Origin of the sequence: Loigolactobacillus rennini DSM 20253 (assembly GCF_001436505.1) — a bacterium.
Lineage (GTDB): Bacteria > Bacillota > Bacilli > Lactobacillales > Lactobacillaceae > Loigolactobacillus > Loigolactobacillus rennini.
Genome location: NZ_AYYI01000042.1, coordinates 1 through 55,516, shown reverse-complemented (window position 1 = coordinate 55,516; position 55,516 = coordinate 1). Strand labels below are relative to the sequence as shown.

The following is a 55,516-nucleotide window of genomic DNA, read 5'->3' as shown; positions in this document are numbered from 1 at the left end:
CGAGGAGATCTCCAAAGGATAGAAACTATCCTTCAACACCATTTGACAAACTTCCCTATTTTTGGGTTCATTATTTTGTTAAATAAAGTTGGCGTAATGTTTTAATGTCGTCATCCGTCAGCTGTAAACCTTGGTGCAAGTAGTTGATGATGCTGCCAGCTTCTTTTTTAATCTGTTTGATGGCAGTGGCTAAATATTCTGGATTGACACTTAGTAAAGCCCGAATGTTAGCAATCGTATCGCTGGTAGCATGATGAGCTGCCAATTCATCTAAACGTGCATTAATAATGGGGGCGGCAATTCGGTTTGTTAATAGATAATCCTGCTTGATGGTCTGCGGGTCAACCCCTAAAGCGGTGAGGAAGAAAACGGCAGCCATCCCAGTGCGGTCTTTACCAGCCGTGCAGTGAAAAAGAACTGCCTGATTTTCTGCCGTATTGGCAAGCAATGTTTCAAAGAACTGGCGGTAGCTTTGTTTAGCATGAGGATCAGCGATCATGTTGTGGTAGACCCGTAACATTTTTTGATGCCCCAAATTAGGATTGTGACGGTACCGTGCTTCCAATTGCTGTAAGCTTTCGGAATTTTCTGTTTGATCATAATCAAAAACAGGCAAATAGTGATAAGTCGCATTATCCGGTAATTTATCCGGTGAATGCTTGACTTCGTCATCAGAGCGGAAATCAACTACAGCACGCATACCATAATCATTTAGGTAAGCTAAGTCTTGCTGATTTAAAGTGGCTAGCATACCAGAACGTAAGATTTTATGAAATTTAATGTAACGGCCATCTTTCGTTTGGTAACCGCCTAATTCACGAAAGTTGCTGCCGCTAGTGATCGGTAAAGCTCGTAAATCAGTTGCTTCTGTCGTCATTCATTCCAATCCTTTCTGATTCTATATGGTGCTACTTTACCACAAAAAGCCATTTCATGCTGTGTGCTTTCCTTAATCATCAATAATTTCAATACCTAAAACAGTCAAATGGCCGTTAGCTACCAGTTGAATCACCAACTTAGCCATGTGCTCCGGGGAAAAATCGCTGTCAGCGTGCACCCACCAATTAACCGTGCCGATAAAAATTGAGGTCATGTAAGAAATGATAAAGTCTGTGGGAATCTGTTTTTGGTTATGGGTGATTAATAAATGCTGAAAGATTTTTGCATAGCGTTTGGCTAACAATTCTCGGACTAAGTTGGTTAAGCGGGTTGCATTGGCCCCTTCAAGTGCCATGGCATAAAAACGTTTGTTTTCTTTAATCGTTTTAAACACTTGTGTCAATAAATAGGTCACGGTTTTCAGTTTGATTTGATGATTAGCACCAGAAAAGCCACCGGTATCGATGATTTTTAGAAAAGGGGCAATGCTGGCCGTGAAGATTTGATCATACAGGTCTTGTTTATCTTTGAAGTGGGCATAAAAAGTGGTGCGGTTAATCATTGCGGCGTCGGCGATGTCTTGAATGGTCACTGCATCAAAGCCTTTTTCTTCAACTAAGTTCATAAAGGCAGTAAAAATCATTTTTTTAGTCCGCAATACGCGCAAATCTTCTTTTTTTGCCATTAGATTGCCTCTTTTCTTTTTTAGTAAGCGCTTAAATTAATTTTAAAACTAAACTGCAACGTCATTCTCTTTTGTGTCGGTAAAAAATTTGGCTAAGTTAACCAACAGATCAGTTTGTTCCGTTGTTTATCACACAAAAGGGGCAAAATTGCTGATTGAATTTTTTTTGTGAAGTCGTAAACTAAACACAAATAGTATAACAGACAGACTGTTGGATATTCAACAGATGTTCGTTATTCTAACACAAAGCAACTTTTTAAATTAACAATACTTAAGTGCGTTTTAGCACTGAGTGTTGACTTAATGACACGCTTGATGATGGGCGCAAGTTGGCTGAAGAACTTTGGAGGGACTTGTCATGGTAAAACAACTATATGGTGGCATTGATGTGGGTTCAACAACCGTTAAATTAGTCATTATGGATGCAGAACAACAAACGTTATTTGCCCGTTATCGGCGGCATTATTCGGATGTTAAAGCAGCAACGCAAAAAATGCTTAAGGAAGCGCTGGCAGAAATTTCACCAACTGTACCGATGGCTTTTACCATCACGGGATCTGGTGGCATGGGGTTAGCTAATCTATTAAAACTAAAATTTGTGCAAGAAGTGATCGCTTGTACTAAAACAGTTGAAACGCTAATTCCAGAAACGGACGTCAGCATTGAGCTAGGGGGAGAAGATGCGAAAATTACCTTCTTTGGGGCTTCTTTGGAGCAACGAATGAACGGTAGTTGTGCTGGTGGTACTGGTGCGTTTATTGACCAGATGGCTAGCTTGCTGAAAACGGATGCCAATGGCTTAAATCAAATGGCAAAAGATTACCAAACGATTTACCCGATTGCTTCCCGTTGTGGCGTCTTTGCTAAAACGGATGTGCAACCTTTAATTAATGATGGTGCACGTAAAGCAGACATTGCGGCGAGTATTTTTCAAGCGGTAGTTAATCAAACTATCGCTGGATTAGCTTCTGGACATAAGATTAAAGGCAAAGTTGCCTTCTTAGGCGGTCCGCTGTACTTTATGGATCAATTAAGGGCACGTTTTATTGATACTTTAGCGTTAACGCCAGAAAATGTCATTTTTCCTAGCGATCCGCAGTTATTTGTAGCAAAAGGGGCGGCTTTATATGCTTTGCAAGAAAAGCCGATTAATTTAGTGACCTTATTGGACCGTTTGGAAAATGGTGACGATAACGTCATGCAGCCATCGAAAGCTTTAACACCTTTATTTGAAAACGACGAGCAATTGCAACAATTTCGGAAACGGCACGCACAAGCTAAAGTAGAAACGCGTTCTTTGACAGACTATCATGGGGTTGCTTTTCTAGGAATTGATGCTGGTTCAACCACCACTAAAGTTGCCTTGATGAGTACGGATCATAAATTGCTCTATACTTATTACGACAATAATGACGGAGCACCTTTGGAGAAAACAGAAGCCATTTTAACTGACCTCTACGCTAAATTACCGGCGGACGTTACCATTGGTAAGACTTGTGTGACTGGTTATGGGGAACATCTAATTAAAAATGCATTGAAAGTTGATGTGGGAGAGGTAGAAACGGTTGCCCATTACCGTGCGGCACACTACTTCCAACCAGATGTGGATTTTATTTTGGATATCGGTGGCCAAGATATGAAGGCGATGACGGTTAAAAACAACGCGTTAGCCACCATTCAATTAAATGAGGCTTGTTCTTCTGGCTGTGGTTCTTTTATCGAAACGTTTGCCTCCTCTTTAAAGTATGACGTGAAAGATTTTGCTCAGGCAGCATTATTGGCTAAGCGACCTGCCGATTTAGGTTCCCGCTGTACAGTGTTCATGAATTCAAAAGTGAAGCAAGTGCAAAAAGAAGGCGCAACTATCGGCGATATTTCTGCTGGTTTATCCCTGTCAGTCATTAAAAATGCTTTATTTAAGGTAATCAAGTTACGCCGGGCAGAGGATTTAGGAAAACACATTGTCTGTCAAGGGGGCACTTTTTATAACGAGGCCGTGTTGCGCGCCTTTGAACAAATTTCTGGGCGCCAAGTGATTCGGCCTAATATTGCTGGCTTGATGGGGGCTTATGGCGCGGCATTGGTTGCAGAAACGGCTTACCAGCCTGGTGATCAAACGTCATTATTGAACACGGCGGCGATGAAGCAACTCACTTTTAAAAAGGAATTTATGCACTGTGGTTTGTGTGAAAATAATTGTGGCTTAACCATTACCATTTGTAGTGACGGTCGGCGTTTTGTAACCGGCAACCGGTGTGAACGCGGTGTCGCTCGGGGAATGAAAACCCACGTACCTAAGGACAACGGGAAAGTGAACTTAGTTCAAGAAAAATACCAAAAATTATTCAGTTACCGGCCCGTACGTAAAAAAGAAGCTCGGGGTGTTATCGGCATTCCGCGCGTCCTCAATATGTATGAAAATTATCCTTTATGGCAAACTTTCTTTAAACAATTAAAGATTCGTGCAGTATTGTCGCCACGCAGCAGTAAAAAACAATTCGAAATGGGAATCGAAACCATTCCTAGCGATACAGTTTGCTATCCAGCTAAACAAGTCCATGGACACATCCAAGCATTGATCAAAAAGGGAATTAAAACCATCTTTTATCCCGGAATTGTTTTTGAGCGGGAAGAAAATAAAGATGCACAGAACCACTTTAATTGTCCAATTGTCCAGTCTTATCCGGATGTGATTAAAAATAATGTGGATGAAATTCGGGCTGGTCAAATAGATTACCGAGACCCTTATTTGAATTTAGCTGACCAAGCTTCTACTGCCAAGCATCTTTACCAAACGTTTAAAGATTTTGGGGTGACTTTGCCAGAAGTTAAACAGGCATTAACTGCTGGTTATAAAGAATTAGCCCACTTTAAACAATATATCCAAGATCGAGGCGAAGATACGTTAAGATTGCTTAAGCAAACTGGTGAGCGTGGCATTGTGTTGGCAGGTCGTCCGTATCACTTAGATCCAGAAATCAACCATGGGATTGCCCAAATTATTACGGCGGAGGGCTTCCATGTTTTAACAGAGGATTCGATTGCCCATTTAGGTGATGTGAAAGGATTGCGTGTGGTGAATCAATGGGTTTACCATTCCCGGTTGTATGCAGCAGCCCGGGTTGTTGCTCGGGAACGGCAGCTAGAATTTGTGCAGTTAAATTCTTTTGGTTGTGGTTTAGACGCCATTGACACTGACCAAGTTGAAGAAATTTTGGCACAGTATAATCGGCTATACACTTGCTTAAAAATTGATGAAGGCACCAATATGGGTGCAGTTCGGATTCGGTTGCGTTCTTTAAAAGCTGCGGTAGCTGAACGTAAGCGGCGCCAAATTTTGCCACAAAAACAATATCCAGATGCTAAGCCAGTTCCGTTTACTAAAGGCATGCGCAAAGCAAACTATACGTTATTGATGCCAATGATGTCACCGATTCATCAACATGGGTTAGTGGATGTCGCGTTACAAGCCTCTGGCTACAATGTGGTTAATTTGCCGATGAAAGACCGTCATGCGATTGATGAAGGCCAAAAATTTGTTAATAATGATGCTTGTTTCCCGGCAATTATTTCAATTGGTCAAATGGTAGAAGCTTTAAAAAGTGGTAAATATGATTTAACGCATACAGCCGTGATGATGACCCAAACTGGTGGCGGCTGTCGGGCAACCAACTACATTCCGCTGATCCGTAAAGCTTTAAAGGATGCTGGTTTTGGACAAATTCCAGTGGTGTCGATGTCGTTTGGTAACCGTGGAGTCGAAAAAACACCTGGCTTCCAATTAACGCTTCCCTTAGTGAAACGGGTTGCTTTGGCCTTTTTGTACGGTGATTTGTTTGAACGTGTGGTTTACCGGACGCGGCCGTATGAAAAGACGCCTGGGCAAATTGATAAAATGCACGCTCAGTGGCTGGAATTGGTTAAACCTAGTGTAGAAAAAGGTAGTTTTCATGATTTTAAACGCAATGTTCAAGAAATTGTGCATGACTTTGATACTGTACCGCTGCAACAGCAGACTAAACCTAAGGTAGGACTGGTTGGAGAAATTTTAGTGAAGTACTCACCAATTGCCAACAATAACATTGTCCGGCTACTCGAGCAGGAAGGTGCTGAAGCAGTTGTACCAGACATTGTTGGGTTCATGAATTATTCGCTTTATAATCAAATTTACCGTTATAAACAATTTGGCTTCAGTAGACAAACTAAAATGTTAGCTGAACTAGCCATTAAAATAATTAAATGGTGTGAACAACCACTGCAAAAGGCGTTGACCGACTCACAAAGATTTGATGGGATTGCCGCGATTGAAGATTTGGCACACGATGCTAGCAAAGTGTTATCTCTAGGCAATCAAACGGGAGAAGGTTGGTTCCTAACTGGTGAAATGATTGAATTACTAAAAAGTGGGGTTGCTAATATTATTTGTATGCAGCCGTTTGGGTGCTTGCCTAACCATGTGGTAGGTAAAGGTGTCGTCAAAGAATTACGTCGCCAGTACCCACAAGCAAACATTGCGCCGATTGATTATGATCCAGGGGTTTCAATTGTTAATCAATTGAATCGGATTCGTTTAATGCTAGCAACAGCAAATAAAAATCTTGCGACAACGCAAAAAATGACGCCAGCAGCTAAAGCAACCAAGCAGCAAACAAATTTTGCACCTGCAAGATAAATGGCTCAGATTTAAAAGGGGCAGTGACAAAAGTGATAATTTTGTCACTGTCCCTTTTTTAATGATGAACGTTGTTCAAAACGCGTACCATATTTGTTTTAATTATTAAGCTTAGTTTCAATAAATTCTTTTAAGACAACAGCTTGATTGTGTTTTTCGTCTTTAGCACCAAATAGCAAAATTACTGTTGGTTGTTGCTGGATTAATTTTAGGAAATCAGGTGTTGCCGGATTAGCTGCCAATTCTGCTAAATAGCGCTGCTTGAATTCTGGATATTTAGCAACATCATGGTTAAACCATTTACGTAAATCATTAGTAGGCGCAATTTCTTTTTCCCATTGGTCCAAAGCTGCATTTACCTTACTGATACCACGTGGCCAAAGTCGGTCGACTAAAATCCGGTAACCATCATGGTCAACCGGCTTGGTGTAAATTCGTTCCAGTTTAATCGTCATCTTGTCATCCCCTTAACTGCATTATACCGATTTAACTAATTAAAGTTAACCGTTAGCTATAGCAAAACTGCTTATTGTAAAGTCGCCGCTAACTGGGCAACTGCTTGCGGTAAATCAGCTGGTCGTGCAACAAAACTGTCTGGTGCTGCGGCTTTTAATTCTGGGATGCTGCCAAAGCCATAGGTGACGGCAATGCTGTGTAGTTGGTGTTGATGGGCACCGTTGATGTCATTTTCGCGATCGCCCACCATCACTAATTGTTCTGGCTGATGGAGGCCAGCTTGTGCTTGCGTGTAGGCGATGATTTCACTTTTTTTAGAGCGTTTTTCATCCATCGTTGCACCAAAAATGCCAGTAAAATAAGGACTCAAATTAAAATAATCGCTAATTTGGTGAGCGAATTTTTCTGGTTTAGAAGTGGTGATGTAAAGTTGATAGTGGTGGCTTAGGGTTGCTAAAGCAGCGGGAATACCTGCGTAAACTTTGTTTTCGTAAATGCCTTTTTGTGTATAATATTCACGATAAGCAACTAGCGCTTTTTGCGCTGTCGCAGCGGATACGTTACAATATTTCTGATAAGATGCCAATAAGGGTGGTCCAATAAAAAGTTGTAACGTGGCTGCATCTAGTGGTGGTAGTTGCAATTGCTGTAGTGAATATTTAATGGAATTGGTAATTCCTGCTTGGGAATCCGTCAAAGTACCATCTAAATCAAAAAAGAGCGCGTGCAGCATATAAGAACCTCCTAAAAATGATCAATAAATCTAGTTTCATTATACGAGATTTTATCAGAACGTGGTAAACTAATTAGTAATGTGATAAATTTAGTTAGTCAAGCAAGGAGCGTTGACATTTATGGAAACACCCAGTAGAAGTCGGGCGCGGCGCCAGAACGTGGTTGCAGCGCCTAAAAAGCATGGTGGCCTAGCGGTTTTATTGTGCTTTTTGGCAACGATTGGCCTATTAGTGGCTGTTGGGACCGGTGTTGCAAGGCAACGGGTTTTTAATGCGGATTATTTAGTGACGCAATTGGACAAAACGGATGCAGGGAAACAACTTGCCAAGGTTGCAAACGCCGAAATTAGTAGTATTGCTGAGGATCGTGGCTTACCAAGTGCCGTTGTGCCGCAGACCGTCACTAAACATGCGGCCCAACAAGATCTTGATCAGACTGTGCGCAATTTATTAGCTGGTTCTGATCAACCTGTCACGGTTGAACACATTATTGCACACAACAAATCAGCTTTAACGGCTAAATTAAATCAACAGACGGCTAATTTTTTTGATCAATACGGTGCGGCCAATGCGTTGACTAGCGGATTGACGGATACTTTAGAAACCCGTTTGACTAATGAGTTAAATACTGATCAGGTGTCAAAAGCTGTTCAGGAAGTCGGTACTGTTAAGCGCTTGGTCAATGTGGCTTTTTGGATTGGCATTGTCGTAACAGTGTTATGTTTAATTGGTTTAATTTGGTTAGATCGTTCTGTGTTCCGATTTGCTAAGCAGTTTGGTTGGATCACTTTAATCAGTGGTTTGTTAATCTTTATCGGTTATTTTGGTGTTTCCTCAATGGGAATTGTTGAACTTGCCGCAGCAACGGTAGGCTCATTTGGTACTGCTGCTGCAGCCTTGGGAAATGCTGTTTTAACCAGCTACGCCCGTCCAAGTTATGTCTTGATGATTATTGGGCTTTTGAGCTTGTTGCTTAGTTTGTTTGGCAGACGGCAGCGGCGTTAATTGAATTAATTAATCGGTTGGAGCAGATGCTTTCAAGAAGGTCCCTTCTAGGGTGAGGAGGGCTTGCTTGGCATCTGCTTTTTTATTGTCAGGATGTGTTGAAAGGAGAACTTATGGCTTTTTTAGGTATTTTATGTTTAATTTTAGTCACTACGTTATTAGCAGGACACTTTAGTCGTAAACTAGGCATTCCAGCTGTGATTGGTCAGTTGCTGGTGGGAATTGTTTTAGGCCCAGCCATGTTAAATTGGTTGCAACCAGGCACTTTTATGCATGATTTTTCGGAAATCGGCGTCATTTTGCTAATGTTTATGGCCGGTTTGGAAAGTGATATCGGGTTATTAAAACGATATTTACGGCCTGGTGTCTTAGTAGCCGTCGTCGGGGTCATCTTTCCCATGACATTGGTGACATTGGCTAGTTTCTTGTTTGATTTCACACCACTATTAGCCATTTTTATGGGGGTTATTTTTACTGCAACATCCGTTTCAATTTCAGTTGAGGTGTTACGTGAGCTGAAATTATTGGACAGTAAAGAAGGAACTACTATTTTAGCGGCAGCAGTGGTCGATGACGTTCTCAGTGTGGTTATTTTAAGTATTCTAGTCAGTGTCACCGGTGAGGCCACTGGTGGGCACACACCTAGTCTGGCTGTCAGTTTCATTGAACAAATTTTATATTTTGTCGGGATCTATTTCGTTGTCAAATGGATTGCACCGTTTTTGATGCGATTATCCGAGCGTTTTTTACTAGGAGCTTCAGTGACGATCGTTTCATTGGTCATCTGCCTTGGAATGGCTTACTTAGCTGATTTTATCGGCTTATCTGCTGTTGTTGGGTCCTTTTTTGCTGGTATTGCTGTGGGGCAAACGCCTTACCGTGCAGAAGTTGATCACAATGTTGAACCAATCGGTTATGCGGTTTTTATTCCAGTATTTTTTGTTAGTATTGGGTTAGAGATGAGCTTTAAGGGCATTGGTGATGCGCTGTGGTTCATCGTCTTGATGACTGTGCTAGCTGTATTGACAAAATTAGTTGGTGGCGGTATTGGTGCTGAAATGGCTGGTTTTGACTTTAACAGCAGCTATACTGTAGGTGCTGGTATGGTATCACGTGGTGAAATGGCTTTGATTATTGCGCAAATCGGCTATCAAGCCAAATTAATTCATCCAGAATACTATTCCGCAATTATTATTGTTATTGTGTTAACCACGTTGCTGGCGCCATTTTTATTAAAACACGCAGCAGCCAGACAACTAAAACAGCACCAAGCAGAACAGACGATTAAGTAAAGAAAATGCTGGCTCACGCAGTGGGGGGTGCTGCGAGATGTCGCTAAGTGGAAGCGGGCTGCTTGTGTTAACACATTTGATTTTATTAAATTAATGCGGGTCAGTGGGCTATCATTAAAATAAGCCGGAAAGTCTGTTTTGTAGACTTTCCGGCTTATTGTGTGTGGTTTTTAAAATTACTATCGCTAATAATCAGCAAAAATAAATTGTAGTTCTTGTTGTTCTGGCTTGAAGTTAACCGTTAAGTGTCGGTTAAGGTCTTCAACTAGATTATAAGCAAAATGTGCTTGTTGATCAGGTGTTTTAAGGGATTGTGTAAATTGATGCTGTTCAAAATTAAAATGGTGTAAAATAAAGATGTGATCGGTGACGTAATTAAGGTTATTTTCCTTATGATTGGCACCAGGTTTTAAGACGCTATCAATATATTGATAAAGTGTTTCTAAATCATTGTGCAGCGGCTTGGTTGTATCCATGGTCTTTTTCAAAGCGGTGGATTTTCCGGCTAATTGAGCGTTTAAAGTGACTTGTGTCAATGCTTGATATAATTTCATAACGCACCTCCTAATTAAATTATATCAGTGATAACGATATTAGTTAATTTTTAATCACTTAAAATGTGGTTTGATGTTGTCATTAAAAATATTAGGGGGAATTCCCTTAAAGTAAAGAAACATGTTAGAATGAGACTACTATCTGGGACTTTTGAGTTAAGTATGATATTGGAGATGGATCAGCATGACAATGTTCGTGCTTATCAGCTTGTTAGTCGTTGCCGCACTGATTTATCTAACGGCAGCGCGTTTGGTAACGGGCGGCGTCGCACTGATAATTTTTATCGGCGAAGCACTAATTGGGATTATTGGCGCTGTATTGACATTTGGGCTACAGTTTTGTATTCGGATCAAACGGTTAGCAGTGCGCGCTAAGCAATTTGTTCAAAGTGAATCGTAATTAGTATCATTTGCATGAAAATATGAATTAGCATGTTTAAAAAGCGTGCATTCTAGTCAACTATCTAGAATGCACGCTTTTATTTGATTAAATGTCGCTCAGTTTTACTAATGCTTAGTTTGCCAAGCGGCGATCGCTCTGGCAGCTAATGCTAAGCTTAAGACAGCATCTTTTGCTAAATTTTTTTGAACTAATTCATGATCCAGTTGTTCTGTTGCCCCGATGACTTCTAAACCGTAAGTTAGGATGTGCAGGTCTGTTTGCACGTCGTAACCAGCGCTATAAGCATCTTCATGTGCATAATTGTAGCGCAAACTGCCATCACTAGGTTCGCCATCAGTGTGGGTAACAATAATTCGGTCTTGTAAATCGCTTAAAGGCTTAGTACCGCCTTGCAACGTTAATAGATGGTCTGATTCTTGCTGGTAATATTGATCTTCACTGATGGTGAAATAGTCTTGAACCGGCTGTTTTAAGACATGCAGCTGGTTCAATGCGGTGTAGATTGACTCAGTTGCCAATTTTTCATCGCCAATTTTAATTTGGTCGTTATGTTCTTCTAAGTAATCTGCTAATTGACTTAATGTTTGTGTTGCCATTAGATACCCTCATTTTCTGTTGGAAATTAAGTTATTGGTGAAGTTGCATTAATTTTACCATAGTTTTAATTTTAAGTTAAAAATTAGTCTAGAAAACTAAAATAGGGTTGGTAACCGCCTGTGCGATTGACACCAACCCTATTTGTGAATTTTATTTAATCATTTACGACAACATAAGCAACATCCAACGGGCCGTGGACACCAGTCACTAATTGCATTTCAATATCACCAGAATTAGATGGACCAGTGATAAAATGAATGGCGGAGCTGTCCAAACGGCCAGCAGCCCGCTCTTTTTCGTACCAAGCAACTGCCTGAGTTGAACGTGGGACGATGCGTGAGCGCGGCACAATACTTAAATAATGTGTAGGTAAAAAGTGGAGCGCACGGCCTTGGCCAGGAGAGGAACTAACTGTGATGGTACCAGATTCTGCTAATAAGAAATCGGCAAAACTAATGCTGATGTTAGCTGTTTCCGCGACTTTTAAATTTTCTTCTCGGCTAGCATCTGGCCGCCAATAAGTGACGGCTTGGTTAGCAGCAATTTCTTTTTGCCAAGTGGTGAGGTTGAAGTCATTAAACCGTTCACTAGTGGGTAACAGCACTGGACCACCGCCGCTTTTTTCAATGTAATCAGTTAAGAGCTGCGGTAAATCAGCTAAAGTCGTTTCATAAAATGAAACTGGCAATGCTTCACTATTTTTTTTGGCTAAGCTGAATAATTCGGCTGCTGTTTTGTCTTTAAGTGTTTGTTGGGGTAAATCATTGACTTGCTGGTAGGGATGATCAGCTAATTGGTGCCGTGGCTGATTGAGGCGTTCAGCTAAATGATTTAAAAATTTTTCCCGGTTTTGAATCGTCATTGTGGATTACCCCCTTTTTTGTGCTGCTTAAACCAAACGCGGAAATCGTCGTGGTGTTTCGGCGGCGCAGGTAGGTCCCGCACATCAGTCCAGCCGCCAACCATTCCTGGCCCGTTGGTGATCATTGCGCCATTATAAGCGAAGAAGTTGGTTGCAGTGACTGGCCGGTGATGTGTCCAAGGTCCTAAACCAAAATGCTTGAAACGCAACGCCATTTTGAACATGAAGGGTGAACGTGTTCCCATCCCCACTACGCGCATTTGAAAATCATTAAAGCCGTGCATCATTTTAAGTCGGTCGGTTTCAACTTCCCGATGCTTAATCAGTAAATTGTGTAGTGGAATTAAAACAGGACAAGTTTCTGTACAAGCAGCACAAAGACTGGAAGCATAAGGCAATTCGCCAAATTGCTCATAGCCGCCTAAAATTGGTGATAAAACAGCACCAACTGGTCCCGGATAAAGTGAACCGTAGCCGTGGCCGCCGATCTGCCGGTAGACAGGGCAAACATTTAAGCAGGCACCGCAACGGATACACTGGAGAATTTCTTGAAATTCAGTGCCTAATGCACGCGAACGATTATTGTCTAAAATGACCACATAGAAGTTTTCTGGGCCATCGCTTTCTTGAGCTGTTTTTTGGCCTTCGAAAGTGACGTAAGTGGTTAATTTTTGGCCAACCGCGGAACGAGCCAGCATGTTATCTAAAATCTCAGCTTCTTTCATGCTTGGGACTAATCGCTCCATTCCCATGACAACAATTTGTGTTTTAGGAATGGAATCAGCTAAATCAGCGTTACCTTCGTTAGTGTCTAAATTAATGAGCCCAGAGTCTGCAATGGCAAAATTACAACCGGTGATGCCGATGTCTGCGGCTAAAAATTGTTCACGTAAGTATTTTCTAGCAAAACGCGCCATGCGCTTGGGATCATTGTCGCCTTGATAGCCGATTTTTTTGAAAATTTCTTGGACTTGGTCCCGATTTTTATGAATGGCTGGGAAAACAATGTGGGAAGGCTCATCCCAATCATCTTCTTCAAGGATGAATTCTGCAAGGTCAGTTTCTAATACGGATACATCTGGTAAAGCATCTATCTTTTCATCTAAACCTAATTCACTGGTTACCATGGATTTTGATTTAACGACGTGCTGACCTTTTTGTTGCTTAATAATATCTAAAATAAAATCATTAGCTTCTTCAGTTGTTTGGGCAAAAAAAACATTGCCACCACGTTTATCAACGTTGTCACTGAATTCTTCTAAATAATCGGGCAAATAATTTAACACGTGTTGCCGGATGGACTGCCCCAGCTTACGCCAATCTTCCCAATGACCTAACTCAGCTCGGGCAGTTTCTCGTTTATCGTATTGGACATCTTGCGCCTTTGCAATTGACCCGTGTGCAAATTGATCACTGGCAGCTTTAGCAATGCGCTCTTTAAATGGTAATGTGCTAGTTGATAATCCCATCATTAAACCTCCTTACGTTTACACAACCTGATTAAGGAAAAGGTGCCGGCGCCGGGGCAGCGACTTCGCTGACTTTTTTAATCCGACTTTCGTCGACGTCGTGATTGAGCACCTGCGCTAAATGCATGATTTTAATGGCTTTACCTAAACGATTGAACCGGCCACCAATGTTCATTAAGCAGCCTGGATCGCAAGAAATTAAGATGTGTGCACCGGTTTCTTCAATGTGTTGCACCTTAGAAGTCACCATTAATTCAGAAATTTCGTGCTCTTTTACGGAGAAGGTACCACCGAAGCCACAGCAGTATTGGATACCAGGCAAATGCCGCATTTCTAAGCCTTTAACGTGTTGTAACAACCAAAATGGGGTTTCACGTTCACCTAATAATCGCGTCATATGGCAGGAGCGATGGTAAGTTGCAGTGTCAGTCAAAGTTGCACCGCAATCTGCAATGCCTAAAACACGCCAAATGAATTGTGAAAATTCATAGATTTTTGCGGATAAAATTTTAGCTTGTTTCATGTATGTCCCGTTAGGATCAGTGGGATCATCGACTAATAATTGCGGGTATTCCTTTAAAATGGCGGTGCAAGAACCGGCTGGACAAACGATATAATCACAATCAATTGCAGACAACGCATCAATTTGATTATGCATCACGGACCAGCTGGCTTTAACATAGCCGGAATTAAAAGTTGGTTGGCCACAACAAATTTGATTGCTTGGCACATCAACCGTACAGCCTAAGCGTTCAAGGACTTCAACCATATCCTGACCAACTTGGGGAAACATCAGATCCATCATGCAAGTGGTGAATATGCTGACTTTCATCAGAAAACCTCCTTAGCTAAACGATAGCAGTTATCATTTAATAACGTTATTCATCTACAGCTTAAGTATAGGTCATTTTGCATTAAAAAGAAAAGGCTTTCTTTGCTTATGTCAGCGAATAATGCGTGTGAAATATTGATTTTAGAAATTAACTTGGTTTTATTATGCTGTAAATATAAGTGTGAAGACGTGTTTTATAAACTGGATTGGGCAGAAATGAATCCATTTAAACTAAATTATAGAAAGCTTTACATGAAAAAAGAATAGCAAGGATGCGATGAAAAAGCATCCTTGCTATTCTAATGATTTTGGCTTAAGACAAGGTCAAGCTAATCTGTAAAGGTTAAAAATTAGGGATTGCCCTAGTTTTTAGCTATTCCTGATTTATAGCTGCTGTCGTGGTTGTGGGCACATTAAAGTTCATGCTTTTGGTTAAATTTGAAATGTAGCGAAGGCCGCGTTGCCGGATATTAATTGCGGCAGTTTGATCATCGTTGCTAACAAAACCACAGTTCAAACATTTGAAAGTGTGCCGTTCTTTTTGGCGATTAGTTGAGCTAGTAAAACCACATTGTGGACAAATGATTGAAGTTTCGTTATTAGGTACTTGAATAATCGCAGCACTTTGCCCAACTAATTCAAACAAAATGGTAAATAAAGCTTTGTAAAAATAGTCGGGACTTAAAATGATGTTTGGTGTTTTATTCACATCTAAACTAGGGTGCAATTCAGTGACGTAAATGACGTTATCACCATAATGTGCAATTAATTGGTTAACGATTTTACGGCAGGATTTTAAAACATAGCGTTTGAGCATGTAAGACAATCTAGTTAATTCAACATCATCATCTAAAGTTTGTGTTTGCCGCTGGAGTTGGCGAATTTCATGCTGATAATCTAAAATGTGTTTCGAAATAACGGAACCAGGTACTTGTAGAAAATCATCACTGCCATCAGTAGCCGAGATGACATTGATTTTACCGTAATCCAAGCCAACAACGCGAAAATGTTGTTGGGATTCAATCAATTTTTTGATCAGCTCATCAGCTTCACGTGGTCCACTGACTGGCTCAGCGTGACTTGCAACGGAAATTTGACTGAAGTCAGCAGCCGCCGCGGAAGTTGGGTATGAACTAGCAGTTGAATACGCACTGGAGGTTGTTTTACTTGTTGCACTGGCAGCCTGTGGGTGCGTAACATGACTTGCTGCTTTTTCTGGTTTGTGCTGGTGGCTATTTTCCTGACTAGCAGCCTTTGCATAACTTTTTTGTGGTTTGTTACTAGTCGCCTTATTGTGTTTTTGACCTGCTGATTTTAAATTGTTAGCTGGTTTCGCCTTAGCGCTCGTTTTAGATTTTGTAGAAGTTGCATTGGACTTAGCATTTGATGTTGCATTATTTTCTGCTTCTTCAGGTAAGCGTAACCGAATACCCTGATTGGGATTTTGTCCCGGTAACATTAAGATCCAACCATCATCCCGCAAAGTCATTAGCCAACCACGTTTAGGGGTACTGAAGATTTTTTCACTGGATTGTTTCGGTTCTAAAAGCAATGTATAAGAATCGAGTTTGTTCAGTTGCAACAGTAGCTCTTGTGGTTCACCATCATGAACATTAAGGGTGGTTCTAGCAAAGACAACAAAGCTTTTGTCTGGAATCGCCGTAATGTGTTCATTGCGGAAAATATCCATCATCACATTGATGGTGGCTTGCGACATCTTACGCTTAACGCCGATGCGCTGATTTAACTTTTGATAAAGATCTCCTTTGTCAGCACCGTGGTTGATCATTGCCACGGCGCGTTTTTGAATCGCGTTTTGCCGATTGATCAATCGGCGGATTTCGTTACGATTTTGAAATTTTTTAAATGCCAAATAGCTTGGCCCCTTTCGCAATTACGATTTAGTTATTTTTGAATAATTGTATTAAACTAATACTATAATACCGCATTTTGTAAAACTTGAATAGCCGCGGCAATTGTCAAGATAAACGATTAACTGAAAAGAAGGAATTCATGATGAAATTTACAACACAAGATGAGATCAAGTTGAGTTACACCGATCAAGGCCAGGGACAACCGGTTGTGATTTTAACCGGCATTGGCGGTTTCAAAGAAATTTGGCAACGACAGATTACGGTTTTGTTAACGGCCGGCTACCGCGTCATCAATTTAGATTGCCGCAATCAAGGACAATCAGAACACACTGATAAAGGGTTACGGATTTCCCGCCACGCCCAAGATTTAGCTGAATTAATTCAGCAACTTGAGTTGCAGCAAGTCATTTTGATGGGTAATTCGATGGGTGCGGCAACAATTTTTGCTTACGTTTCACTATATGGCTCAGCAAATATTGCCCGTGTAATCGATGTAGATCAATCACCACAAATGGTGAACACATCGGAATGGTCCTACGGCTTTAAAGCACTGACTTGGAATAATTTCTATACTTATTTACAAAAACCATTTGGTAAATCAACGTTTAAACGAATTGATTCGCGAATCTACCAACAAATTCAGCTGTTAAAAAAGGCATTTCCCTATGATGCCAAATTGAACTTTCCTTTTTTAGTCAATCATGCACTGCAAAATTGGCGCGATGTTTTACCACAATTAAGTTGTCCCATTTTATTTATTGTTGGCGCCAATAGCCCGTATTTCAATCCTAAATTTGCGTCTGTCGCGGCTGAAATGACCGCGCAAGGGCAAGTGCAGGTGATTGAACAAAGTGGCCACATTGTGATGGCAGAACAACCTGAAAAGTTTAACCAAGCGTTAATTAATTTTTTAAAACAGTAAGGGGAAATTGTCCGACCGCTTAGGCTAACTTAATATAGACAATAATTTGCGGATATGGTAGCGTTATCATATGGGAAATGGTGCGGTCTTGTCCGCTATTTGATGTGTTGGTTAGAAAGGAGTCGGAAAAATGCAACCACAAACGGTTTTAAATGATCCGCTACTGAATAAAGGGACTGCTTTTACGTCAAAGGAACGGCAAACATTAGGCTTGACCGGGTTACTGCCACCGCGCGTTCAAACACTGCAAGAACAAGTTACACAAGCATATGCGCAATTGCAGACCAAAGCAACACCACTTGCAAAGCATCAATTTTTAATGCAACTTTTTAATCGCAATCGTGTTTTATTTTATCAATTGTTTCAGCAGCATTTAACCGAAATTTTACCGCTAATGTATACGCCGACGATTGGGGATGTTGTTGAACAATACAGTCAACAATTTATTGAAACTAGCGATGCAGTTTATTTGAGTATTGATGAACCAGAAACGATGGCACAAACACTAAAGAATGCAGCTGCTGGGCGTGAGATTAAAATGGTCGTTGCAACTGACGGTGAAGGTGTTTTGGGGATTGGCGACTGGGGAACCAATGCCGTCGCGATTTCTGTTGGTAAGCTAATGGTTTATACCGCAGCAGCTGGGATTGATCCGCGGCATGTTTTACCAATCGTTTTAGATGTTGGAACGGATAATCAGCAACTGTTAGCCGACCCCAATTATTTAGGTAATCAACACCGACGGGTTCGTGGTGCTGCTTATTACAACTTTATTGATCAGTTTGTCCAAACCGTTGAACGTGTTTTTCCGCATGTCTTCTTACATTGGGAAGATTTTGGTCGTAAAAACGCAGCAGCGATTTTAAATCATTATCAAGATAAAATAACAACCTTTAATGATGATATTCAAGGAACTGGTATTGTTGTCTTAGCTGGAATTTTGGGTGCTTTAAGTATTTCTGGGGCTAAATTAACGCAACAGCGATATTTGTGTTTTGGTGCTGGCACGGCTGGTACGGGTGTCGCCAAGCGGGTCTTCCAAGAAATGCAACAACAAGGTTTGTCGGCAGAGCAGGCACGGCAACAATTTTATTTAGTGGATAAACAGGGACTGTTGTTTGATGATATGCCAGATTTAACGCCGGAACAAAAGCCTTTTGCGCGGCAACGGCAAGAATTTTCCCAAACGGATTTAACTGATTTAGCTGCCATTGTTAAAGCGGTTAAGCCGACAATTTTAGTGGGTACTTCTGGGCAACCAAAGACATTTACTAAAGAAATTGTGCAATCGATGTGTCAATATACTGAACGTCCGATAATTTTTGCAATGTCTAATCCAACAAAATTATCAGAAGCAATCGCGGCTGATCTGATCGAGTGGTCTGCAGGAAATGCACTAGTTGCAACTGGCGTTCCGCAAGCACCAGTGACCTATAAAGGGGTGACTTATGAAATTGGACAGGCTAATAATGCATTAGTTTATCCTGGTTTAGGTTTAGGGGTAATTACCGCGCGTGCTAAACGATTAAGTGACGAAATGATCTCCCGCGCTGCTCATTCATTAGGCGGCATTGTGGATGTTGCACAACCCGGTGCTGCCGTATTACCGCCAGTAGCTAAAGTCATGTCCTATCAGCCTAAAATAGCTGCAGCGGTGGTTAAATGTGCTTTGACGCAAGGTTTAGCACAACAAAAAATTGATGACGTAGCTATGGCAGTAGCAGCGAATCAATGGCAGCCGATTTATAACTGATTTGATTAGCAGTTGCTAATCTTTATAAGAGTACCAACTATGATTCAGTATTTTTGGCTCATAGTGCGGTACTTTTTATGTTGGCTGGATTTAAGCAGGTGCTTAAGACAAATAAAATTAATGTGGTATGATAGGGCATATTGATTACGGCAATGTGATGTAGGCAAGTAGAATTAGGAGTAATGGTATGGCAAGTTTAGTTTACCAACGAGTTATCAAGGATTTAACAAAGCGGATTTTTGCAGGTGAATTTGCTGCAGAAATGAAATTACCAGATGAACGACATTTAAGTGAAGAATATGCGGTAAGTCGTAGCTCAATTAAACGAGCTTTAGCACGGTTAGCTAATGATGGTATCATTTTTAAAAAACGTGGTTCCGGTACATTTATTAATCCATTATATTTAGAAAATCAATCGTTATTTAATTATGAAGGTTCTAATCTCGGCATTACAGACAATTTGCAGATGGCGGGGAAAAAGCCGGGAATCCGCCTGCTTGATTTTGCAGTGGTTCCAGCTAGTCAAACATTGCAGCGTGATTTGTTTTTGCAAAAGGGTGAGTTTGTTTATCAAATTAAACGTTTACGGTTGTTAGATGACCAACCTTTTATGATCGAAGAAAGTTTCATTCCAATTAAAATTATTCCGGAACTCAATCGGGAAATTGCTGGTCGTTCGATTTTTAATTATTTACAAACAACCAAGAAACAAGCAGTGACTAAATCATTTTTGACAATTGGGGCGGCACCAGCAACGGTAGAAGATCAGAAGCAATTAAACTTAAAAGTCAACGAACCAGTAGGCACCATGGCGGGAATTTTCTTCTTGGATGATGGCACGCCAATAGAATATTCGTTTATGCGAATGCACTACCAATATTTAAAATTTAATTCTTTTGTTGAAATCGATAAAACTTAAAGACTTTGCATGAGCAAAGTCTTTTATTTTGTTCCCATTTTATGCTAATCTAACGTAAATTGGCGGCGTTTCTATCATTGGTACGTCCCAATTGTCAAAAAGGTTGACTTTTGTTGTAAAACCCGTTATCTTTATAGGTGAGGTAGCAAAGGTGCTACTTAAGTTAATTTGTGTAAAAGGTCAGGTTAGCTAGGCTTTACTTTGTTTAATCTGGAATTTAATAAACTCAGGCAGCATTAATTATGAAAGGGAGAGTTAATTTATGGTTGAAACGCAATCCGTCGATTATTCATCACCAGAATATTTCAAAAAAATGGATGCTTACTGGCGTGCAGCGAATTATGTTTCCGTTGGCCAACTTTATTTAAAAGATAACCCGTTATTACGGCGGCCATTGAAAGCTAGCGACGTTAAAGTTCACCCAATCGGTCACTGGGGAACTATCGCTGGACAAAACTTTATTTACACGCACTTAAACCGTGTCATTAATAAGTACAATTTGAACATGTTCTACATTGAAGGTCCAGGTCACGGTGGCCAAGTCATGGTTTCTAACTCTTACCTTGACGGAAGCTATAGTGAAATCTATCCTTCAATTAAACAGGATGAACAAGGGATGCAGCGGTTGTTCAAACAATTCTCATTCCCAGGTGGCGTTGCGTCACATGCGGCTCCTGAAACACCAGGCTCAATTCATGAAGGTGGCGAATTAGGTTATACACTTTCTCATGCCACTGGTGCGATTTTAGATAACCCAGATGTGATTGCTGCAGCAGTTACCGGTGACGGTGAAACTGAAACTGGTCCTTTAGCAGCTTCTTGGTTCTCTAACAGCTTTATTAACCCAATTCATGATGGTGCTGTTTTGCCAATTGTTAACATGAACGGCTTTAAGATTTCTAACCCAACTATCTTATCCCGCAAATCTGATGAAGATTTACGCAAATACTTTGAAGGTATGGGTTGGGCACCGATTTTTGTTGAGGGTGACGATCCTAAAGTAATGCACCCAGCATTGGCTAAAGCAATGGATCAAGCAATTGAATCCATTCAAGCCATTCAAAAACATGCGCGTGAAAATAATGATCCAACACAACCAACTTGGCCAGTGATCATTTTCCGTGCACCTAAGGGCTGGACTGGTCCTAAGGTTTGGGATGGCGAACCAATTGAAGGTTCATTCCGTGCTCACCAAATTCCAATTCCTGTTGATCAAAACCATATGGAACACGCAGATGCTTTAACTGCTTGGTTGAAGTCTTACAAGCCAGACGAATTATTCGATGAAAACGGGACATTAAAACCAGAAATCCGTGCGTTAGCACCACAAGGCGAACAACGGATGGCAGCTAACCCAATCACCAATGGTGGGATTGCACCACGCGATTTGGATTTGCCTGATTACCGTAAATATGCGCTAGACAACACTGAACATGGCAAACAAGTTAAACAAGATATGATCGTTTGGTCAGATTACTTGCGCGACTTGGTTAAAAAGAACCCGAATAACTTCCGCTTATTTGGTCCAGATGAAACTATGTCTAACCGGCTTTATGGTTTATTTGAAACCACTAACCGGCAATGGTTAGAACCAATTAAGAATCCACAAGACCAATATATGGCACCGTCTGGTCGGATTATTGATTCACAGTTGTCTGAACACCAAGCTGAAGGCTTTAACGAAGGTTATACTTTAACTGGCCGTCATGGGATGTTTGCTAGTTATGAAGCTTTCCTACGGGTTGCAGACTCCATGTTTACCCAGCACTTCAAGTGGTTGCGTAAAGCAAATGAATTAAACTGGCGTAATAAATACCCATCATTGAATGTTGTGTCAACTTCAACCAGTTTCCAACAAGATCATAATGGGTATACCCACCAGGATCCAGGTATCTTAACGCATTTAGCTGAAAAGAAACCAGAATATATCCGTGAATACTTGCCAGCTGATGCAAACTCATTATTAGCGGTTAGTCCATTATTGTTTAAGAGCAAAGAAACTATTAACGTTTTAATTGCTTCTAAACAACCACGGCCACAATTCTATAGCATCGAAGAAGCAACTAAATTAGCAAATAATGGTTTAGGTATTATTGATTGGGCCTCAACTGATCAAGGAAGCAAACCAGATATTGTAATTGCAGCTGCTGGAACTGAACCAAACATGGAAAGCTTAGCGGCAATCAACATCTTGCACGATCACTTCCCAGAATTGAAGATTCGTTTCATCAACGTAATCGATCTGTTGAAGTTAACCACACCAAAATTAGATCCACGTGGGTTATCTGATGCTGAATTTGACCATTACTTTACTAAGGATACGCCAATTCTCTTTGCTTACCATGGCTTTGAAGGCTTATTGCGGTCGATCTTCTTTGATCGGCACAACCATAACGTGTTGTTCCACGGTTACCGTGAAGAAGGCGACATTACAACACCATTTGATATGCGTGTTGTCAATGAATTGGACCGTTTCCACTTAGCTAAAGATATTATCATGCACTTACCACAATATGCTGATAAAGGTGCTTCCTTTGTTCAGAAAATGGATGATAAGTTGCAACAACATCACGATTACATTCGTGAATATGGTGACGATATGCCAGAAGTACGTGACTGGACATGGAAGCCACTTAAATAGATTTGGTTTTAAAAAAGCAGCGTTATGCTGCTTTTTTAATAACTAAAATTAATTTATAAGTAATACCATAAGATTATTTTTGCTTAGTATTAAAGTAATCTTGTGGTATTTTTTTATAAATTTAAATTTATTGTTCAATTGTCGCTGATTTCATAAAAAGGTTGTGTTAGATTAGGAGGAAGAGGAGGAAATTGTCATGCGGTTGAAGCAATTACAAGGAATTTTTCTTGCGGCAATTGGGGCATTATTTTGGGGGATTTCTGGACCGATTGCACAATTCTTATTTACCCAGTACCATATGAGCCTTAATTGGCTAGTGGAATCGAAAATGTTAATTTCAGGACTTTTATTATTGTTATTGTGTTTGTTATTGCCAAAGGAGCGCAAAAGATTATTCGCGATTTGGCATTCAGGGCGTGATGTGGTGGCACTTTTAATTTTTATGCTGGGTGGCATGTTTGCTATGCAGTACATTTATTATAAAGCTGTTGCAGTTGGTAATGCTGCGACAGCCACGATTTTACAATTTTTATCGCCAGTATTTATTGTAGTTTACACGGTTTTTCGTGAACATGTTCATCCACGGCGTCCCGATTTAATTGCCGTACTAGTTGCTTTATCAGGGACTTTTTTATTGGTGACTGGCGGTAATCCCACGCACTTGACCATGTCGCCAAGGGCGCTTTTTTGGGGTGTTGCAACTGGCCTAGCCGCAGCTGCATATGTTTTACTTCCCGCTAAATTATTGGTTAAATATGGCACGCTGGCCATTTCTGGCTGGGCCATGACAATTGGTGGTATTTTATTTAATTTTGTCCAGCCAATTTGGCGTGACGTCCCGCATTTTGATCTGATTGGCCATTTAGGTTATTGGTTTGTTGTCTTGTTAGGGTCGGTTGTCGCGTACACTGCTTATTTAGCCAGTTTAGATTACATTTCGGCTACAGCCGTTGGTTTGCTAGATGCTTTTGAACCTTTAGCAGCAACAACGTTATCTGTCTTATTCTTAAACGTCCATTTTGGGTGGATTCAGTTAATTGGTGCCTTGTTCATTTTAAGCACTGTCTTTATTTTAGCGCTAGCACGACCACAGCCTATTGATCAGCAAGCATCATCTTAATTAAAATTTTCCGCATGCAATGCTTGTATTTGTTTGACAAATTTTGCGATTAAAGCGAGTTCAGCTTGATTATAGTCTACTAGCAAACGTTGCATTTTAACATTTAGTTCATTGTGTAACTGCTGGTGAGCCCGATTTAATTGTTGCCCTTTAGTAGTTAAAGAGTAGTAAACTTCTTTGCGATTATCAGTGCGTTGAAAACGTGTAATTAATTCATATTTAATTAATTTGGTCACTGTTTTTGAAATCGCACCTTTAGATACTTGTAAATGCGTGGTTAATTCTGTGCCATTGATGGGTTGATTTTGACCAATATCTGCCAGTGTATGTAATGAAAGTAGCGGCAGATTTTTTAAAACGTGTTGCCACTGTGGCGTTTTGTTTAAGTGCTGAACTAGCCATTCTTGTTCAAATGAGCTGTTGCCAGCAGTGGTTGCCGCAATTTGCAATAATGTGGGTTCAATTTCTTTTTGAAAATAATTGATTTTATCCATTTTAATTGTGCCTCCAGATCGTTATGGGTCAAAAGATTAGGTGTAATCGTGATAAGTGCGTTAAACTTAAATTAAGTGTAAACCATTGCACAGCAGTTATTCAACAAACATTTCTAACTGCATTATCATTGAACAGGAGGTCATAAAATGACAACTTTTATTGTTGGTGCTCATGGCCAGGTTGGGCAGCGTTTAACCAAACAACTGGCTGCAACTGGTGAACATGTGATTGCAGGTATTCGTGATGACAAGCAAAAAGCGGCGATCAGTCAGTTAGGAGCAACCCCGTATTTATTTGATTTAACAGCTTTACCAGAAAATATGGTGCAAGCGTTTAGCGATGTTGATAATGTTATTTTTACAGCTGGTTCAGGTGGCAAAACTGGAGATGATGCCACCCTTAAGATTGATTTGGATGGCGCTGTTAAGACGATGTTAGCGGCAGAAAAAGCTGGAATTAAGCGCTACATCATGGTTAGTGCGTTGTACACCGATCAACGTGAAAAATGGCCACAAACAGGTATTGAGCCTTACTATGTTGCTAAATATTATGCAGACGAGTGGCTGCAACAACGAACACAATTAAATTACACGATTTTTCGGCCTGGGATGCTCACTAATGATCCCGGAACAGGTAAAGTGAATTTGCATCCAGCAACGGCAGCTGAAAAACGTATTTCCCGCGATGATGTGGCAGCAGCGGTCGTTGCAGTTTTGGCAAAACCACAATCGCGAAATCATATTTACGAACTGGTTAATGGTGACACCCCTATTAAAAGTGCGTTTTAGCGCTAATGGTTTAGTGTCAGGTTCTTAATCGGTTAGATGGCGGATGGCTAAAAGGCCATTCGCTATTTGATTTGACAGAAATTATGACTGTTGTTTGTTGTCGATGAAAATTGCGGCATTAGTGCTGCTATTTTTTTGCTAGCGTGAAGGATAGTGGTGGGTTATACTAAATAGGTATAAAAAGATTTTGTGATCGGATAACGGTGGAGGGTTTAAACCGAATGGAAATACAAACTAAGCAGTTTATTACCACCTTGCAAGAAGAAAAATACCAAACAATCACGGTGAAATTAACTAAAACAGACATCACGAATATGGTGCTTAAAAAGGTAACAGCGGCTTATTCTCAGTTGGAAAAAGCATTGCAAGCTGGGAAAATCAGTCAAATTAAGATTGACTTACCATTTGAAGTGCCTGCAACAATTGAATTACAAGCTGGGATCATTAATTTGCCCTATGAACTGGTCGATAAAATCAAGCTGTTAACTAACGCTGAAGATCAAGCAGTGGTTAATCTTTATTTGATTACAACTGCTGATAATTTGAACGCTTCTGGTATGCGAATCGATGAGATGAGTAGTGTTGCTGAATTTTTAGCACAACCACAAGTGGTCAGCAAAAAAATTGATGACGAAATTAATCAAAAAATCACTGAATTAAAAGCAGCTACTAAGGATCAAGCATAAGGCGCAAGCAAAATTGAAGCTTAGATTAATTAATGCTATTCTTATAGGTAGTTATTATAAGAAACAATTCGATAAGTAAATTTAATGAATATTGAATGAAAAGGAGCCATCCGTCCATGAATCGATTGTCACAATTAAAAAATAATACACATCTTTTTGCGACGGATCTAGGGGATCTTGGTGCTGGCGAATTTTTCTGCCCAAATTGTGGTGCACCGATAATGGTCAGTGATAAAACTTGTGCAAATTGTGGTTTTGATTTAGTTGCCTATCGTGAAGGCCGTTCACAACCTAAAAATAAATCGGCTGTGTCTCAGGCCGCAGATACCAGTACCACCAGTGCGACGCCTACTTCGGCGGCTGACGTGACTGAGTCTGCTAATAATGTTAGCCAGACGACGAAAGCAAGTGCTGCTAGTATGGTTAAACATGATCAGTCTGCTAGCCAAACAGCAAAAAAACCAGCTTCAACAGCTGTGACCAGTCAAGCTGAGCCTGCTGGATCTGGCGTTGATGAGCGTGTCATTAAGAGCGCTGCTTCAGCGGCGGCCATTCTTTCGGCAATTGATACTGAAGAAAAGCCAGAAGCAGTTATTGCTAAATTAAAACAAGCAACCCAGCAATTAGAGCCTAAAGATTTAGGACAGCCAACTAGCAGTGCACCTAAGTCTGCAACGTCATTATCCAGTCGGCGTGAAGCACACATTGCCGATAAAACGAAGGATATTAGTGATATTGTTGACCAAGTGCGGGCTGCAACTGATAGTGAGCAACCGCGCCACCGGTTGCAAAAAAAAGATGTACAGTTAAATCACAGTAGCGCTTCAGATGCGGAAAGCGCACAACCAGCGACGCGAATGGCACGGCATGAGCAGTCAGCGTCTGCTAGCGATGTTGACTCAGCAGCTTATAGTACGGCTCAAGCAATTACGCCGGAAGAGCGGGCTGCAACATCATTACAACAAAATGATGCAGCTTCAGCTACTAGTGAGGCTGAAACTTCAGCCGTCAAACCGGCAATTGAAAAGGCTGGCCAAAAAGAAGAAAAACCGCAACAGCGGCAACACAAAACACACCGCAAATGGTGGATTGGCTTAATTGTTGTAGTGGTCATCTTACTTGGTGCTTTTTTCTTTGGCAAGCATTATTATAGTCGTCCTGCACAGCTTAATCGTGCGTTTACTGTGTTGGCGACTCATAACCCGAGTAAAGTAAGCCAAGTGTTGGCTAGTACAAATAACGATTTGCGTTTAACACCAGGAAATAGTCGGCCATTTATCCGTTTCATTAAAGCAAATCCAAGTTATTTGAAGACCAGTAAAAAACAATTGACCAAACAGGATAGTACTAAAGATGGGACTTTAGGTTTTGTTAAGCAGGGCAAGCATTTTATTTTTCCTGCTTATCAATTGACGATTACGCCAACTTATCGGACGATTGCTACGCATTTACCATCACCTTCTATTTATTTAGACGGGCAAAATGTTACGGCAGAAAAACCGACGGCAACGCAAAAAATCGGACCATTTATACCTGGTACTTACACCTTAAAAGTTGAGGCAAAAACGAATGATAAAACGTTAACTAGAAAGGTGCAGCCAACTTTTCTAGCAGCCGACGCACAAACGATCGATTTGACGTTGAAGCCCGTGACGCCGGTGGTACACAGTAATGTGGCTGATGCAACTGTATACGTCAATCATGAAAATAAGGGCCAGTTGCAAAATGGAAAACTTACATTAGCTGCTTTGACTTGGGAACCTAATTTGAGATTGCATTTAGAAACTAAGCAAGCAGGTAAAACAATTAAAACTAAGTCTATTAAACTGACTAAAAAAGCGGATCAAACGGTTCAAGCTGATTTTAAAAATGTTCCTACGACGGAGCAAACAGAAACTCTCTTAACTAAGCTTTATCAGACTGTTAGTACGGCGACTAATCGGAATAATCAAAATGATACAACAGCGTTAGCAAATTACTTTAAAACTGGTAAAGAAGCGGCAGCTTATAAAAAATTAGCAACATTTATTACACAAGCACGTAATGTGAACAGCAATATTGATCACACTAGTTTTAAGGTTAAAGTAGATCAAGTGTTAACTAAAGATAATCAAACGACAGTTGATTATACGGTTACTTACACTACTAATTATTTAGCTGCTTCTGGTTTACAGCCACGAGTACAGACCTATCGGTATTCAGCTGCACATTTAACCAATGATCCCAGCCAGCTAAAAGTAATTGATTTTGGTGATCATGAACAAAAAATTGATCATTAGTTAAAGGTAAAAACACCTAGAGTAAATGGCTTTTACTCTAGGTGTTTTTAGCGTGCTTGTTTATTTTCCTCCTAATAGTAGTTTTTAAGAATTGCTGTTACTGAACGTTGGGTCGTAAAACAGTTGAAAATTTTTTGATGCCAATGTATCCAAGGTTGTAAGATAGATTTCCCTAACATAACTGCTTTATGGCTCCTTTCTGAGAATGATTTAAGAATAGCACGTTGTGCAGAATTGGGGTGAATTATGAATATTTTTTTACCCAGTAAATTAACTTTCAATTCACTTGTTTTATTTTTTAATGAAAATGATTTGGTAAGGCTTAATTTACTGATGACTAGCAGAATTGCTGCTTTCTATTTTTTGCACTGAATTTCTCAGCATTTTCTCTTTTTTGTTTAACTGTTTTACTTCTTTCTGGTTGCAATGACGTTATTTGCCCAGCTTTAGGCTAAAAGTGCTAAACTGAAGTTAAACAACAGAAAGGGATGAATTATTGTGAAGCAAGTAGATCTTGGTGGTAGTGGTTTAAATGCCTCTGCAGTTGCCTTAGGCGTGATGCGGATCAATGGTTTGGATAGTGATGCCGCAGCGCAGCAAGTTTTAGAAACAGCTGCTGGTAACGGGATTAACTTTTTTGATAATGCAGATGTTTATGGTGATGGAGAATGTGAAAAACGGTTTGGCCATGCACTTAAACAATCTAATCTTCAACGCGATCACATTTTTGTTCAAACTAAAGTTGGGATTCGGGACCATGCTTATGATTTCTCCAAACAATACTTATTGGATGCAGTCGATCACAGCTTGCAACGTTTAGGCCTTGATTATGTTGATTCTTTATTGTTGCACCGGCCGGATGCTTTGATTGAACCGGAACAGGTTGCGGATGCGTTTAACACCTTACAAAATGCAGGCAAAGTTCGGCAATTTGGTGTCAGCAACATGAATCCTAACCAAGTTGAATTACTACAACACAGCGTGCAGCAAAAATTGATTGTCAACCAATTACAATTTGGCATTAAGCATACGGGCCCAATTGATGCGGGTATCCATGTAAATATGTCTGATCCGCGCAGTGTTGATCATGATGGTGGTATCATTGAGTATTCACGCCTTCACAATATGACAATTCAAGCTTGGAGTCCTTTCCAATATGGCTTTTTTGAAGGTGTCTTTATTGATAATCCAAAATTCAAACAGCTAAACGATGAATTACAAAAATTAGCGGATAAATATCACGTTACTAAAAATGGCATTGCAGTTGCTTGGATTTTACGGCACCCAGCAAATATGCAGGTTATTTTGGGGAGTATGAATCAAGGTCGAATTGCTCAAATGGCAGCTGGTGCTAACGTTCAGTTAACACATCAAGAATGGTATGACGTCTATTTAGCAGCGGGCAATAATTTGCCATAGATAGTTAAACGATGGTCATTGAAGCCATAAAATAAAAAAGCTGTACGATAAGTCATAATTGACTTATTGTACAGCTTCTTTGATTATGAAAATGATATTTGAGTTGTGGTCTAAAGTATTAATAGTTTTTTCAATGCATGTTGTGCGACTGGTAAAACTCACAGTTATAATTCTTTCAGCATGATCAATAAATTGCGCCGATCTCAGGTAATGCTGGAAATTTTTTCAGGTAATAATCACGCGCTTTTAGTAAAGGCATGATTTCAGATTGTTCAGCCCCTTGGTGAAAATAAATCACGCGGGGATCTTTTGCTTTTAAGTAAAAAGAAAATGAGGAAGTAAAAATAAGATCATATTGTTTAAAGGCATGCGCGGCATAAGGCTCAACATCCATATAATTAAAACCCTGATAAAGGTCTAAATAATGCTGATAGACCATACTATCACCGGGAATCATTAAGCCGATGCGAATGTGATAGTCATGCTTATATTTTGTATAAACAGGTAGGAGTAAATGATACAATGCTTGAATCATTTGATGCTGATCTCCCTTGAAAATTGAAAATTCTGTTGGTAATTGTGCAAAATAATTATTGATGTCTTGGTAAAGTTGTCCGTAATCATATCCACCTGTTAAAATATGGCGCTTAAAGTTTGCTATTCGCGATAAGGTTGGGATGCGACCATCAAACAGATAATAGGCCAAAGCAACATTGATGACATTGCCTAATAGTACATTATCAAGGACTAAACGGTGTGGTTCTTTAAAACTATTTTTTTGCATATAATGCAAAAAGTCAGTTGCAAAATGCCAGATAATATTTTGCCGTGTATAAAAATAATCGATCATAGACCGCAAATAAGCATCGTCTTTACGAAAAACTGGAATTAGGTTTAATAAGTGGTATCCAAAATGTAAAACGGCTAACTTACGTGTCGGGGTGAAATTAGGAAAATGGCATTTTCGAACTAGCTCGGTATCGAGTAAATGTGATTTATAATTATCATTACCTTTCAGTAAAACTGCATAACGTGAATAATCACTGATAGTATTACCTTGTCTAAGTCTTAAACCAATAATGGCGATTAACAAGGGAAAGGCTTCAGAATTTTCAAATTCAGGTGGTACTTGGATCCGCTGCATAAATTGATTTTTTGCTTTAGTAGCCAAACCAAACAGCGACTGGCTAAATGGCCAAATCGCACCTTCTGTAGTTAAGCGAAAAATGCAAAATAAAAATAAAATTGTTTTACGTTCATCGCCTAAAATATTCATTCGGCTAAAGGTAAAATGGAGATCAAATTGATGTAGTTGATCATTAAGCGGCTTAATTTTGCGAAATACAGTTGCCCGACTAGTGTGGTATTGAGTGCAAAAGTCATCGATTGTTGGGTCACTTTTTGTCAATAAATAGTAAATCACCTGATAAGGAAGTTGATTAGCAATCAAGTGATAACGTAATGTGTTTAAATCAATGATTAGTTTTGAAGTGTCTAAGCTACCGGTAGAAGCAATCAATTCTGCAGCCGCTGACTTAATTTTACCTAATTCACCTACAAGTCCCTGAATGAGCTTGTATACTTTTGGGTAAGGCAAGTTAACGCGTTGTGCTACCTCATTAATTGAGTAATTCCCCTGAGGCATCGAAATTAAAGTGTTATAAATGCGAAAATATTGATAGGTACGGGTGTTAAGCATCATTTGTTCAAAATTCATCGTTAAATTTCCTCCATAAAGACTAATACGCAAAACGTTAATATTTTTTACTATCAGCGGGGGAATGATAGTAGGCTATATGGACTACAAATTAAATTGTGTACTTAATAATCACTTAAAATTAGTCTGCACTATAAAGAAAATGTTAACACTTTTAAGCAAAGCTTTCACTAATAAATTGTGGATATGTTAAATCCTTAATCAATTTTCAAAAAGTCGCCGAACAAGCTCAGTATAGGGAAAAATAACTTATTTTTATTGATAAAAATTAATGCATTAATGATTTTTACATTAGTTATTTGTTATTTCGTTGATAATTAAATAATAAATTTTTTGTTAATTTTTTAATTGAAATAGTATGTCTTAATTAAGTACTTTGCAGTATTTATTAATGTTGCTATATTATTGCATGATAAAACATCAGATCAGTTGGCAGATGTGTTAGTAATGTTTTTGTTATCTCTTATATTTGAATTGATTTTATAAATAAATGACACTAATCTGGCAAAACTAATTAAAATACACGATTATTACTGTTTTTAAACTAATTGCGGTATTAAAAATCCCCCTTTAAAGTGGACAGAAAGAATCATCTGTCCCTGAAAAAAGGGGGAAAACATTATCGTGATTTTTGGAAATGATTGCTCAATTATCCCGATTATTTCCGAATAGCAAAACTAAACGTAACAGCTGTAAGAAAGTTGCAAGGGCAGCAGCCACATAGGTTAAGGCCGCAGCAGTTAAAACTTTGCGTACCATTGGGGTTTCATCAGGTGCAAGCACACCACCAGTGGAGAGAATGTTCAGTGCACGCCGTGAGGCATTAAATTCAACTGGCAATGTAACTAATTGAAAGAGTAAGGCCAAGGAAAATGCCGCAATGCCAATATTAATTAGTGTATGGTTCATGCCTAAAATGATGCCTAATAAAATAATTGGAAAAGAAGCAGTGGTACCAATATTAGCTAGTGGCACGATGGCAGTTCGTAATCGCATTGGAAGATATTGTTGGTGGTCTTGAACGGCGTGACCACATTCATGGGCAGCAACACCGATAGCGGCAACTGATGTCGAGCGGGCAGTAGCAGCGGATAAGCTTAACACTTTTGTTTGTCCATTATAATTATCCGTTAAATCCCCGCTAATTTCTTGTACGCTGACGTCCGTGATGCCTGATTGCTGTAAGATGTAGCGTGCTGCGTCTGTACCAGTTTGACTGCTGCGGCTACGGACAGCGTCGTACCGGCGAAAAGTCCGGTTAACGTAAGCTGAAGCTGCCATTGAAATCAGCAGTCCGATAATGATTAAAATATAGGTAGGGTCCCAGAAAAAAGGGTACATCTAATCACGACCTTTCCGAGTTAAGTTGATCATAGCAAAAAATTAAGTTGAAAATCATCCGTCTCAAGCGGGATTATTTTGTTAGTGCTGCAGTACGGTCACGGTAGCAAGCAAGAATTTTTTCAGTTATTCCTTGTGCCAAATTGACATTTTTTAATAGCGGTCCATGTGCGTAACTGCCAATGACACCTTTGTAACGCATGCCTTCAACGCCATCTTCTGGATTGTTACCGTAGCCGGTGACCATTTTTCCAAGCGGCTTTAATTTGGTTGGATCATCAAAATAAGTTCGCCCACTGTGGTTTTCAAAAGCACGGACCGTGCCCCATTCGGTTTCAAACTCGGTATCACCGATCATCCGTGAATCAGCTTTAAAAATAGTGTGTAAAGGTAGGATACCTAATCCTTTAATCGTTGTTCCTTCACTAGTTTCGTAATAATCGCCTAGTAGCTGGTAACCACCACAAATGGCTAACATTGGTTTGCCAGCTTCAATGTAAGTAGTGATGGTTGCTTTAAATCGACGCAAATCTTTAGCAACAACCGTTTGCTCAAAATCTTGTCCACCGCCGAAAAAGAGAAAATCGTAATCCAGCGCATTAAAATCTGCAGTATCGATACTAATATTATCTACTTGTGTGTCGTAGCCCTGTTTTTTGAGCAGATAGCTTAAAATTTTCACGTCTCCGCTATCACCATAGGTATTCATTAAATCTTCGTAAAGATAAGCCATTTTGATTACTTGAGCCATACTTATCGTCCTTTCTAAACCGTTTATGTTAAAAAAAGCATAGCATAAACGCTGAGTGCAGCACAATGTTTTAACCTACCGTTAATATGGGCTAATTAAAAAGCATTATACCACGATTTTATTCATGTAGATGGTAAGAGCTATTGTTAAATTTTTTAAAAAACTGGCTGGCATTTTTACTAATAAACAGGTAGAATAGAAAACGTACTGATTATTCCGGCTTAGCTCAGTTGGTAGAGCGTCTGACTGTTAATCAGGATGTCGTCGGTTCGAGTCCGACAGCCGGAGTTTTAAAACGCGTGATACTATCACATACGTCGTAAGCAGCGAATGGATCACTGATGTGGTCTGTTCGCTGTTTATTAAATCATTTTGCTAATTATCGTCACCAATTTAGTTGGAGGAGTTCATGTGGTAACGCTTTTTGTTGTTTTATTTTATGCTATGTTATTGGTTTTTGTTGGTTTAATCGGTTATCGAATCTACCTGTTGATACAACACGAACAAAAGCGGGGGCCGTTGGTCAGTCGCTATATTTTATATGCGGCGGCTCTTGCCATGCTGTGTGCGATTATTATTGGCATTTTAAACCGGTAATCAAAAACCACCGGCTGGGAGACCGGTGGCAAAAAAAGGAGTTGGGGTGAGCTTATGTTGGGAGACATAAGCTCTTTTTTCATACTTTGGAGGAGAATGAAAAAGTTAGGGCTATCTGATTGTTGAGCTAGATAAGCACAAAAGCTGAAGTGAATTTTTAATTGACTAAAGCGTTGTGCTTATCTATATTTCTTACTATAACGGGTAATTATGAAGAAACTGTGACTGAATTTGCATAGATGTTTGAAACTTAACTAAAGAAAAATTTAAGGCGGAAAAATACTGTCTAGCATGGTATCCTAATAGTAGGATTAAACCAGATTGAGGTGAAGTAGATGACAACGATATTAGCTTTGGTGAAATCATCTAAAGCATTAGCAAAATTGCAAAAACAATTGCCTGCTGGGATTAAATTAATTACCGCAGCGGAAGCATCTGCAGCTGATTTAGCACAGGTTACCATTCTTTTAGGTTGGGGGCCATTAGGCAAAGAAATACTTGAATTGCCAGAATCACAATTGCAATGGATCCAAGTGATTTCTGCTGGTGTAGATGCACTACCTTTAACTGAATTAAAAAAGCGCGAAATTCTATTAAGTAATACTAGTGGTATCCATGCACAAGCTATTGCAGAATCTGTATTGGGAATGTTGTTGGCACATGTTCGGGGCCTGCAAACGGCAATAAGCCAACAAGCACAGGCACACTGGCAAACATTGCCACATAAACAATTAACGACGCTAACTGGTAAAAAAATGTTAATCTACGGCACAGGCCACATTGGTCAACGAATTGCTGCATTAGCACAAGCATTAGGAATGGAAACTGCTGGTGTTAACCGTAGTGGTCATGCAGCAGCACATTTTACTGCAACTTATTCAATGGCGACGGCACAAGCTGCTGTACAGCAAGCCGATGTGATTGTCAATGTGATGCCGCTAACTACAACCACTAATCAGTTCTTTAACGCTGACTTCTTTGCACAGTTACAGACACAACCGATTTTTATTAATGTTGGCCGTGGTGCCTCAGTTGATACGACTGCATTATTGCGTGCGCTTCAAAGTGGTCAAATCAGCTATGCTGCTTTAGATGTGGTGGATCCAGAACCACTACCACCTACACATCCGCTTTGGCAACAAGAAAATCTTTTGTTGACACCGCACATCTCGGGGATTTTTGATGGTTATATGCAGCAAGTTAACCAGATTTTCTTGCCTAATCTGCACCAATTCTTAGAAAATGGAAAACTTGTCCAAAATCAAGTTGATTTAACACGGGGCTATTAACTAGGTAATTCAGAAAGTTATCTTGGCTTTTCAGAAAAATATATGCCATTATTTTTTAAAATGTGTTAAACTAAAACAGTAAAAGTACAACCGTATTCGTGTTGTAATATAAATTAGGAGGACTCAATTTATGTCATTAGTACGTGGTACTGAACTATTTGCTGCTGCACGTAAGGGTCATTATGCAATTGGCGCGTTCAATACAAATAACTTGGAATGGACACGGGCAATTTTAGGCGCTTCTCAAGAATTAAACTTGCCAGTTTTGATTCAAACTTCTATGGGTGCTGCAAAGTACATGGGTGGCTATGAACTTTGCCAACAATTAGTTGAAGCGACTATCAAGAGCATGAACATTACCGTTCCAGTGGTTATGCACTTAGACCACGGTAATTTTGAAGCTGCTAAAGCTGCAATTGCTGCAGGATACAACTCCGTTATGTTTGATGGTCATGATTTGCCATTTGATGAAAACTTAGAAAAGACTAAAGAAATTGTTGCTTTAGCACATTCTAAAGGCATTTCTGTCGAAGCCGAAGTTGGTTCTATCGGCGGCACTGAAGACGGTGTTACTGGTGAAGGTGAATTAGCTAGTGTTGACGAAGCTAAACAATTAGCTGCTACTGGCATTGATTATTTAGCTGCTGGCATTGGTAACATTCATGGTCAATACCCAGCTAACTGGAAAGGCTTGAACTTCGATCGTTTGAAGGAAATTGCTGATGCAGTTGAACAGCCATTAGTACTACATGGTGGTTCAGGTATTCCACAAGATCAAGTTGAAAAAGCTATTTCAATGGGTGTTGCTAAATTGAACATTAACACTGAATGTCAATTAGCTTTTGCTAAAGCAACTCGCCAATACATTGAAGCTGGCAAAGACAAAGTTGGTAAAGGCTTTGACCCACGTAAATTATTGTTGCCAGGTACAAATGCTATCAAAGATACTGTTAAAGAAATTGATGGCTGGATGGGTACACGTCCTGTTAAAATGGTCCCAGAAGAACTATAATTACAGCTTAAATGCTGACTTTCAAAAACGACGGCAAACTATTGCCGCCGTTTTTTTATGCTATCAGTAACACTCGTGAATTTTCATAGATTAAGATTGCGAAAATTATTTTTATGTAGTAGTTTGGATTTAAGACAAGCGCAATCTTAAGGAGTGAATGAAGTGACTGTTAGTATCATGCAAACTGTTGAAAATTGTTATCCTGAGTTATCCCGCCAAGAGCGTAAGGTTGCTTTAAAAGTGATGCAATCTCCTGAAGAAATTCAGGGGATGAGTATCAGTCGATTAGCGAAAAGTATTAAGGTCAGTAACGCCACCATCACACGTTTTGTTAAAAAAATGCACTGTAAAAATTTTTCGGAATTCAAACTACTACTAGCTAAAACACCAGCCACGGCAACTTTACCTACAAGAGGAACCATTGCGGATGATGTCTATACATTCTATCAAAAAGTTTTACAGGCAACACAAGAACTATTAGACCCTGATGTTTTGAAACAAATTGTCTCCTTAATTCAAAAAAATCAACGCATTTATCTTTTTGGCTTAGGAAGTTCAGGCTACACCGCTAATGAAATGGCGCAGCGATTGTTGCGGATGGGAATTACGGCTTTTGCAGTAACGGATAGTCACATGATGTACATAACAAGTGGCATTATGCGGCATGGCGACATGATTTTAGTACTATCCACCTCTGGAAACACACAGGAGGTTAACCAAGCAGCTAAGGTAGCGCAACAAAATCAAGCTCAAGTTGTTGCCATTACAGGATTCCAACACAGCCCGTTAATTGAGCTCAGTGATTTAGCTGTGGTGGTTAAAAACAGTAATTTTGTCGATAACAGCCGGTTTGTTAATTCGCAATTTGCGCTAACCTATGTATTGGATATTATGACCACCATGTTGCTTGAAAATGACACCTACCGGACCAAAATGGATCAAACGGTAGAGCTGATAATGAATAATAAGCTGAAAACAAAGTGAAAAGACTTTTGCGGTTGCTTTCCAGGTACACGGATGGTGGCAGTCGGCTTTAAAAACTGGTATAGTTTAATTAACTTAAAAACAAGAAGGCCTAGATATGAAGCACAAAACAAGTAGTTGTACGGCAATTTTAGTCGGTAAGAAAGCGTCAATTGATGGGTCAACCATGATTGCACGTGATGAAGACGGCTATAGCGGCATTAACCCGAAAAAATTTGTTGTTAACCCAGCAAAAGATTACACTGGTGAAACTTTTGTTTCCAAGTACAGCGGTGTTAAAATTCCGTTAACTGGAAAGGGGTGCCGTTTTACCGCAACGCCTAATGGTTTAAAAGATGAAGGCCGTTGGGATGAACAGGGGATTAATGAATATAATGTGGCCATGAGTGCCACAGAAACGGAGTTGACTAATCCGCGGATGCTAGGTCACGATCCCTTAGTGGAAGATGGCATTAACGAAGATGCAATGGTTTATTTGGTTTTACCATTTATAAAAACAGCACGCGAAGGGGTTGCTCGTTTAGGCCAATTGATTGAAAAGTATGGCACTGGTGAATCCAACGGCATTGCGTTTAGCGATCATGATGAAGTTTGGTATTTAGAAACAGTGGGTGGCCATCATTGGGCAGCACAGCGGATTCCTGATGATGCTTATGCCATTTGCCCTAACATTACTTGCATTGAAGAAATTGATTTTAATGATCAGGCTAATTTCATGTATGCCAGTGATCTCAAAAGCTTTGCAGAAAAGTATCACTTAAATCCTAATCCAGATCATTTTAATTTTAGAAAGATCTTCGGTACGCAGGATGAAGCAGATGCTTATTACAACACCCCTCGGGCTTGGTATGGGCAAAAATTGTTTACACCGTCAGTGACACAAGAACCGACTAGTCAGGACATTCCATTTATCCAAAAACCAGAGCGGCAAATATCACCAGAGGACATTCAATTTTTCTTGGCTTCTCATTATAATGGCACCGTATATGATCCTTTCAATACATCAGCTTCTGGTAATGAAAAGGAACAAAAGATGTTTCGCTCAATTGCCCTGGATAGAAACCAAAGCTCGTGTATTTTACAAATTCGGAATGACGTACCAGCTGAATATGCAGCCATTCAATGGGTGAAATTTGGTTTTTATGCTTACAGTGCGGCAGTGCCTTTCTTCACTAACATTGAAGATACCCCGGAAAACTACAAGATTGCAGGTAAGGATGTTTCAACCGCTAGTGCTTATTGGCTAAATAAAGCATTGGCAGTATTGGTAGAACCTAAATATCATCAATTTATTTATCAAATCAATGGTTTCCGTGATGATTGCCAAAGCTATGCAATTCAGCGTGTTGAATACATTACTAAAGCTGCTAAAGGACTGACTGGTGAAAAATTAACCCGTTTCTTAACTGATGAAAACAACAAAACTGCTGCGGAAATTACTAAACGGACCAAAGCATTGATGAGTGATTTAGTTAAACAATCATTATTGAGCTCCAACTATCAGTTTGAACGTGGCGATAATCTGTAAATGATCGTTTTAACGAAGTGAAATATCGTGTATACTGAATTATAGAAGATTTAGGCAATGGCGCCTAGCATATTAATGCTAGGCGCTTATTTTTTTAAAGGAGTGGGATTAAGATGCAATTATATACTAAAACCGGTGATCAGGGCATGACCAAATTAATTGGTGGTAGTCAGGTGAGTAAAGATTCGGACCGCGTTCAAGCCTATGGGACCATCGATGAATTGAATACGTGGGTAGGGCTTTGTGTTGCTGACTTTAATGGAAATTTCAAGCATTTAGCAGACGAATTGCAACAACTACAACAATTTTTATTTGACTTAGGCACGGATTTAGCAAATCCAGAATTAACCCTGCAGCAAATGAGATTAAATAAACAAGCAGTTGATTGGCTTGAAAGCAAAATCGATTATTATCAAGACATTCCACCTGCAGTAACACATTTCATTCTACCAGGAGGCAGCAAAGCAGCAGCTTTACTACAAGTGTGTCGTACTATTACACGCCGCGCTGAGCGTAAAATGGTTACATTAAATTGGACTGCAACATTGCCTCCAGTGTTACTACAATTTATTAATCGGTTGTCAGATTATTTCTATGCTTTAGCTCGTTTTGCAAATTTTAAAAAGGGCGTCAAAGATGTTTATTACGAGAAAGGACGTTCAGTATTTAAAAACTAATAGACAATGAAAGCGTTACATGTTATAGTGTGATTGATAAATGAATATAAGCACTTTATAAAATGGAATCTTGGTGAAAATCCAAAACGGTCCCGCCACTGTGATTAGCTTTTTGCTATAAGTCAGATCTTTTTTATAAAGATGTTCGTGCGCATGTTATTTCGATGTAAAATGACATGCTTTTAGTATTCTTTATCAGTAAATACAATGATGTGTTTACGGATATCAAACAATGGGGTTTGATTTTACCATAGTGAAGCCACTCACTATGGTTTTTTATTTAGTACATTAATTGTTTGTATCCTGAATTATTCACGCTTAAGCCTGAGTCAGCACTAAGTACCAGTAACTTAAGCTTTGTCCGTTTTTCTCAGTACACCTTTTAAATGCATTAAAAGAACCTCATTTCTGTTATAGTTAAATTGTGAAACATAACCATAGAAAAGCGGTTTAATTTTAACGCCTAATTCCGGGTCGATCACACTGGTGGTGGGACCCGTAAAATTTAAGGCTTAAATTAGGCCTTAGTGGTTGTGTGCGCCAAAAAATCGGCTAAAGCGCTCAGCTTTTATGGTATGAATAATTCAGAATAATAGTGCTTTATTAAAGATGATAAGTAATAATTTTAACGTTTATATTTGATTTGTAGACGTTAATATTAAAATATGTTGAGCAAAATTAACCTAACTATACTGGTCAATGAGAAATGAAAATTGAGCTCGCTTTTTATATTTCCAGCGTAATAATTAGAAATTTCAGGAAGAAATGTTGAATTATCAAAGAATTCAAGATGTTAAGTAAAGAAGAGCTAACCCAGGTAAATGGTGGGAAATATTATGGCAATGGTGTTTCGTGTAGTAAGCATTCTTGCTCGGTTGACTGGGGTAAAGCTTTGACTTGTACCATTAATAATGGTGCAATGGCTTGGACCACAGGTGGTCACCAAGGAAATCATAAATGCTAAATTTAAGAAAAAAGCCTGCCCTTATCTTATTTTCAACAATACAAAAAAGAAGGGAGTGTGATGATGAGTAAACTTAGCCAACAACAAATTAAAAAACAAGCACTTAATTTATTCACTGATTTACGGTCATCCTTACAACGGCATAATGCGCCTGAACGCTATCAATATGTGCTAAATATTCTTAATACAGGAATTGATAAAGTTACGCACAAGCAACAAACACCTGAACGTGAAGCCCGTGCGGTTTATGCCAACATTGCTAGCCAAGCATTTGCCGATCAGCTGCATTTTGATGCTGAAGAAAATAAAATTTTAGCTGCCATCAATCAATTAGCCCATTCTCAAGGTGATTGGGGTGAATTTAATATGCTTAGTACTAGTAACATGTGGCCTAGCAATTAATTTTACCGGAAAAGGAAAACCACAAATGTTTAAAAGTCTATATATGCCTGAATTATTCACACTTAAATCTAAATGAACGTTAACTGATCAATGCAAGCCACAATTACTTTTAGCAGTGCATCTTTTAAGGGTAATAAAAGAGGCCCATTTCTGTTCGGTCGACTGGTCCATGTCGGGCGTAAACTGCGCCTGAAACTAAGTAGCTATCAGGTCAAACAAGCGCTGCTTTATTAAGTGTTGGCCAAGATTTAAGCCATCAAGTGGTCCCACTAGGTGGTGGGACCGTAAAATTTAAGGCTTAAATTGAGCCTTAGTGGCTGCGTGCGCCCAAAAATCGGATAAAGCGCTCCGCTTTTAAAGTATGAATAATTCAGGTTGTATGATTAATAATTATAAATTATGATTGACAAATCTATTTGTAAGCGCTAAATTAGATATGTAAACAATAATAATTCGTACAACGGTGTGCGTGAAGAAAAAAGCAAAGCAGCTTTTAAGCAATATTTGTATTGCCTAAAAGCTGCTTTTTTGTTATTTGCGTTTTAAATAAACCATGATAAAAGAGGGGGTTAATAGTGAACAAAATTCGTTTTAAAACAGAAATTTGGTCGGGTGATAATGCATTAAATGCGCTTGAGACAATCAATCAACAACATATCTTTATTGTAACGGATCCTTTTATGGTTGAATCCGGTAAGATAGAGTCAATTACTGCAAAATTAACAGACCAAAATGAACTCAAGATTTTTTCAGACATTGTACCAGATCCGCCCATTAACAAAATTATTTCTGGTATGACCGCACTAAATGAATTTAATGCTACGATGGTAATTGCTGTTGGTGGCGGTTCTGCAATTGATGCTGCTAAAGCAATGAAGTTTTTTGCGCAACGTGTTTTTAAAAAGCAGGAAACTATTACCTTTATTGCGGTACCAACAACCAGTGGTACCGGTTCTGAAGTCACTAATTTTTCAGTATTGACAGATGCTGAAGCAGGGGTTAAATATCCCTTAGTGACAGATGATATCTTGCCACAAGTGGCACTTTTAGATGCTAATTTAGTAAAAACGGCACCGCAAAATATTACGGCAGATACTGGTATGGACGTTTTAACACATTGTTTAGAAGCCTATGTTTCAATAAATGCCACCGATTTTTCTGATTCTTTTGCAGAAAAAGCATTTCAATTAGTGTTTGAAAATATTGAAAAAGTCAGTCGAAATGGTGATGATTTGTCAGCACGTCAGAAAATGCATCATGCTTCTTGTTTAGCGGGGATGGCATTTAATTTAGCTAATTTAGGGTTGAATCATGGCATTGCTCATGCTGCAGGCGCTAAATTTCACATTCCACATGGCCGATTGAATACGATTTTATTACCCCAAATTATCAAATACAATGCTAATTTAGAAAATGATCTAAATAGTACTGCGGCGCAAAAATATAGCCATTTAGCTAAATTGATCGGCTTATCGGCTTCTAATCCGCGTATTGGTATTAGAAGTTTAACTAATGCGATTTGTCAGTTAAGGAAAAAATTAAACATGCCGGATTCTTTTCACAATTATGGATTAACTAAAGAAACCTTTAACCACTATAAAAATGATATTGCCCAAGCAGCATTACGGGATGGGACAACTAAATCTAATCCACGCAAGCCAAATAAAGAAGATGTTTTAAGCATATTAGATGCAAGTTTTGGTTAAATTGACAGTGTTAATCATGCCACTTTATAATTCAAAGTTGTAATCGCTTTTAAATGACTGTCATTTAATTCTTACAGAGTAAAAGAAGGCGACTAAACTGGATGCTAAACAACGTATAATTCAGGAATCTGTACCAGGTAAGCAGGTTACTCTGGCACACATTATTGCTCATCCTGGGTCTGACATCTATTGTAAATTAGGATTGTCGCAAAAAGATGGTGCTGCTTTAGGGATCTTAACCATTACCCCAAGCGAAGCATCAATTATAGCAGCAGATATTGCTGTTAAAGCCGGTGATATTAAGCTTGGCTTTCTTGATCGTTTCAGCGGCTCTTTAGTTGTTATCGGTGAGATTAGTTCTGTTGAAAGTGCGGTGAAACAAGTAACAATTGGTTTAGAACGCATTCTTCATTTTTCTGTAACACCGGCGATTACCTATACTTAAGGATAAAGAGGAGTGGCCATAATGAGTGCAAAATTAGTTATTGTTGATGATGAACCGATTACCAGAATAGATATTCGTGATATTGTTGAGCAAGCGGGCTATCATGTTAGTGGAGAAGCAGGAGATGGTTTTGAGGCGATTGAAGTCTGCCAACAAAAAAAGCCAGATTTAGTGATTATGGATATCCGGATGCCGTTACTTAATGGCTTAAAAGCGGGTAAAAAAATTATGGCTGATGGTTTGACAGCAGGCATTATTTATTTGTCAGCATATAGTGACCGCAGTGATATGAAATCAGCGAATAATATTGGGGCCGTTGGCTACTTAGTAAAGCCCTTAGCCGAGCGTTCTTTGTTAACAACAATTGAAGTTGGATTAGAGCAGAGTCGGCGTAACAAATTACTAGCTGAAAAGATGGAGAAGTTGAGCACTAAGCTGGAACAAAGAAAAGTAATTGAACGAGCAAAAGGCGTTTTAATGGAAGAAAATCAATTATCAGAGGATGCCGCGTATAAAATGTTACGTAAACTTAGTATGACGAAACGTTGTCCGATGAATGATTTAGCCGAATTAATTGTGATGAATGCCTGATGCAAACGTTAAAAAAGCTAGTTGAGAAATATTCAGATCTTACCTTACCAATGATTGAGCGTCTAACAGAAGAAGCGGAAAGCATCAAAACTAATCGTGCCTTTCAGAGGTTTGATGTTTTTATTGATATTCGCAATGAATATACTAATCAAGCTGTTGTTGTGTATCACCAAAAGCCTCAAGTGGGACAATCACTTTACCAACATACTGTTGTTGGTAAAAAAGCGTTGCAAATTAATGAACCCGGTGTCTTTCACGCATTGGAAACTGGCTTGCCTTCATTAGGTCTACTAGCAGAAACACAGGAAAATAAATTAATCCGCCAGCGAATTTATCCGATTAAATTTAAGGAACAAATTATTGGTGTGACTATTGTTGAATCTGATGTTTCTGGTAATATTTTAAATTCGTTTCGTGGTAAGGATGCTAATGGCCGTTACCATGATTTGTCGTCCACTATCCAATTATTCGGCCGTTTGGATTTAGCGGTAACTGATCAATTAGTTGATGCTATTTTAATTTTTAATGAGTCTGGCAAATTAGTTTTAACCAATAAAGCAGCAATTAAGCTATACCAACGTTTAGGTTACCTAGAAAATATTATCGGTTTAGATTACGACAATTTATCATTGGATGGCGCAACATTTAAACAGACCATTAATGAATTAGCGCAAATGGGGCGAGAAAACAAATTTGTTAAAAAGAAAAAATTACAGTATTTAGATAGTTATTTTACACTTCGAAAGTTATGGAATGGGGACAATCATCAGTTAATTATTTTAATTCAAGATATAACTGAAATAAAACGTAAAGAAGCTGAGATTATTTCAAAATCAGTTGCAATTCGCGAAATTAATCATCGCGTGAAAAATAATTTGCAATCAGTTATTTCTTTACTGCGTATTCAGCAACGTCGCTTGAAAGAACCGCAATTAAAAAAAGCTTTAAATAGCAGCATTAGCCGCATTATGGCAATTGCTTCCACATATGAATTACTAGCAAAGCAAGTGAGCGATGATACTAATTTAGCATCCGTGCTTAGTCTATTAGTTTCACATTTTAAACAATTAAATGATACTGAAAAAATTACGGTACAAACCAATATAGATCCTCAAATTATGATTGATAGTGACCGAATTGTAACAGTATCAATTATTGTAAATGAATTGCTGCAAAACATTGTTGACCATGCCTTTCCGGCGGATAAAGCGGGAAAGATTAAGATAAAAGGTGTGATTGATCACGGTATCATTACAATTAGCGTGATTGATAATGGCAGCGGCTTTTCTGTTAAACAAATTTCTTCAGATAGTTTAGGGTTAACGATTGTCCGTAGTTATGTCACGGATAAATTACAAGGTAAATTAGCAATTGATTCCAGTGATACTGGAACGAAAATTGAATTCTCGTTTAATAATTAAATAAAGGATAACAAAGGCGTTATCCAAGCGGCAGGGGAGCCCAAATGATGCAAGGTATTTTAAAGTACATTGTGTTAATTTGGGTTCTTTTTTAGTAAAGAAGGTGATCGATTGGAAAATAATACGATTCTAAGCGTGGGTATAGACCTGGGGACATCCACCACGCAATTAGTTTTGTCACGATTAACTATCAAGAATTTTGCATCTGCTTTTTCAGTACCACGCATTAATATTTCAAAAAAAGAGGTTATCTATAAAAGTGACATTATTTTTACGCCATTACTAAACCAGCAGACGATTGATGCAGCAGTCATTAAAAAATTTGTCACTCAGCAATATGAAAAAGCTGGTATTAATAAAACAGCTATTCAAATGGGGGCTGTGATCATCACAGGTGAAACGGCCCGCAAAGATAATGCTAATGCTGTAACGGAAGCACTCAGTGGTTATGCAGGAGATTTTGTTGTTGCAACAGCTGGGCCAGATCTAGAAAGTATTATTGCAGGTAAAGGTGCGGGAACAAATATCACTTCAAAAGACAAACATCAGTTAGCTGTTAATTTGGATATTGGTGGAGGAACTTCCAATTTGGTTGTTTTTGATGGTTTAGACGTGATTGATACTGCTTGTTTTGATATTGGTGGTCGTTTGATCAAAGTTGAAAAGAAAACCGGCAAGATCAATTATATTGCACCCAAAATTGAAAAACTCATTACTGAGCTAAAACTAGATATCTCATATGGCACTACGGCTTCGCCACAACTTTTAGCCCCTATTATTCAAATATTGGTTCAAGTTTTGGAAAATAGTGTTGGCATTGGGACCAAGAGCCCCTATTACGATATGTTGGTCGCTAATCATGGTTTACATTTAAACCCAAATATCCCATTGGTGACTTTTTCAGGGGGTGTTGCGGATTGTTTAAATGAAAACTTGCCAACAGATATTTTTAAATATGGTGATATTGGATTGCTCTTAGGCTACGCCCTAAGAAATTCCCAAATCTACCGTGATAAGCAGGTTGCGACATCCTTAGAAACAATTCGTGCTACCGTGGTTGGCGCTGGCTCGCATACAACTGATGTATCTGGCAGCACAATTTCATTTACTCAAGGCATATTACCTTTACGCAACTTACCTATTTTAAAAATGGCTAGACAGGATGAACAGGGAGATACGGCTGAATTAGCTGAACAAATCACAAAAAAGATTAAATGGTATCAAGTGGAAAATGAGCTGCATAATGTTGTATTAGCTTTTAATGGCCTTAAAAATCCAAAATTTAGCGATATTCAGCGTTATGCGGAAGGGATTACCATAGGGGCCAAAACATTAATTGAAAAACAAGAGCCACTGATCATTATTGTACATGAAGACATGGCCAAAGCTTTGGGTCACAGTCTTTATGCACAACTACCACCTAAGTATCCATTTGTTTGTATTGACAGTGTCAAAGTAGAAAATGGTGATTACATCGATTTAGGGGAACCAGTTGCAGATAATAGTGTTCTACCCGTTATTGTAAAGACGTTAATTTTTGGATAATAAAATTCAACATGAAAAGAAGGGATAGCGTATGATTTTAAAAACTAAGTTATTTAATCAGCTCTATCAGTTTAAGTCAGTTAAAGAAGTTTTGGCGAAAGCCAATGAGCTGAAATCTGGTGATGAGTTAGCTGGTGTTGTAGCTGAGGATGCTAAGGAACGTGTCGCAGCTAAAGTTGTTTTAGCACAATTAACATTAGAAGATCTGTATAATAACCCAGTCGTCCCATATGAGGAAGATGAAGTGACGAGAATTATTATTGATGGGGTTAATCAAAAAATCTATTCAGAAATTAAAAATTGGACTGTTTCGGATTTACGTGAATGGTTACTTGATAGTCAAACAACTGATCATGAAATTCAACGCATTCGTAGAGGATTAACTTCTGAAATGGCAGCTGCAGTAACTAAATTGATGACGAATATGGATTTAATTGTTGCTGCTAAAAAAATTAATATTGAAAAAACGGCTAACACAACAATCGGCCGGCCGGGCACCTTTTCTTCGCGTCTACAGACCAATCATCCTAGTGACAACATTGATGGCATTATGGCAGGCATCATGGAAGGAGTCAGCATGGGAATTGGTGATGCTGTAATTGGGCTAAACCCTAATGATGATTCGGTGGATAGTGTTTCTAAAATTTTGACGAAATTTGAAGAATTTCGTTCTCAATGGCAGATTCCAACGCAATGTGCAGTGCTAGCACATGTCACTACTCAGATGGAAGCTATTCGTCGCGGTGCACCGGCTGGTTTAATCTTCCAGTCGATAGCTGGATCAGAAAAAGGTAATACCGCATTTGGGATTAATGCCGAGATGCTCTCCGAAGCATATGAACTGGGGTTACACCAAGGGCAGGCTGCTGGTCCCAATGTGATGTATTTCGAAACAGGGGAAGGATCAGAGCTTTCTGCAGAAGCAAATTTTGGTGCAGATGAGTTAACCATGGAATCACGTTGCTATGGCTTTGCAAAAAAATTTGATCCTTTTATTGTCAATACGGTTGTTGGTTTTATCGGTCCAGAGTATCTATACAATTCAAAACAAGTTACCCGTGCAGGTTTAGAAGATCATTTTATGGGGAAATTACAAGGAATTTCTATGGGTTGTGATGTTTGCTACACCAACCATATGAAAGCAGATCAGAATGACGCTGAAGACTTAACAGTTTTATTAGCTGCCGCAGGGTGCAATTATATTATGGGTATTCCGCATGGTGATGATGTGATGCTAAACTATCAAACAACTGGTTTTCAGGAAACTGCTACAGTACGCGAAGTTTTTGGTTACCATCCAATCAGAGAATTTGAACAATGGATGGAAGAAATGGGACTCAGTCATAATGGTCGGTTAACGGATCGCGCCGGCGATGCTTCAATCTTTTTAAATTAAGCAAAGAAGGTGAAAATCAATGGATGAACAAGAGTTAAAAAATATGGTTAAAAATATTTTAACTGAGATGACTAACCAAGAGAAAAATACAGAAAGTCAATCGAAAGATAGTGAATCAATAACTAATGAGGATAGCGATCAAGTTTTAGATGATATTACTAAGATTGATCTCAGAAAACAATTTTTAGTGCCGCATCCTCACGATCGTGAAGGTTATTTAAAAATGAAATCGTTCACGCCTGCACGTCTAGGAATGTGGCGTAGCGGTACAAGATATAAAACAGCTTCTGTATTACGTTTTCGCGCGGACCATGCAGCTGCTCAAGATGCTGTTTTTTCAGATGTAGATCCCAAATTGCCAAAATCAATGGGATTTATTATGACTCAAACGACTTGTCAAACAAAGGATGAGTACATTACACGTCCAGATCGTGGTCGTAAATTCACAGATGAAATGGTCAGTAAGATTCGGTCACATACACAAAAACATCCCAAAATCCAAATGATTGTTGGGGATGGTTTGAGCTCAGCTGCAATTGAAGCTAATGTTCGTGAAATTATTCCGGCAATCAAGCAAGGACTTAAAGTATACGGCTTAGATTTTGATGAGTCTAATGTGATTTTTGTCAAATACTGCCGTGTGGGCGCTGAAGATCATATTGGCGAAATTACTGATGCCGATGTCGTTTGTTTACTAGTTGGTGAACGTCCTGGACTTGTTACAGCAAAATCAATGAGTGCTTACATTGCTTACCGTCCGACACGCGGTATGCCGGAAGCAAGACGAACAGTTGTATCTAATATTCATGATGGTGGTTTACCTGCTGTTGAAGCAGGTGCTTACATTGCTGAATTATTAGATAAAATGTTGCGCTTGAAAAAATCTGGTATTGATCTTAAAACAGTTGATAACGAAACCAAGTAGGGAGGATAAACAGTGAAAAAAGATGTGATTAAAGCAACCGTTTTAAGCACAAAGATCATTCCGAATGTTGATCCAGCTTTAGCACACGCACTACAACTGCCTACATACGTGAAGAGTCTTGGCTTAATCACGACAGATAGTGATGATGTCACTTATGTTGCATTGGATGAAGCAACTAAAGTAGCTGATGTAGAAGTTGTATACGCGAAAAGCTTATATGCCGGTGCTGCTAATGCTTCAACTAAATTAGCAGGAGAAATCATCGGTATTCTAGGAGGACCTAGTCCCGCAGAAATTCGTAGTGGTTTAGAAATGGCGGTTCAGGTAGTGGAATCAGAAGCTCATTTTATTAGTGCCAATGAGGACAACAGTATTATCTATTTTGCACATACAATTTCAAGGACTGGTAGTTATTTATCAAAGGCAGTAAACAGTTCGGTTGGTACAGCAATTGCCTATTTAATTGCACCACCACTTGAGTCAATTTACGGACTTGATGCTGCTATGAAAGCTGCTGATGTTGCAATGGGCGTCATGTACAATCCGCCTTCAGAAACTAACTTTGGGGGTGCTTTGTTAACAGGCAGTCAATCGGCATGTCGCGCAGCTTGTGATGCCTTTGCGCAAGCGGTGGAAAATATTGCTGATGCACCATTAGCATATTGAATTCGCTAAAGATCAAACGGCAGGATGTGATGTAATTGTCCAATGTGATTAGTTTAGGGTTAATTGAAGTACATGGTTATGTCGGTGCTGTAGCCGTAGCAGATGTTGGGCTAAAGGCTGCCATGGTGCATTTACACGGAATTATGCGTACTCGCGGTGGTTTGGAAACAGTTATGTTTGTTGGAGAGGTCGCAGAAGTGACAGCCGCAGTCGATGCTGGGCGAACAATTGCTTCACAATTACATTGCTTATTGAGCAGTGATGTTATTGCTAGGCTTGATCAGCAATTGATGTTTTTCAGATCTAAAGCCAAAAAGGAACAGGTTAAAACAATTGCGCCTAAGAACGAAAAAACATCAAGCACACAGCAAAGTACATTAGATCAAAATAAAGTAGATAAACAAAAGCAGTTTAAAGTGCCGACAAAACAATACAAAACTGATGCATTAACTTTAAGACACAAACTTGAGCGGATGCGCTTAACTGAACTTAAAAAGAGAGCCAAAAAAATGAAAATAAAATTACCTAATAAAACAATTGCTAAAGCAACAAAGCGGCAGCTTATTGCGGCCATGATGCGGGAATTTACACGGAGGGATGTTAATTGAAATTAGAAGATCAAGACTTGATCTCAATTCAAGAAGTTCGTCGGCTTTTAAAACAGGCAAAAAAAGCACAACAAGAATTTAGCCATTTCTCACAAAATCAGATTGATTCGATTTGTGCAGCCATCGCGGATGCAGGAGAACAAGCTAGTGTAAAGCTAGCTAAAATGGCTCAAGAAGAAACAGGATTTGGTAAGTGGCAGGATAAGGTTACAAAAAATGTTTTTGCTTCTAAAGCTGTTTACGAAAAGTATAAAGATTTAAAAACAGTGGGTGTTTTACAAGAACATCAAGCAGAAAAAGTTATGGATATTGCAGTGCCAATGGGGGTTATCGCAGGGCTGATTCCATCAACAAATCCCACCTCTTCAATTTTTTACAAAGCACTAATTGCAGTTAAAGCTGGTAATGGCATTGTTTTTTCACCACATCCTAACGCTTTAAAGGCAATTTTAGAAGCTGTGCAAATTGTAAGTGATGCTGCAACACAAGCAGGCGCGCCAAAAGGGCTTATTTCCTGCATGACGGTGCCAACACTACCAGGTACACAAGAATTAATGCAAAATGACATGACTAATCTGATTTTAGCTACAGGTGGGGGTGCAATGGTTCATGCTGCTTATTCATCAGGAACGCCAGCATTAGGTGTAGGTCCTGGTAACGGTCCAGCTTTTATCGAAAAGAGTGCGAATGTTAGACATGCTGTCAGTCGAATTATCGATTCTCAAACTTTCGATAATGGTACCATTTGTGCTTCGGAACAATCAATTATTGTAGAGTCTGTTAATAAAAAGGAGGTGAAAGCAGAACTAAAAGCACAAGGTGCTTACTTTATGGATGAAACAGAGGTTGCTAAATTATCTCAATTTATTTTACGTGCTAATGGCACAATGAATCCACAAATTGTAGGTAAATCAGTACAAGCAATTGCTGATTTAGCTGATCTAAATGTTCCAGAAGCGACTAAAGTATTGATAGCACCTGATAATGTTGAAAATGTTGGACCAAATGATCCTTACGCACGCGAAAAATTAGCACCAATTTTAGCTTATTTTGAAGTACCCGATGTCAATGCAGCTGAGCAGCTCGCACAAAAATTGTTATTAAACGAAGGTGCAGGTCACACTGCAATGATTCATACAGAAAATCAAGCAGTGGCTAGACACTATGCATTGAACGTGCCAACTTCAAGAATTCTCGTTAACACTGCGGGTTCATTAGGCGGTATTGGTGCAACTACCAATTTAAAGCCTGCATTAACTTTAGGTTGTGGTGCTGTTGGTGGTAGTGCTACTTCTGACAATATCAATCCACTTAATTTATTAAATTTACGGCGGGTTGCATATGGTATTCACGAAGTGGATGAAGTTCGCGTTTCAGAATCGTCATCAAATTCAGATTTAAGTCAAACAGGAGTAATTCCAGATTCGCTAGTTGATGCATTAGTAGATCAAGTTTTAGAAAAATTAAGTAATTAAAATTTAGGAGGAATTAATAATGTCAAATACAAATGCTTTAGGAATGATTGAAACAAAAGGTTTAGTGGGTTCTATTGAAGCGGCAGATGCGATGGTTAAAGCTGCCAATGTTACGCTAATCGGAAAAGAACAAATTGGTGCTGGTTTGGTAACAGTTATGGTACGTGGTGATGTTGGTGCTGTTAAAGCGGCAACAGATGCTGGTGCTGCTGCTTCTGAACGTGTTGGCGAATTAATCTCTGTCCATGTTATTCCACGACCACATACAGAAGTTGATGCTATTTTACCGCATATGTTAGGGGATAAAGCTAATTTAGCAAATGATTAATATTTGGGAGGAATGATTTAAATGAAGGTGTTGACGGAAATAGCAATGCGACAATTATGGCGGCAACACAAGCTTAAAAATAATTGTGCCATTGACTCAGATACAGTTTTAACACCTTCAGCACGTAGTTTTTTAAAGGAACGTGGCATTACATTAATCACTAAAGGGAAACCACAAGTTAATGTCCAAAAAATTAATGAAAGCTTTTATTGTTTTGAACCCAATAAAGATTTAAAAATCAATAAATTTTTTGCTTTTCAATATCAATTGAAAGCATTAGGTAATGACTGTATTGGTTTTACAGCTTATTTTCCACAGTGGCAATTAACACAACTGTTGGTAATGATTTTTCAATTAATAGAAATTCAACAAAATGATGTGACAAAAGAAATTAAATTTCAAAAAATTGATCTAATTCAACAGTGCCCTAGAAAGATTGAAAACAAAGTTTTGCTTAATTATTGGTTAAATAAATTGTTTTTAACTTTAGAACGACTTCAAGTTTCCTATTTAGCGTTAATTGATGAAGTACCACAATTTAAAGAAACAGATTTTGACCGTGCTTATTCAATGATTACAACCCAATTAACGGATTTTCTGTTAAATGTACAAAATCATTATTTACAAGGAGGTGTTAGAAATAGTTGATTTAGAAGAAATTGTCAATCGCGTTGTCACTAAGGTGAAAACAAAAATGTCATTTGAGATTGAAGCATCTGGGCGCCATGTTCATCTTGATCAATCAACACTTGATCGGTTATTTGGACCTGGATATCAATTAACACCCAAAAAGTGGCTTTCACAGCCAGAACAATATGCAAGCGAAGAACGCGTCACAGTTAAAGGGCCTAACGGTAAATTAACTAAAGTCGCTATCTTAGGCCCGGTACGAGAGCAAACACAGGTGGAAGTTTCGTTAACAGATGCGCGTGCACTGGGAATTGACGCGCCAATACGTGAAAGTGGGCATTTAGAGAATACGCCAGGTGTCATTCTTGAAAATGGTACTAAGTCCGTCGCATTAGGTATAGGAACCATTATTGCTCAACGTCATATCCATATGACACCACATGATGCCCAGTTGTTTAATGTTAAAAATGGTGAAATCGTACAGGTCCGTGCTAATGGGTTACGTCCATTAATCTTTGATTCAGTTGTGGTTCGTGTTAGTCAAAAGTATGCAACATATATGCATGTTGATTTTGATGAAGCAAATGCTTGTGGCCTGACTAAAGGCTTACGCGGCACAATTGTGAAAAGCAGTGATTGCCATGCAAACATATGAATTGGATGAATTGACGAAAAAGGTAACTGAACGTGTTTGGGAGTTACTAAGTAACCGTTCGTACACGGCCTTTGAGCTATCTCATCTGGCTTATACACCAGCTATTTTAGAGCAGTTAAAAAAATATAGTCAATTAGTCTTTTCTGCTTCAAAACAAGACATGACTACTGCTGATTTATTGTGTTTATCTGTACTATCGCAACAACAAATTTTAGCAGTCGCAAACTTACAAGAAATCGATTTAATTAGCTCGATTTGTGTTTCACGGTTATTGGCTGGACAGCCTGTACTTATTTGTCGCAATGTCACCATTTACCCTCATTTAGCTTATGGAGTTCGACAAAAACTACAGCAAGCCCAGAAGCAACTTACAAAGTATGGCGTAATGTTTGCTGATGATCCATTTTTACCGCATCTATTAAAAAACAAATTTGGAAAACCAGAAAAATTAAACGTTAAACCTGAGTTTATTACTGCTGATCATTTGATGGATTATGTCGTAAATGGTCGATTGATACTTTCTAACAATTCAGTATTAACACCTCTAGCGCGGGAATTTGCACATGAACAACAACTAATTAAAAGTAGGGATTCGAAATGGTAGTTGGTAAGGTGATCGGTAACTTATGGGCAACTAAAAAATATGATGAATTAAATGGCAGTAAATTTCTTTTAGTTGAAGTAGCGGACAAAATTAACGTAGAAAAAAAGATTATTCGACATTTAATTGCAATTGATCAAATTGGTGCTGGAATTTCGGAGAAAGTTTTAATTGCCGAAGGCTCTGCTGCACGGATGTTAAGTAAAAATCATGATTTGCCCATTGATGCGGCCATCATTGCAATTATTGATTCTGTTGAAAGTAACATGCCATAGAAAGGAGGTTATAATGACAATTAATGGGATTATTATGTACATTATGGTGTTCTTCATGCTTCTAGGTGCTCTGGATAAAATGCTTGGAAATCGTTTTGGTCTAGGAGAAAAATTTGAAGAAGGCATTATGGCAATGGGCTCATTGGCATTATCCATGGTGGGAATCATTATTTTAGCGCCAGTTTTAGCTAAAGTTTTATCTCCAGTCGTAGTGCCAGTCTATAAATTATTAGGCGCTGATCCGTCAATGTTTGCCACTAGTTTGATTGCCATTGATATGGGCGGTTTTCAACTTGCTCAACAGATGGCAACTAATACACAAGCAGGATTATTCTCTGGTGTGATCTTAGGATCAATGATGGGGCCAACCATTGTTTTCACAATTCCCGTTGCACTAGGTATTATCGAAAAAAAAGATCATCGTTTTTTAGCTACAGGAGTACTTTCGGGCATTATCACGATTCCACTAGGCTGTTTAGCGGGTGGTTTAGTGATGAAAATGTCAATTATAAGTATCCTAAAAAATCTAGTGCCAATTATATTATTTGCAGTGCTAATTGCATTAGGCCTGTGGTTTAAGCCAGAGGCAATGATCAAAGGATTCTCCGTTTTTGGCAAAATTATTATTATCGTTGGCACTTTTGGCTTAGCATTGGGTGCCATTCAATCGATGGTCGGTGTGACGGCTATTAAAGGCATCGGCGATGTTAGTGAAGGTATTCAAGTCGTTGGTAGTATTGCGCTTACCTTGGCTGGTGCATTTACATTGGTTTATGTCATTACAAAGCTGTTTAGTAAACCACTAGTAAAATTAGGTGAGTCGCTAGGAATGAATCAAACTGCAGCTGCAGGTTTAGTTGCAACACTAGCAAATAATATTCCGATGTTTGAAATGATGAAGGACATGGATAATCGCGGTAAAATTATTAACGTTGCATTTGCTGTTTCAGCTGCGTTTGTTTTTGGGGATCACTTAGGCTTCACAGCTGGTGTTGCGCAAAATATGATTTTTCCAATGATTGTTGGTAAATTAGTTGCTGGTGTGACTGCGATCGGTGTTGCGATGTTTATGGCTAATCGGTTGTTAAAGCAAGATGAAGTAGAAGGTGAAGTCAATGCATGAACCAAATATTAGTAAAGCTGATCTAGAAAAGGTTGTTCGCCAGCTCATTACTGAGCAGCTAACTAACCAGTCAAATAATAAAGATGGATTAGTTGCACTAGATTTGCCAACAATTAATGTAACGGCGGCTGATCGTCTTGATACAGGGAAGGCGACTGATCATGTTTACACCAAAGATTTGTTGACATTATCGGAAAGCCCTAGATTAGGTTGTGGTCTGATGGTAATGGCGCAAACGACATTTAAATGGCATTTAGATTATGATGAAATTGACTATGTTATCGAAGGGGAATTAAGCGTCATTGGGCCTCATGAGACAGTTACGGCAAAAGCTGGAGAAGTGATTTTTATTCCTAAAAATAGTCAAATTCAATTTTCAGTTGCTAAAAAAGCGCGTTTCCTGTATGTCACTTATCCGGCAGACTGGAATAGCAAGTAACCAAACATATATTCTAATTTTTCCTAAAATTAAATGGAAGTTTGTCAAATGGTGTTGAAGGATAGTTTCTATCCTTTGGAGATCTCCTC

52 protein-coding genes, 1 tRNA gene and 1 riboswitch are annotated in these 55,516 nt (G+C 39.1%); of the genes, 39 read left to right on the top strand and 14 right to left on the bottom strand.

The genetic code is table 11. The annotated features are described in order from the left end of the window. Positions 1-70 precede the first annotated feature (70 nt). Together FC24_RS06950 and FC24_RS06945 are read right to left on the bottom strand one after the other, a co-directional pair. A complete protein-coding gene (locus tag FC24_RS06950) occupies positions 71-877 on the bottom strand; it encodes a tyrosine-protein phosphatase (protein ID WP_057874169.1) in 807 nt (268 codons plus the stop codon). Between the two features lie 72 nt (positions 878-949). Next, on the bottom strand, positions 950-1,564 hold the full coding sequence (locus tag FC24_RS06945) for a TetR/AcrR family transcriptional regulator (protein WP_057874168.1): 615 nt from the start codon (positions 1,562-1,564) through the stop codon (positions 950-952). Between the two features lie 358 nt (positions 1,565-1,922). Between FC24_RS06945 and FC24_RS06940 the strand changes: the two genes are divergently transcribed. Then, complete coding sequence (locus FC24_RS06940; RefSeq protein ID WP_057874167.1) at positions 1,923-6,236, top strand: 2-hydroxyacyl-CoA dehydratase; 4,314 nt, start codon at positions 1,923-1,925, stop codon at positions 6,234-6,236. A gap of 98 nt (positions 6,237-6,334) precedes the next feature. Here FC24_RS06940 and FC24_RS06935 read toward each other — a convergent pair whose 3' ends face one another. Next, positions 6,335-6,691, bottom strand: coding sequence for a DUF488 domain-containing protein (locus tag FC24_RS06935; RefSeq protein WP_057874166.1), 357 nt, complete (start codon positions 6,689-6,691; stop codon positions 6,335-6,337). A 71-nt stretch (positions 6,692-6,762) separates the two neighbouring features. Further along, entirely contained in the window at positions 6,763-7,425 is a 663-nt protein-coding gene (locus FC24_RS06930) for an HAD-IA family hydrolase (protein ID WP_057874165.1), read from the bottom strand. 121 nt (positions 7,426-7,546) lie between these two features. Between FC24_RS06930 and FC24_RS06925 the strand changes: the two genes are divergently transcribed. Next, a complete protein-coding gene (locus FC24_RS06925; RefSeq protein WP_057874164.1) occupies positions 7,547-8,431 on the top strand; it encodes a hypothetical protein in 885 nt (294 codons plus the stop codon). A gap of 113 nt (positions 8,432-8,544) precedes the next feature. Continuing rightward, positions 8,545-9,723, top strand: coding sequence for a cation:proton antiporter (locus tag FC24_RS06920; RefSeq protein ID WP_057874163.1), 1,179 nt, complete (start codon positions 8,545-8,547; stop codon positions 9,721-9,723). 185 nt (positions 9,724-9,908) lie between these two features. On the opposite strand, the gene FC24_RS06915 is transcribed toward FC24_RS06920, so the two are convergent. Next, on the bottom strand, positions 9,909-10,277 hold the full coding sequence (locus tag FC24_RS06915; protein ID WP_057874162.1) for a hypothetical protein: 369 nt from the start codon (positions 10,275-10,277) through the stop codon (positions 9,909-9,911). Positions 10,278-10,461: 184 nt separating this feature from the next. On the opposite strand from FC24_RS06915, the gene FC24_RS06910 reads away from it, so the two are divergent. Beyond that, positions 10,462-10,677 (top strand): hypothetical protein, encoded by a 216-nt coding sequence (locus FC24_RS06910; RefSeq protein ID WP_057874161.1) that lies wholly within the window; start codon positions 10,462-10,464, stop codon positions 10,675-10,677. Between the two features lie 107 nt (positions 10,678-10,784). On the opposite strand, the gene FC24_RS06905 is transcribed toward FC24_RS06910, so the two are convergent. The 5 genes from FC24_RS06905 to FC24_RS06885 all read right to left on the bottom strand — a co-directional run bounded on the left by FC24_RS06905 (position 10,785) and on the right by FC24_RS06885 (position 16,313). Further along, positions 10,785-11,276 carry a hypothetical protein gene (locus FC24_RS06905; RefSeq protein WP_057874160.1) on the bottom strand — a complete coding sequence of 164 codons (492 nt, stop codon included), beginning with the start codon at positions 11,274-11,276 and terminating at the stop codon, positions 10,785-10,787. Positions 11,277-11,431: 155 nt separating this feature from the next. Further along, positions 11,432-12,139, bottom strand: a complete 708-nt coding sequence (locus FC24_RS06900) for a LutC/YkgG family protein (protein WP_057874159.1) — start codon at positions 12,137-12,139, stop codon at positions 11,432-11,434. Then, the gene (locus FC24_RS06895; RefSeq protein ID WP_057874158.1) at positions 12,136-13,608 is read right to left on the bottom strand and encodes a LutB/LldF family L-lactate oxidation iron-sulfur protein; all 1,473 of its coding nucleotides are present in this window, start codon (positions 13,606-13,608) and stop codon (positions 12,136-12,138) included. Before FC24_RS06895 ends, FC24_RS06900 begins: the two co-directional genes overlap by 4 nt. A gap of 31 nt (positions 13,609-13,639) precedes the next feature. Continuing rightward, positions 13,640-14,440: a (Fe-S)-binding protein gene (locus tag FC24_RS06890; protein ID WP_057874157.1), complete on the bottom strand. Its 801-nt coding sequence runs from the start codon at positions 14,438-14,440 to the stop codon at positions 13,640-13,642. A 373-nt stretch (positions 14,441-14,813) separates the two neighbouring features. Beyond that, positions 14,814-16,313: a zinc ribbon domain-containing protein gene (locus tag FC24_RS06885; RefSeq protein WP_057874156.1), complete on the bottom strand. Its 1,500-nt coding sequence runs from the start codon at positions 16,311-16,313 to the stop codon at positions 14,814-14,816. 143 nt (positions 16,314-16,456) lie between these two features. Between FC24_RS06885 and FC24_RS06880 the strand changes: the two genes are divergently transcribed. The 5 genes from FC24_RS06880 (at position 16,457) to FC24_RS06860 (ending at position 23,669) form a co-directional block, all read left to right on the top strand. Next, positions 16,457-17,236, top strand: a complete 780-nt coding sequence (locus FC24_RS06880; RefSeq protein ID WP_057874155.1) for an alpha/beta fold hydrolase — start codon at positions 16,457-16,459, stop codon at positions 17,234-17,236. A gap of 130 nt (positions 17,237-17,366) precedes the next feature. Continuing rightward, complete coding sequence (locus tag FC24_RS06875; RefSeq protein WP_057874154.1) at positions 17,367-18,989, top strand: malolactic enzyme; 1,623 nt, start codon at positions 17,367-17,369, stop codon at positions 18,987-18,989. Between the two features lie 187 nt (positions 18,990-19,176). Beyond that, positions 19,177-19,908 (top strand): GntR family transcriptional regulator, encoded by a 732-nt coding sequence (locus tag FC24_RS06870; protein ID WP_057874153.1) that lies wholly within the window; start codon positions 19,177-19,179, stop codon positions 19,906-19,908. Positions 19,909-20,170: 262 nt separating this feature from the next. Then, positions 20,171-22,549 (top strand): phosphoketolase family protein, encoded by a 2,379-nt coding sequence (locus FC24_RS06865; protein WP_057874152.1) that lies wholly within the window; start codon positions 20,171-20,173, stop codon positions 22,547-22,549. Between the two features lie 196 nt (positions 22,550-22,745). Then, entirely contained in the window at positions 22,746-23,669 is a 924-nt protein-coding gene (locus FC24_RS06860) for a DMT family transporter (protein ID WP_057874151.1), read from the top strand. Here FC24_RS06860 and FC24_RS06855 read toward each other — a convergent pair. Further along, entirely contained in the window at positions 23,666-24,163 is a 498-nt protein-coding gene (locus FC24_RS06855) for a MarR family transcriptional regulator (RefSeq protein ID WP_057874150.1), read from the bottom strand. The two genes, FC24_RS06860 and FC24_RS06855, sit on opposite strands and share 4 nt — an antisense overlap. A gap of 147 nt (positions 24,164-24,310) precedes the next feature. Here FC24_RS06855 and FC24_RS06850 point away from each other — a divergent pair, with 147 nt between their 5' ends. The 4 genes from FC24_RS06850 (at position 24,311) to FC24_RS06835 (ending at position 29,336) form a co-directional block, all read left to right on the top strand. After that, complete coding sequence (locus FC24_RS06850) at positions 24,311-24,952, top strand: SDR family oxidoreductase (RefSeq protein ID WP_057874149.1); 642 nt, start codon at positions 24,311-24,313, stop codon at positions 24,950-24,952. A 221-nt stretch (positions 24,953-25,173) separates the two neighbouring features. After that, positions 25,174-25,638 carry a hypothetical protein gene (locus FC24_RS06845; protein ID WP_057874148.1) on the top strand — a complete coding sequence of 155 codons (465 nt, stop codon included), beginning with the start codon at positions 25,174-25,176 and terminating at the stop codon, positions 25,636-25,638. Positions 25,639-25,754: 116 nt separating this feature from the next. Beyond that, positions 25,755-27,917, top strand: a complete 2,163-nt coding sequence (locus FC24_RS06840; RefSeq protein ID WP_057874147.1) for a TcaA 3rd/4th domain-containing protein — start codon at positions 25,755-25,757, stop codon at positions 27,915-27,917. A 498-nt stretch (positions 27,918-28,415) separates the two neighbouring features. Further along, entirely contained in the window at positions 28,416-29,336 is a 921-nt protein-coding gene (locus FC24_RS06835) for an aldo/keto reductase (protein WP_057874146.1), read from the top strand. Between the two features lie 184 nt (positions 29,337-29,520). Here FC24_RS06835 and FC24_RS06830 read toward each other — a convergent pair whose 3' ends face one another. From FC24_RS06830 to FC24_RS06820, 3 genes are all read right to left on the bottom strand, one after another. Further along, on the bottom strand, positions 29,521-31,053 hold the full coding sequence (locus FC24_RS06830) for a helix-turn-helix domain-containing protein (protein ID WP_057874145.1): 1,533 nt from the start codon (positions 31,051-31,053) through the stop codon (positions 29,521-29,523). A gap of 645 nt (positions 31,054-31,698) precedes the next feature. Further along, positions 31,699-32,394 carry a zinc metallopeptidase gene (locus tag FC24_RS06825; RefSeq protein ID WP_057874144.1) on the bottom strand — a complete coding sequence of 232 codons (696 nt, stop codon included), beginning with the start codon at positions 32,392-32,394 and terminating at the stop codon, positions 31,699-31,701. Between the two features lie 73 nt (positions 32,395-32,467). Next, positions 32,468-33,145, bottom strand: a complete 678-nt coding sequence (locus FC24_RS06820; RefSeq protein ID WP_057874143.1) for a type 1 glutamine amidotransferase — start codon at positions 33,143-33,145, stop codon at positions 32,468-32,470. Positions 33,146-33,360: 215 nt separating this feature from the next. Between FC24_RS06820 and FC24_RS06815 the strand changes: the two genes are divergently transcribed. The 26 genes from FC24_RS06815 (at position 33,361) to FC24_RS06690 (ending at position 55,427) form a co-directional block, all read left to right on the top strand. After that, a tRNA-Asn gene (locus FC24_RS06815) sits at positions 33,361-33,433 on the top strand. A gap of 123 nt (positions 33,434-33,556) precedes the next feature. Beyond that, positions 33,557-33,742 (top strand): hypothetical protein, encoded by a 186-nt coding sequence (locus tag FC24_RS06810; RefSeq protein WP_057874142.1) that lies wholly within the window; start codon positions 33,557-33,559, stop codon positions 33,740-33,742. A gap of 335 nt (positions 33,743-34,077) precedes the next feature. Next, positions 34,078-35,031 carry an NAD(P)-dependent oxidoreductase gene (locus tag FC24_RS06805; RefSeq protein ID WP_057874141.1) on the top strand — a complete coding sequence of 318 codons (954 nt, stop codon included), beginning with the start codon at positions 34,078-34,080 and terminating at the stop codon, positions 35,029-35,031. A 130-nt stretch (positions 35,032-35,161) separates the two neighbouring features. After that, positions 35,162-36,043, top strand: coding sequence for a class II fructose-1,6-bisphosphate aldolase (gene fba / locus FC24_RS06800; RefSeq protein ID WP_057874140.1), 882 nt, complete (start codon positions 35,162-35,164; stop codon positions 36,041-36,043). A 177-nt stretch (positions 36,044-36,220) separates the two neighbouring features. Further along, entirely contained in the window at positions 36,221-37,027 is an 807-nt protein-coding gene (locus tag FC24_RS06795; RefSeq protein ID WP_057874171.1) for a MurR/RpiR family transcriptional regulator, read from the top strand. A gap of 97 nt (positions 37,028-37,124) precedes the next feature. Beyond that, positions 37,125-38,555 (top strand): C69 family dipeptidase, encoded by a 1,431-nt coding sequence (locus FC24_RS06790; protein WP_057874139.1) that lies wholly within the window; start codon positions 37,125-37,127, stop codon positions 38,553-38,555. 113 nt (positions 38,556-38,668) lie between these two features. Further along, a complete protein-coding gene (locus FC24_RS06785; RefSeq protein ID WP_057874138.1) occupies positions 38,669-39,232 on the top strand; it encodes a cob(I)yrinic acid a,c-diamide adenosyltransferase in 564 nt (187 codons plus the stop codon). A gap of 38 nt (positions 39,233-39,270) precedes the next feature. Beyond that, positions 39,271-39,417, top strand: a riboswitch (adenosylcobalamin (AdoCbl) riboswitch). A gap of 605 nt (positions 39,418-40,022) precedes the next feature. Next, complete coding sequence (locus FC24_RS06780; RefSeq protein WP_420805253.1) at positions 40,023-40,196, top strand: leucocin A/sakacin P family class II bacteriocin; 174 nt, start codon at positions 40,023-40,025, stop codon at positions 40,194-40,196. A 63-nt stretch (positions 40,197-40,259) separates the two neighbouring features. Continuing rightward, entirely contained in the window at positions 40,260-40,598 is a 339-nt protein-coding gene (locus FC24_RS06775; RefSeq protein WP_057874170.1) for a bacteriocin immunity protein, read from the top strand. 575 nt (positions 40,599-41,173) lie between these two features. Then, a complete protein-coding gene (locus tag FC24_RS06770; RefSeq protein ID WP_057874136.1) occupies positions 41,174-42,304 on the top strand; it encodes a 1-propanol dehydrogenase PduQ in 1,131 nt (376 codons plus the stop codon). A 97-nt stretch (positions 42,305-42,401) separates the two neighbouring features. Beyond that, entirely contained in the window at positions 42,402-42,749 is a 348-nt protein-coding gene (gene eutS / locus FC24_RS06765) for an ethanolamine utilization microcompartment protein EutS (protein ID WP_057874135.1), read from the top strand. A gap of 21 nt (positions 42,750-42,770) precedes the next feature. Next, entirely contained in the window at positions 42,771-43,340 is a 570-nt protein-coding gene (locus FC24_RS06760; protein ID WP_057874134.1) for an ANTAR domain-containing response regulator, read from the top strand. Further along, the gene (locus tag FC24_RS06755; protein WP_083485656.1) at positions 43,340-44,761 is read left to right on the top strand and encodes a histidine kinase N-terminal domain-containing protein; all 1,422 of its coding nucleotides are present in this window, start codon (positions 43,340-43,342) and stop codon (positions 44,759-44,761) included. The genes FC24_RS06760 and FC24_RS06755 overlap by 1 nt, the downstream gene beginning before the upstream one ends. A gap of 111 nt (positions 44,762-44,872) precedes the next feature. Next, a complete protein-coding gene (gene eutA, locus FC24_RS06750; RefSeq protein ID WP_057874132.1) occupies positions 44,873-46,306 on the top strand; it encodes an ethanolamine ammonia-lyase reactivating factor EutA in 1,434 nt (477 codons plus the stop codon). A 31-nt stretch (positions 46,307-46,337) separates the two neighbouring features. Further along, the gene (locus FC24_RS06745) at positions 46,338-47,702 is read left to right on the top strand and encodes an ethanolamine ammonia-lyase subunit EutB (protein ID WP_057874131.1); all 1,365 of its coding nucleotides are present in this window, start codon (positions 46,338-46,340) and stop codon (positions 47,700-47,702) included. 19 nt (positions 47,703-47,721) lie between these two features. Then, positions 47,722-48,627: an ethanolamine ammonia-lyase subunit EutC gene (eutC, locus tag FC24_RS06740; protein WP_057874130.1), complete on the top strand. Its 906-nt coding sequence runs from the start codon at positions 47,722-47,724 to the stop codon at positions 48,625-48,627. Between the two features lie 12 nt (positions 48,628-48,639). Beyond that, positions 48,640-49,293, top strand: a complete 654-nt coding sequence (eutL, locus tag FC24_RS06735; RefSeq protein ID WP_057874129.1) for an ethanolamine utilization microcompartment protein EutL — start codon at positions 48,640-48,642, stop codon at positions 49,291-49,293. Positions 49,294-49,337: 44 nt separating this feature from the next. Then, entirely contained in the window at positions 49,338-49,901 is a 564-nt protein-coding gene (locus tag FC24_RS06730; protein ID WP_235807337.1) for a BMC domain-containing protein, read from the top strand. Beyond that, positions 49,898-51,376 (top strand): acetaldehyde dehydrogenase (acetylating), encoded by a 1,479-nt coding sequence (locus FC24_RS06725; protein WP_057874127.1) that lies wholly within the window; start codon positions 49,898-49,900, stop codon positions 51,374-51,376. Before FC24_RS06730 ends, FC24_RS06725 begins: the two co-directional genes overlap by 4 nt. A gap of 19 nt (positions 51,377-51,395) precedes the next feature. Further along, a complete protein-coding gene (gene eutM / locus FC24_RS06720; RefSeq protein ID WP_057874126.1) occupies positions 51,396-51,704 on the top strand; it encodes an ethanolamine utilization microcompartment protein EutM in 309 nt (102 codons plus the stop codon). A gap of 21 nt (positions 51,705-51,725) precedes the next feature. Continuing rightward, the gene (locus FC24_RS06715) at positions 51,726-52,352 is read left to right on the top strand and encodes a hypothetical protein (RefSeq protein ID WP_057874125.1); all 627 of its coding nucleotides are present in this window, start codon (positions 51,726-51,728) and stop codon (positions 52,350-52,352) included. Positions 52,353-52,398: 46 nt separating this feature from the next. Beyond that, the gene (gene pduL, locus FC24_RS06710; RefSeq protein WP_235807335.1) at positions 52,399-52,989 is read left to right on the top strand and encodes a phosphate propanoyltransferase; all 591 of its coding nucleotides are present in this window, start codon (positions 52,399-52,401) and stop codon (positions 52,987-52,989) included. Next, positions 52,976-53,593 carry a hypothetical protein gene (locus FC24_RS06705; protein WP_057874123.1) on the top strand — a complete coding sequence of 206 codons (618 nt, stop codon included), beginning with the start codon at positions 52,976-52,978 and terminating at the stop codon, positions 53,591-53,593. Before pduL ends, FC24_RS06705 begins: the two co-directional genes overlap by 14 nt. Further along, positions 53,587-53,865 carry a EutN/CcmL family microcompartment protein gene (locus FC24_RS06700; RefSeq protein WP_057874122.1) on the top strand — a complete coding sequence of 93 codons (279 nt, stop codon included), beginning with the start codon at positions 53,587-53,589 and terminating at the stop codon, positions 53,863-53,865. Before FC24_RS06705 ends, FC24_RS06700 begins: the two co-directional genes overlap by 7 nt. A 13-nt stretch (positions 53,866-53,878) precedes the next feature. Further along, positions 53,879-54,988 carry an ethanolamine utilization protein EutH gene (gene eutH, locus FC24_RS06695; RefSeq protein ID WP_057874121.1) on the top strand — a complete coding sequence of 370 codons (1,110 nt, stop codon included), beginning with the start codon at positions 53,879-53,881 and terminating at the stop codon, positions 54,986-54,988. Next, positions 54,981-55,427, top strand: a complete 447-nt coding sequence (locus FC24_RS06690; RefSeq protein ID WP_057874120.1) for a cupin domain-containing protein — start codon at positions 54,981-54,983, stop codon at positions 55,425-55,427. The genes eutH and FC24_RS06690 overlap by 8 nt, the downstream gene beginning before the upstream one ends. The last annotated feature ends 89 nt before the right edge of the window (positions 55,428-55,516 follow it).

Coding starts and splice junctions, on each gene's coding strand:
- FC24_RS06900 (WP_057874159.1), bottom strand. CDS start 12,139: ATGACGATTCAAAACCGGGAAAAATTTTTAAATCATTTAGCTGAACGC.
- eutM (WP_057874126.1), top strand. CDS start 51,396: ATGTCAAATACAAATGCTTTAGGAATGATTGAAACAAAAGGTTTAGTG.
- FC24_RS06860 (WP_057874151.1), top strand. CDS start 22,746: ATGCGGTTGAAGCAATTACAAGGAATTTTTCTTGCGGCAATTGGGGCA.
- FC24_RS06865 (WP_057874152.1), top strand. CDS start 20,171: ATGGTTGAAACGCAATCCGTCGATTATTCATCACCAGAATATTTCAAA.
- FC24_RS06845 (WP_057874148.1), top strand. CDS start 25,174: ATGGAAATACAAACTAAGCAGTTTATTACCACCTTGCAAGAAGAAAAA.
- FC24_RS06855 (WP_057874150.1), bottom strand. CDS start 24,163: ATGGATAAAATCAATTATTTTCAAAAAGAAATTGAACCCACATTATTG.
- FC24_RS06880 (WP_057874155.1), top strand. CDS start 16,457: ATGAAATTTACAACACAAGATGAGATCAAGTTGAGTTACACCGATCAA.
- FC24_RS06925 (WP_057874164.1), top strand. CDS start 7,547: ATGGAAACACCCAGTAGAAGTCGGGCGCGGCGCCAGAACGTGGTTGCA.
- eutC (WP_057874130.1), top strand. CDS start 47,722: ATGGATGAACAAGAGTTAAAAAATATGGTTAAAAATATTTTAACTGAG.
- FC24_RS06700 (WP_057874122.1), top strand. CDS start 53,587: ATGGTAGTTGGTAAGGTGATCGGTAACTTATGGGCAACTAAAAAATAT.
- FC24_RS06850 (WP_057874149.1), top strand. CDS start 24,311: ATGACAACTTTTATTGTTGGTGCTCATGGCCAGGTTGGGCAGCGTTTA.
- FC24_RS06875 (WP_057874154.1), top strand. CDS start 17,367: ATGCAACCACAAACGGTTTTAAATGATCCGCTACTGAATAAAGGGACT.
- FC24_RS06795 (WP_057874171.1), top strand. CDS start 36,221: ATGCAAACTGTTGAAAATTGTTATCCTGAGTTATCCCGCCAAGAGCGT.
- FC24_RS06920 (WP_057874163.1), top strand. CDS start 8,545: ATGGCTTTTTTAGGTATTTTATGTTTAATTTTAGTCACTACGTTATTA.
- FC24_RS06760 (WP_057874134.1), top strand. CDS start 42,771: ATGAGTGCAAAATTAGTTATTGTTGATGATGAACCGATTACCAGAATA.
- FC24_RS06950 (WP_057874169.1), bottom strand. CDS start 877: ATGACGACAGAAGCAACTGATTTACGAGCTTTACCGATCACTAGCGGC.
- FC24_RS06890 (WP_057874157.1), bottom strand. CDS start 14,440: ATGAAAGTCAGCATATTCACCACTTGCATGATGGATCTGATGTTTCCC.
- FC24_RS06825 (WP_057874144.1), bottom strand. CDS start 32,394: ATGTACCCTTTTTTCTGGGACCCTACCTATATTTTAATCATTATCGGA.
- FC24_RS06940 (WP_057874167.1), top strand. CDS start 1,923: ATGGTAAAACAACTATATGGTGGCATTGATGTGGGTTCAACAACCGTT.
- FC24_RS06930 (WP_057874165.1), bottom strand. CDS start 7,425: ATGCTGCACGCGCTCTTTTTTGATTTAGATGGTACTTTGACGGATTCC.
- FC24_RS06895 (WP_057874158.1), bottom strand. CDS start 13,608: ATGGGATTATCAACTAGCACATTACCATTTAAAGAGCGCATTGCTAAA.
- eutH (WP_057874121.1), top strand. CDS start 53,879: ATGACAATTAATGGGATTATTATGTACATTATGGTGTTCTTCATGCTT.
- FC24_RS06820 (WP_057874143.1), bottom strand. CDS start 33,145: ATGGCTCAAGTAATCAAAATGGCTTATCTTTACGAAGATTTAATGAAT.
- FC24_RS06755 (WP_083485656.1), top strand. CDS start 43,340: ATGCAAACGTTAAAAAAGCTAGTTGAGAAATATTCAGATCTTACCTTA.
- FC24_RS06705 (WP_057874123.1), top strand. CDS start 52,976: ATGCAAACATATGAATTGGATGAATTGACGAAAAAGGTAACTGAACGT.
- FC24_RS06840 (WP_057874147.1), top strand. CDS start 25,755: ATGAATCGATTGTCACAATTAAAAAATAATACACATCTTTTTGCGACG.
- pduL (WP_235807335.1), top strand. CDS start 52,399: ATGTCATTTGAGATTGAAGCATCTGGGCGCCATGTTCATCTTGATCAA.
- FC24_RS06935 (WP_057874166.1), bottom strand. CDS start 6,691: ATGACGATTAAACTGGAACGAATTTACACCAAGCCGGTTGACCATGAT.
- FC24_RS06870 (WP_057874153.1), top strand. CDS start 19,177: ATGGCAAGTTTAGTTTACCAACGAGTTATCAAGGATTTAACAAAGCGG.
- FC24_RS06910 (WP_057874161.1), top strand. CDS start 10,462: ATGACAATGTTCGTGCTTATCAGCTTGTTAGTCGTTGCCGCACTGATT.
- FC24_RS06775 (WP_057874170.1), top strand. CDS start 40,260: ATGAGTAAACTTAGCCAACAACAAATTAAAAAACAAGCACTTAATTTA.
- FC24_RS06805 (WP_057874141.1), top strand. CDS start 34,078: ATGACAACGATATTAGCTTTGGTGAAATCATCTAAAGCATTAGCAAAA.
- FC24_RS06785 (WP_057874138.1), top strand. CDS start 38,669: ATGCAATTATATACTAAAACCGGTGATCAGGGCATGACCAAATTAATT.
- FC24_RS06745 (WP_057874131.1), top strand. CDS start 46,338: ATGATTTTAAAAACTAAGTTATTTAATCAGCTCTATCAGTTTAAGTCA.
- FC24_RS06715 (WP_057874125.1), top strand. CDS start 51,726: ATGAAGGTGTTGACGGAAATAGCAATGCGACAATTATGGCGGCAACAC.
- FC24_RS06690 (WP_057874120.1), top strand. CDS start 54,981: ATGCATGAACCAAATATTAGTAAAGCTGATCTAGAAAAGGTTGTTCGC.
- FC24_RS06915 (WP_057874162.1), bottom strand. CDS start 10,277: ATGAAATTATATCAAGCATTGACACAAGTCACTTTAAACGCTCAATTA.
- FC24_RS06830 (WP_057874145.1), bottom strand. CDS start 31,053: ATGAATTTTGAACAAATGATGCTTAACACCCGTACCTATCAATATTTT.
- FC24_RS06780 (WP_420805253.1), top strand. CDS start 40,023: ATGTTAAGTAAAGAAGAGCTAACCCAGGTAAATGGTGGGAAATATTAT.
- FC24_RS06790 (WP_057874139.1), top strand. CDS start 37,125: ATGAAGCACAAAACAAGTAGTTGTACGGCAATTTTAGTCGGTAAGAAA.
- fba (WP_057874140.1), top strand. CDS start 35,162: ATGTCATTAGTACGTGGTACTGAACTATTTGCTGCTGCACGTAAGGGT.
- FC24_RS06905 (WP_057874160.1), bottom strand. CDS start 11,276: ATGGCAACACAAACATTAAGTCAATTAGCAGATTACTTAGAAGAACAT.
- FC24_RS06945 (WP_057874168.1), bottom strand. CDS start 1,564: ATGGCAAAAAAAGAAGATTTGCGCGTATTGCGGACTAAAAAAATGATT.